The sequence below is a fragment of the Pseudomonas sp. KH_046_1 genome, from assembly GCF_057839025.1.
The window spans coordinates 4,865,628-4,923,298 of sequence record NZ_CM174481.1; the positions used below are offsets into that span (position 1 = coordinate 4,865,628).

Consider the following 57,671-nt stretch of genomic DNA (forward strand, 5'->3'; position numbering starts at 1 on the left):
CGCATCACCCGCGCCGACGGCACCTTTGCTCCTCTGGACATGGGCCGCCTGAACACCATCGTCACCGAAGCGTGCGAAGGCCTGGAAGAAGTCGACGGCGACCTGATCCAGCGCGAAACCCTGAAGAATCTGTACGACGGCGTGGCCCTGAACGACGTCAACACCGCCCTGGTGATGACTGCCCGTACCCTGGTTGAACGCGAGCCGAACTACTCGTTCGTGACCGCGCGCCTGCTGATGGACACCCTGCGCGGCGAAGGCCTGGGCTTCCTCGGTGTGGCCGAGAGCGCCACTCACCACGAAATGGCCGACCTGTACGCCAAGGCGCTGCCGGCCTACGTCGCCAAAGGTATCGAGTTCGAACTGCTGAACCCTGTGCTGGCCGAATTCGACCTGGAAAAACTGGGCAAGGCGATCAACCACGAGCGCGACCAGCAATTCACCTACCTGGGCCTGCAAACCCTGTACGACCGTTACTTCATCCACAAGGATGGCGTGCGTTTCGAACTGCCGCAGATCTTCTTCATGCGTGTAGCCATGGGCCTGGCGATCGAAGAGAAAGCCCGTGAAGACCGTGCCATCGAGTTCTACAACCTGTTGTCGTCCTTCGACTACATGGCATCGACCCCGACCCTGTTCAACGCCGGTACCCTGCGTCCACAGCTGTCGAGCTGCTACCTGACCACCGTGCCGGATGACCTGTCGGGCATCTACCACGCGATCCACGACAACGCCATGCTGTCGAAATTCGCTGGCGGCCTGGGCAACGACTGGACCCCGGTTCGTGCGCTGGGTTCGTACATCAAGGGCACCAACGGCAAGTCCCAGGGCGTCGTGCCGTTCCTGAAAGTAGTGAACGACACCGCCGTAGCGGTTAACCAGGGCGGCAAGCGCAAAGGCGCTGTGTGTGCCTACCTGGAAACCTGGCACATGGACATCGAAGAGTTCATCGAACTCCGTAAGAACACCGGTGATGACCGTCGTCGTACCCACGACATGAACACTGCCAACTGGATCCCTGACCTGTTCATGAAGCGCGTCTTCGATGACGGCAAGTGGACCCTGTTCTCGCCGTCCGAAGTACCGGACCTGCATGACCTGACCGGCAAGGCCTTCGAAGAGCGCTACGAGTACTACGAAGCCCTGACCGAGTACCCGGGCAAGGTCAAGCTGTTCAAGACCATCCAGGCCAAAGACCTGTGGCGCAAGATGCTGTCCATGCTGTTCGAAACCGGCCACCCATGGCTGACCTTCAAGGACCCGTGCAACCTGCGCAGCCCGCAGCAACACGTGGGCGTGGTCCACAGCTCGAACCTGTGCACCGAGATCACCTTGAACACCAACAAGGACGAGATCGCCGTTTGCAACCTGGGCTCGATCAACCTGCCGAACCACATCGTCGACGGCAAGCTGGACACCGCCAAGCTGCAACGCACCGTGAACACCGCCGTGCGCATGCTCGATAACGTGATCGACATCAACTACTACTCGGTGCCGCAAGCGAAGAACTCCAACTTCAAGCACCGTCCGGTCGGCCTGGGCATCATGGGCTTCCAGGACGCGCTGTACCTGCAGCACATCCCTTACGGTTCCATTGCAGCCGTCGAGTTCGCCGACAAGTCGATGGAAGCGGTCAGCTACTACGCGATCCAGGCTTCCTGCGACCTGGCCGACGAGCGCGGCGCCTACGAGACCTTCCAGGGTTCGCTGTGGTCCAAAGGCATCCTGCCGCTGGATTCGCAACAGATCCTGATCGAGTCCCGTGGCCAGAAGTACATCGATGTCGACCTGAACGAATCCCTGGACTGGGCACCGGTTCGCGCCCGTGTACAGAAAGGCATCCGTAACTCGAACATCATGGCCATCGCACCGACCGCGACCATCGCCAACATCACTGGCGTATCGCAGTCGATCGAACCGACCTACCAGAACCTGTATGTGAAATCGAACCTGTCGGGCGAATTCACCGTGATCAACCCGTACCTGGTTCGCGACCTGAAGGCTCGCGGTCTGTGGGACTCGGTCATGATCAACGACCTGAAGTACTACGACGGTTCGGTGCAGCAGATCGAGCGCATCCCGCAAGAACTCAAAGAGCTCTACGCGACTGCTTTCGAAGTGGACACCAAGTGGATCGTCGACGCGGCAAGCCGTCGTCAGAAGTGGATCGACCAGGCTCAGTCGCTGAACCTGTACATCGCTGGCGCTTCGGGCAAGAAGCTGGACGTGACCTACCGCATGGCCTGGTACCGTGGCCTGAAAACCACTTACTACCTCCGTGCCCTGGCCGCGACCAGCACCGAGAAGTCGACCATCAACACCGGTAAGCTGAACGCTGTTTCCAGCGGCGGCAACCACGGTGACGACTCGGTCCTGGCAGCGCCTGCAGGTCCTGCTCCAGTGCCGAAGGCTTGCGCCATCGACGAGCCGGATTGCGAAGCTTGCCAATAAGCTGAGCCGGTAAGCGTCGCAAGGCGCTTACTCGAAACCCCCGATCAGCCTCTGGCGGGTCGGGGGTTTTCTTTTGCCTGAAGGATGATGATGGCCGGACTGACGCCATCGCGAGCAGGCTCGCTCCTACAGTTGATCGTGTTTATCTGGAAAGACCCGGTCCCCTGTAGGAGCGAGCCTGCTCGCGATGAGGCCATCACCTCCAACGCAAAATCTCAGGCCACAAAAAAGCCCCTCTGATGAGGGGCTCCTTGCACAGCACTTTCCAGCATCAGGTCATCTGAATAATGGTCTGCATGATGGTGCTCTGAGTGGAGATGGTCTTGGCGTTCGCCTGGTAGTTGCTCTGCGCCTTGATCAGGTCGACCAGTTCATTGGTCAGGTTGACGTTGGACTCTTCCAGGGAGTTGGAAACGATCGAACCCAGGGTGCCGGTCTCCGGTGCATCGTAGCCCGGGATGCCCGACGCGTAGGTTTCTTTCCAGCCGGTGCCGCCTACCGGCTGCAGGCCTTGCTCGTTGGTGAAGCTGGCCAGGGAAATCTGGCCGATCGGCTTGGTCTGGTTGTTGCTGAAGTTGGCCAGCAGCACACCGCTGCCGTCGATGGTCAGGTTGGTGATCTGGCCCGTGGCGTAACCGTTCTGCGCCGGAATCGAACGCGCGGTGTCGGCGTTGAACTGGGTGGTGTTGGCCATGGCGATGGTCAATCCAGCCGGATCGGCTGCCGCGCCGTTGGCTGTCCAGACGCCATTGGTGACACTGCCCGGGGTCCAGTTGGTGATTTTCAGGTCACTGCTGATCACCGAAGTCGGTGGCGTGGTTGGCGGCGTAACGGGCGTACTGACCGAAGTCAGTTTGCCGGTGGAGTCGAACGACATGGTCGAAGCAACCGGCGCGGTAACGGTAGGATCACTGCCATCCGGATTGCGGCCATCGATCAGCGTGTAGGTGTCCCACGTGTTCGCTCCAGTCTTGACCATGTATTGATCCATGGTGTGCTGGTTACCCTGAGTATCGAAGATCGGGGTACTGAATGACTTGGTAAAGGTCTCGGTCTTGGACGGGTCGAACTTGTTCGCCGCCACTGTCTGGTCGATCACCGCCGAGGTGGAGTTCAGGTTGATCGTCGACGACACGGTGCTGGTGGACTTCGGCGCCAGGTTGGAGGTGTCGATCCGCAGGTCGGTCAGCACGCCATTGACGATCTTGCCGTTGGCATCCACACCGTAACCTTGCAGGCGGGCAGTGCCGTCGCTGTTGGTGACGTAGCCTTCCTTGTCGGTCTTGAACGTACCGGCACGGGTGTAGGTCAGCGAACCGTTGTTGCTCAGGACGAAGAAACCGTTGCCCTGGATACCCATGTCGAGCACGTTGCCGGTGTTGCTCACGTCACCCTGGCCGAACTGCTGGGAAACGTTGGCCAGGCGCACGCCGTTGCCGACAGTCTTGCTGCCGGTGCCCAGGCGGGTCGCCGAGTACACGTCTTCGAATTCTGCGCGGGACGATTTGAAACCGGTGGTCGCGACGTTGGCGATGTTGTTGCCGGTCACGTCCAGTTGTTTATTGGCTGCATAGAGACCGCTAAGGCCGATATTGAAAGACATCATCCACTCCTTTGTGCCGTGTTAGTCGGCTCTACATACCAATGGTTTGTACTTTGGACAGGGCAACGCTGCCCAGCCCGGCCAGATTGAGCATCAACTCACCGCCGGTCTGGCTGATGGTCACGCTGTTGACGGTGGCGGGCAGGTTGGTGATCAACGCGACGGACTGGCCATCGATCGTGCTCGTGGCGCCGAAGGTGTAGGTGCCCGCAGGTACCGTCTCACCCGCATCGTTCTTGCCGTCCCAGATGAAGCTGGCGTTGCCGGCCTTCTGCGAACCCAGGTCGATGGTGCGCACGGTCTTGCCGTCGGCGTCGGTGATCTTCAGGGTGGCGGACGCCACCGAAGACGGAACCACCACCGTGCCACTGAGGCTCTTGGTGGTATCGACCACGGCCTTGTCGCCCGGCGCGATGACCGAACGCCCCACCAGCGACGACGCCTGCAAGGCCTGGGACGAGTTGTAGTTGCTGGCCAGGCCGCTCACGGTGCTGTTCAGCGTGGTGATGCCTTCAAGGCTGCTGAACTGCGCCAACTGGGCCACGAACGCGCCGTTGTCCTGGGGCTCCAGCGGGTTCTGGTTTTTCAGCTGGGTCACCAGCAACTGCAGGAACGCATCCTTGCCCAGCGCCTTGTTGCCCGTGGCGCTGCCGGTTGCGGACGCGAGGCCGTCAGTCGTAGTGTTGGTCTTGATCGACGAGTTGGCCAGGATGTCGTTGAGGCTCAAACCACTGGTGGAATCGGTAACACTCATCTGAGTCGCCCCTTATCACTGACCGAGGGTCAGGACCTTCTGCATCATGGTTTTGGCGGTGTTCATCATTTCGGCGTTGGTCTGGAACGAACGGCTCGCGGAAATCATGTCGGCCATTTCTTCCACCACGTTGACGTTCGGGTAGTAGACGTAACCCTTGGCATCGGCCGCCGGATGGTTCGGCTCGTAGCGCGCCTCGAGATTGCTCTGGTCTTCGACCACACCCAGCACCTGCACGCCTTGGCCAGCGGCATCCTGGCTCTGGAACAGCGAGTCGCTGCCGCCGCTCTGCCCGCCCTGGAACATGGTGGCGAATACCGGGTGGCGCGCGCGGTAGGTCTGGTCGATGCTCGACGAGACCGTCTCGGCGTTGGCGATGTTCGAAGCGACGGTGTTCAAGCGCGTGGTCTGCGCACTCATGCCGCTACCGGCAATGTTGAAAACACTGGATAGAGACATGGCTTACTCTCCACGCAGGGCTGATACCAGCCCTTTGAATTTGCTGTTGAGCAGGGTGAAGCTGGCCTGGAAACCGATCGCGTTTTCCGCGTAGTTCGACTGTTCCAGCTGAGCGTCCACGGTGTTCTGGTCGATCGACGGTTGCATCGGCGTGCGATACAGCAACGACTCGTCGCCATTGCCCAGGCCTTCAGCTTCGATGTGACGGCTGTTGGTCATGTTCAAGGCGAAGGTGCCGCTTTTGGTTTTCTCGTTCTGCTCGGCGAGCACTTTCGAGAAGTCCAGGTCCCGAGCCTTGTAGTTCGGGGTATCGGCATTGGCGATGTTGTTGGCCAGGACTTCGGCACGCTGGGCGCGGAAGCCCAGGGCTTGTTCGTGGATACCGAGCGCTTTATCGAAGCTGATGCTCATGTCGGGAAACCTTCGGGTGACCTGATTTTTCGTAGGATCAACTTAGCAAGCCCCATGCCAATTCAAAAAAGCCCGGAAACCGGGGCTTTGCCGGCCATGGCAACGCGGCAATGCCAGAAAAGCGGCAACGGTTTTCCGCCGCATGCCGCTTTTCTGCCGCCTCCTCACCCTTTCAGAACACCGCCGGCCACTGTGGGAGCGAGCCTGCTCGCGATAGCGGTGTGTCTGGCAAAGCTGAACTCGACTGTCAGGACGCCATCGCGAGCAGGCTCGCTCCCACAGGGGTAGGTGGTACCTGTGAGAAATCATCAGGCACAAAAAAACGGGAGCCCTGAAGGACTCCCGTTTTTGATGAAATCAGTCCAATCACTTCGCCTGGTAAATGATCCCCGGGCTGCACTGAACCATCTGGTAATGATCCGGCAAACCGTTCAACGCTTCGGAAGCACCGAGGAACAGGTACCCGCCCGGCTTCAACGTGCTGTGGATACGCAACAGGATGTCCTTCTTCACCTCGGCGGAGAAGTAGATCAACACGTTGCGGCAGAACACGATGTCGAACTTGCCGAGGCTCGCGTAGCTGTCCAGCAGGTTGAAGGAGCGGAATTCCACCCGGCTCTTGATCGGCGCCTTGATCGCCCAGCGCCCCGGCCCTTTCGGGTCGAAGTAACGTTGCAGGCGCTCGGGTGACAGGCCGCGGCCGATGGCCAGGCTGTCGTACTCGCCGGTCTTGCAGTTGTTCAGCATGGTACCGGACAGGTCGGTGGCAACAATCTGCACACCCATCCTCAGCTGACCCAGGTTGACCCGCTCGAACTCGTCGATGGACATCGACAGCGAATACGGCTCCTGGCCCGACGAACACGCCGCCGACCAGATGCGCAGGCGCTGGCCGGGACTGGCCTTAATCGCTTCGGGCAGTACCTTGTTCTTCAAGACTTCAAACGGGTAGGTGTCACGAAACCACAGGGTTTCGTTGGTGGTCATGGCATCCACCACCTGCTCGCGCAAACCGCTGCGCGGCTGGGTCTGCATGCGCTGAACCAACTCACCCAAAGACTTGATGCCTTGCTGTTCCATCAGTTTGTTGAGACGGCTGGAGACCAGGTACTGCTTGTTTTCACCGAGCAAAATGCCACAGGCTTTTTCCAGGAATACCCGGAACTGTTCGAAATCCAAATTACCCGTAGACAATGATGCCGCCTCTTAAATCGTGTTGACTGCCAGGGGTGCGAGCCCCTAGCTGATATCTGCTGCTTTGATCCGGTCGACTACCCGGGATGCCAGGTCATCAGGACGGAACTTGGCCAGGAAGTCATCGGCACCGACCTTCTTGACCATCGCCTGATTGAATACCCCCGACAACGAAGTGTGCAGGATGATATGAAGCTTTTGCATGCGCGGGTCATTGCGGATTTCCGCCGTCAGGGTGTACCCGTCCATCTCCGGCATCTCGATGTCGGAGATCATCATCAGGAACTCTTCTTCCGGCTTCTTGCCCTCGTCGACCAGTTTGCGCAGGTAGTCCAGCGCTTGCCGACCGTCGTTCAGCGCCACCACTTCGACGCCGACCGTTTGCAGGCAACGCGTGACCTGCTTGCGCGCCACCGATGAGTCGTCGACCGTCAGCACGCGTAACGAAAGCGCCTTGTGCTGGGTTTCGACATCCACCACGCCCACGGAAATCGCTTCCGGTGTCGGCGCAACTTCCGCCAGCACCTTCTCGACGTCGATGATTTCGACCAGCTGGTTATCGACCCGCGTCACCGCCGTCAGGTAGTGATCGCGCCCGGTGCCCTTGGGCGGCGGATGGATCTCCTCCCAGTTCATGTTGACGATGCGCTCCACCGAGCGGACCAGGAAACCCTGGGTCTTGGTGTTGTACTCCGTGATGATCACGAAAGGGTTGTGCTTGTCCTTCAACGCACCGGAGCCGGTCGCCATCGCCAGATCAAGGATCGGGATGGTCGCCCCCCGGATGTTCGCCACGCCGCACACGACAGGACTGGACTTGGGCATCAGCGTCAGTTTGGGGCATTGCAGCACCTCCCGAACCTTGAACACGTTGATCCCGTACAGCTGCTGGCCGTCGAGACGGAACAACAACAGCTCAAGGCGATTCTGCCCCACCAGTTGCGTGCGCTGGTTTACCGAATCCATTACACCAGCCATGCCCAGACTCCTACACCAACGCCAAGTGTTGTTGCGACGCGCCTTCATCACTAAACGGCACGGCGCTTGCTTTTTTAATCGTTATGAACACAGAACCGACATTTTTCCGACGCCTGACCACACCCTGCCGAAAATTGCTCGGCGTGCTGGCGGCTGTTTGCCTGTTCAACGCTGGCAGCCCTGCCCTTGCTGACGCGGTTACCTTGCCTGACATGCTTATCGGCGTCACTCAGGGCTTTCTTGAATTCACCGTAGAAGACTATCTGGCTACCAGCCAAACGGAAGGTCGCTACGAGATCCAGGTCAACCCGCTCGATCCGCGCATGCACATGCCCATGTGCGACAGGGAATTGACAGCAACGCTTGAGAGTCCCAAGCCGTTGGGACGGGTTACGGTCAAGGTTCGCTGCGAGGGCGTTTCCCCCTGGACAGTCTTCGTGCCCGCTCAAATCCGCCTGTTTCGCGATGTCGTGACCAGCGCCCGGCCACTGCGCCGCGCCGCCATTGTCGAGCCTGGGGATGTGGTCCTGCGCGAGCGCGATATCAGCCTCACCAGCCAGGGCTACCTGACCTCTCTCGATCAGGCGATCGGGCAGCGACTGACCCGACCAATGGTCGCCGACCAGGTGATTACCCTGGTGCATATCGAACAGGCCGAGGTCATCCGCAAGGGTGATCAGGTGGTAATTACCGCCCGCAGCGGTACGCTCAGCGTGCGCATGCCGGGCGAAGCGCTGTCAAACGGCAGCCTGAGCGAACAGATCCGGGTGAAAAACCTCAACTCCCAGCGAGTCATCAAGGCGCAGGTCATGGCGCCGGGTCAGGTGGAAGTGTCCATGTAAGGCGCTCTGTTCATCAGAATGTGGCGCTTGCCGCGGCTGTTCCCTAGACTGTGTTCCAGGCACGGCAAGCGCTGGCGCGCGCAAGGTTCATTGATAAATGGGCCTAAAGTTTTCCAGGGAATGGCCGAAACCATGGCAAGCGTCCAAATTCCCAGAGGTTTTTATCATGGTCATCGATTTCAGCCGATTGAACAGCTCCTCGTCCCTTACGGGCAGTACACGTACCAGCGTCAGCAAGGAAAGCGCCGAGGCCGGCAAATCCGCGCCGCTGGAGTCCGCGGCCGAACAGGCCGGTACCGTCAAAAGCGGGGAATCGGTACATCTCAGCAATGAGGCTCAACAGTTGCAGAAGGTCACTGACAAGCTGCGCGATCAGCCTGCCGTCGACAACGCCCGCGTGGCCGAGTTGAAAGCAGCGATTGCCGATGGCAGCTATAAAGTCGACAGCAACCGTGTAGCCAGCAAACTGCTCAACTTCGAAGCCCAGCGCTAGGCCACCGCCGGCGCCAGGCTTTTGGACGCTTAAAACCCAAGGCCAGCCATGCACGACAATAATCTACTGCAACTGATCACCGACGACTTTGCCCCGGCGCAACACCTGCTGGAATTACTGCAGACCGAATCCCTCGCATTGCATGGCCGCGACATGCCATTGCTCGAGAACATCCTGGCGCAGAAACAGGCATTGGTCGTTTTGCTCGAACAGCATGGCCGCAAGCGCAGTGAAATTCTCGCCAGCCTCAACCTGCCGACCAACCGCGGCGGTCTGGAGCAATTGGCCGGCCAGTCGAGCATTGGCGAGCAGTTGCTGGCGCAAAGTGACGTGCTGACCGATCTCCTGGCTCAGTGCCAGGCCATCAACGCCAACAACGGCCAGTCGATCCTCACTCAGCAGGCCGCTACGGCCACCCAGCTGAAAATCCTCACCGGCGGTGAAACCCCGGCGCTTTACGATGCCAGCGGAACATTCTCCAAGCTTGCCAAGCCGCGCCCGCTCAGCCAGGCATGAGCCGGTCAATGCCCCCGCTCTATCAAGACGCGCAACATACTGGCAAACTGCCATACTGCCGTAGTCAAATTTTGTCTGGAGATTGATTAACCGTGTCCAATGCCTTATCCGTGGATGATGCTCCGCAGCCACCCAAGGTGCTCTCCACGCCCTTGGAAATCTCCAGCAACCTGCGCCAGCTGCTCGAAAGCCATGACCCGCTGATCATCACGTTCCACGAGCGCAGCCAGCGCTTCCAGAGCTATCTGGTGGACCTGGACCGTGACAGCAACATGATTGCCCTGGACGAAATGATTCCCCGTGATGGCGAGCGCTACCTGCTGGCGGGCGAGCCGTTCAGGGTCGAAGGCTTCCACGAAGGCGTACGCATTGCCTGGGAAAGCAACGGCCGGTTGAACATCGACGAATCCGCTGGCAGCCGCTGCTATCGCGGCGCCCTGCCCGACGAAGTGGTGTACCACCAGCGCCGTAATGCGTTCCGCGCCGCGCTGAAACTGGCACAACTGGTCAACGTCAACCTCGACGGCGAAAAGCTCAAGGCCCCCATCAGCGGCAAGCTGCTGGATATTTCCGCTACCGGCTGCAAACTGCGCTTCGACGGCGACATCACTGGCAGCCTGCAACTGGGTCAGGTTTACGACCGCTTCAACGCCGAACTGCCCTTTGGCAAGATGACCGCGCCGGTCGAGTTGCGTTATCTGCACTTCGAAGAAAGGATTTCCACCACCTTCGCCGGCGTTCGCTTCCATAACATGAGCGGGCTGGTGCAGCGTCAGGTCGAACGCTTCGTCTATCAGTTGCAACGTGAAGCACGTCGTTTCGACAAAGACGATCTCTGATAGAGCGCTTCAACAAAAAAACGGGCAGTCCCTTGCGGTGACTGCCCGTTTTTTTGTCCCCCGGTTTTAAGGCCTGGCCTCGGTAAAGCTTTGCTCGCGCCCCGAATCAGGGTCTTCTGGCGGTTGATCGGTTTCTGATTCGGATTCAGGTTCGGCTGGCGGTTCCGGATTCACCGGGTTGCACATCTGATCCTGCACCACCTGCTCATCAACACGCGGGTCGAGGCAGGCCACCAGTGGCGAACTCGTCATATTGTCCGGCATGGCCACGTGATGCAGCGGTGCGTCGTCGACCTGATGCAGGTTGGTCACCGCTTTCGGGCGAATCCGCCACACCAGCACCAACGCGAAGAAACTGAAGAAGGCATAGAGCATCTGGCTGCCGAACAACTTCATCAGCACGCCTGCCACCAGCGGCCCGATACTCGCGCCAACACCATAGGTCACCAGCAACATCGCCGTCAGGGACACCCGGCGATCGCCTTCGACATGGTCGTTGGAGAACGCCACTGCCAATGGATACAGGCAGAACTGCACCAGCGAACAGACAAAACCGGCGATAAACAGAATCTCCAACGGCACCTGCGGCATGATCGCCAGCGGCAGTGCAGCCAGTGCCAGGCTGAAGGCGAAACTGCGGATCAACACGGCCCGGTCGTAGCGATCGGACAACCAGCCCAATGGCCACTGCACCAGCAGCCCGGCAAAAATGCAGCTACCCATGAACAGACCGACCTGCTCCGTGGACAACCCTTGCTGCGAGGCATACAGCGGTGCCAGACCGTAGAACGAACCGACGATCAGGCCTGCCCCGAGCACCGTGCTCAATGACTGTGGCACGCGCTTGATAAAGAACCGTGGCTCCATCGGTGCCGGATGCAAGGGTGCCGGGTGAATCCGTCGGGTCAGCGCCACCGGCACCAGGCACAGGGCGAAACACAGGGCGACCAGCATCAGCAATTCCAGCCCCAGCGCCGGATGCATGACCAGAATCAGTTGCCCCATCACCAGGCCCAGGTAAGAGGCGATCATGTAACCGCTGAATACCAACCCGCGCTGATTGGCATCGGCCTGTTCATTGAGCCAGCTCTCGATCACCATGTACTGGCACATCATGCCGAGGCCGACGATCACCCGCAGGAACAGCCAGGCCGGCAACCAATCGGTCAGGCCATGACCCAACACCGCCGCGCCGACAATCCCGGCACAGGCCGAGTAGGCCCGGATATGCCCGACCCGGGCAATCAACCGGTGACCGATCTTGCCCCCCAGCACCAGGCCGAAGTAGTTGGCGGCCATCAAAGCACCGACCCACAGGCTGTCGACATGGTCGGCCGCCAGGCGCAGGCCCAGGTAAGTACTCAACAGGCCCGAGCCGATCAACATCATCAGCGAGGCGAAATACAGCGCTCGAAAGGATTTCCAGATTTGGCGCAACGAGCGGCTCCTTGCAGTGAGAATCGGCTACCGCTAAACGATAGCCGGATGTCGACGGATCGTCAGGCCTGGGTCGCTAAAACACGACGCTCCCAGGGAGTAATTTCATCATGGAAACTGCTCAGCTCCAGGGTCTTCGAAGCGATGTAGCCTTCGATGAATTCCGCGCCGAACAGTTCCTTGGCCAACTGGCTACGTTTCAGACGCTCAAGTGCCGCATGCAAGGTACACGGTAACGAAAGATTGTCCGGCACTTCGAACTCACCCTGGATCGGCGCACTCGGTTCCAGCGTGTTCTCGATGCCATGCAACCCCGCCGCCAGGCTTGCGGCAATCGCCAGATACGGGTTGGCATCGGCCCCTGGCAAGCGGTTCTCGACCCGACGGGCCACCGGTAAACTGGCCGGAATGCGCAGGCCGGCCGCCCGGTTGTCATGGGACCAGCAGGCATTATTCGGTGAGGCGTAAGGGTGGCACAAGCGCTGATAGGAATTCACGTTCGGCGCAAACAACGCGGTGAAGTCGGCCATGCAAACTTGCTGGCCGGCAATGAAGTGGCGGAACGTCGGCGTCTCCTGCCCCGCTTCATCACTGAACACGTTACGCCCCGAATCGATCTCCACCACACTTTGGTGAATATGCATCGAACTGCCCGGCGTATGCGGCAACGGCTTGGCCATGCACACCACGCTCAGGCCGTGCTTGAGGGCAACTTCCTTGAGCAAGTGCTTGAACAGGAACGTCTGGTCGGCCAGCAACAGCGGATCACCGTGCAGCAGATTGATCTCGAACTGGCTGACGCCCATTTCGTGCATGAAGGTATCGCGAGGCAACCCCAACGCAGCCATGCATTCGTAGACTTCATTGAAGAACGGCCGCAAGCCGTTATTGGAACTGACGCTGAACGCCGACTGACCGTCTTCGCGGCGACCGTCCAGCCCCAACGGCGGCTGGAACGACTGAGTCGGGTCGGTGTTGGGCGCAAAAACGAAGAACTCAAGCTCGGTCGCCACCACGGGCGCCAGGCCGCGGGCCGCGTAACGGGCGATCACGGCCTTGAGCTGGCCACGGGTCGACAGATTTGAGCTGGTGGTGGTGCCCAGTTCATTCGCGTCGCAAATGGCGAAGCCCCGCGGTGGATGGCTCCAGGGCAAGCGGTGGATTTGTGCCGGGTCCGGGATCAGCGCCAGGTCGCCATCATCGCTGCCGTAAAAACGCGCCGGCGGATATCCGCCCATGATGCATTGCAGCAGCACGCCCCGTGCCATCTGCAAACGTCGACCGTCGAGAAAACCCTCGCAGGTCATCACTTTGCCCCGTGGAACGCCATTCAAATCCGGCGTGACACACTCAACTTCATCAATGCCCGTCAATCGCTGCGCGAGTGAACTCAGGCCAACGGTTGTCATGACGCTATCCTTGTTATTGTGCGGGCCGCGAACGGCGACCGTACAAAATAGGCTCCGCGTGTTCGGAATTTCAAGCAGCGTCGAAAATTTTGCTGCCCGTCAGGGCAGGTAAAGGCGGAACACTCCACCGCCCAACGGACCACCATTGCTGATTTCGGTACGCCCACCCACGCCGTTGCGTTGATGCAGCGCGGCAATTCGCCCGGCAAAGTACAGGCCCAGCCCGGTGCTGCCAGTGCTTTGATTGATGCCCTGCACGTAATCGGCCTGACGCTCGAGCATCTGCGCCGGGTATCCCTCGCCATCGTCATTGATAGTCAACACCAGTTGCCCGGCTTCGTCGCTGACGCTGATCAAAACGGCATGCCGTGCAAAGCGAATGGCGTTGTTGATGCAGTTGGCCAATACCGACGCGATCAACTCACGGTCGAAGAAACCCAACGGGCTCAGTGGGTCCACTTCATAGGTGGCCATGATGCCGCGACTGGCGAACACCTCCTGATGGCATGCCAGTTGCGCCTCGATGAAGTCGTCCAGTTCATGGTAGGCCGGTTGCAAGGGCATCTGGTTGACGCCGAGCTTGTACAGCCCCAGCAACTGCACCAGCATGCCGTTGAGGTGGGCGAACTCGAAGTCAATCACGCCCTGCTCCGGCGTCTTCTGCGCCGACTCCGGCAATCGCCCCAGCCACTGGCTGTGGGCCTGCATCAGCATGGCCAGCGAGTTCTTCATGTCGTGCACGGTAGAGGCGATCACCGTGGAGAAATCCAGTGCCTGCTCATTGTCATTCATTGGCCAAGCGCCTTACTTTTCAGCTTCTGGTAACGCGGATAGCGCGCGTCGGAGTCGGGCATCAGGCCGACCATTTTCAGGCAGGCCCGGCACTCCTCCAGCTCCGCCGAAGGAGCGCTGGTATCGGTGCCATGCAACAACGACTGCGCCATGTTCAGGGCGATACTGATGTTCTTCGGTTGCATCGCCAGGGCTTTGCGGAATACCTGCCGGGCCTCCACCAGGTTGCCGGTCTTGTACACGCGCACGCCCTGACGGTTGAGTTCCGCGGCGGCGTTGCCGGAATTGAGGATGCTCGGGTCGTCGGTCTGCTTGGCGATGTCCTTCATGACCACTGGATCGTCGCCATAGATTTCCACGCAGTTTTTCAGCATCGCGGTACCGGCCTCGGTCTGCCCGAGCAGTTTCAGCTGCTTGGCCACCAGCAAAGCGGCTTCGGCGCTCATGAATTGCTCCATGCCATCCAGGCGCAACAAGGCTTGCTCGGTAAGCTTGTCCGCCGTCTCGGCATCATTGAGCAACAGGCTGGTGGCCTTCATCAGGCGCGCGCGGATTTGCAGGCCCGGATCGGAAGGGTTTTCCTTGGCCACGGCGCTCAAGGTGGTGTTGATTTCCAGTCGGGTCCGCGTGTCCAGGCCCCTTTCGCTGCCCTTGCTGATCAATGCATGGGCCAGGCCAAGGTTGCTCTCGGCATCCTTGAACCGCGACTGCGCGCCCTGGCTCACGGCTTGGCGGTAGGCCTTGGCCGCCGTGTCGAAGTCCTCGTTGGTCATCGCCAGCTTACCGAGCAATGCCTGGCGACGCACCGCCAGCGGCGACAGGCGAATCGCCTCTTCCAGGACACGCTGCGCCCCCTTGGTGTCCCCTTCGGCGACCAGCACGTCAGCCATGCCGTCGTAGAGCGCGGGCATCATCGGGAAGACTTTCAGGGCTTTCTCATAAATGCCCTTGGCTTGCCCGACCTGACCGCGCTTGAACAACAACTTGCCCAACCCGGCAAACGCCCATGGCAACGGACGGTCGGCGATGATGCCGTCGTAGAGGCGCTCCAGCGCTTCGTTCTGATTCAGGTCGCGCAGGGCATCGGCGCGATAGCGCAAGCACAGTGGCGAATAGCGGATGTCTTGCTTGCACAGGGCGATACAGGCGTTGAGCACCTCCATCGGCTTGCCCCGGTCGAGGGCCTGCAGGATCGGCTTGAGCAGGGTCTTGCGCTGCTCCAGGCGCTCCAGGCGCTGGGCCAGGCTGGAACGGTTGAACGGCTTGGTCAGGTAGGCATCGGGCTCATGCTCCAGCGCACTGAGCACCATGGCCTGGCTGGTTTCGGCGGTGACCATGACGAACACCGCTTCATGGCTGATCAGTTTTTCTTCCATCAGGTCTTCGAGCACCTGCTGGCCGTTCTTCTTGCCGTCGCCCAGGTGAAAGTCCTGCAGGATGAAATCGTAGGCCTTCTGCGAGCACATTTTCAGCGCCTGCTCGCCGGTATCGGCAGTGTCCACTTCCTTGACGCCCAGTTCACGCAGCATCGACCTGACCGAACTGCGAAAGTCCGAGAAATCATCGACGATCAGAAAACGCTTTTGGTGATACGACAGCATCGAAGATTTCCAGGCAATTTAAGAAGAAGAACCCAAAGACAAATACACGGACGGACTCAGCTTCGCAGCCCTTGATTTGGCGCGCTGATGATAAAGGGTGGCACTAGGCCATCAAACACCTTCGCATAGACAATGAACCCCCATGCCGACCGGAAGAGACGAACAAGTCCCTGACTGCCCGGGTTATCGGCCAGCAACAGCGTTCCCTTGAGAACCTTCCCCGACGCTCATTCTGAATATGTGAAGCCCTTACTGAAAACGACACCTCGCGCACAAAAAAATGCTGATACATGAACACCAGCAATACATGAACATCAGCAAATGCCGGTGGCTGGCCAGGCAGAATTCGCCGATAAATTGACTAAGTCGATATTGGCACTCCTAAGTGAACACCACTCGTCGATTAATTGACGAATGCAATCAGGATCAGACCTTGGCCACTGGCCACCTGTGGCGAGCCTAATACCTTGATTTTCGAGGGTTACCCCCCCCTCTTGAGAGCAGCGGTCAGGCCTACTCGCACTGGGCGTACATCGAGGACCGACGGATGGGCAGGCAGGTAGCGCTCCGGGCTGGCCTAGAATCAGTTGAGAGGCGGGAGGGAGCACATCATCATGCGTAAATCACTGATAATTATTCGTATAAATCTTCTCTCTCGGGCCTTGCCTGCCTTTTGGAAACGTTCGCCCTCCCTGCCGGTGCTGTTGATGGAAATGGCCCAAGGGGCTCTGGAGGCCATCACCGGTTTTTCAAGGGGGTCAGGAAGATCATGACTGACCAAAAAGAACCCATTCGCGTGATGTTGATCGATTGTCGCCCCCTCGTGCTCAAGGGCCTTCACGACTTGATCAATGCCAGAAAGCCCCAGATGGAAGTGATAGCACAGGCCACCACTTATACCAGTGCGCTGGATCTTGCCGATCAGTTGCGGCCCAACGTCATTTTTTTCAGTTTCTTTCCGGATGCGCTAAATCCTCTGGAGGTCGTCGCGGGACTCACCCGTAGCGCCGAAATGAAAGTGCTGCTGCTCAAGGGCCTATACGAAGTCGTCCCCGCTGCCCAGGCGATAGAAGCTGGCGCTCGCGGCATCGTGCTGGCGGAAGACCCGACGGAATCGATTATCCAGGCCATCCTCAAGGTCCACCACAGCGACTTCGCAATGGATAGAGCCTGGGCTGGCGGCCTTTCCGGCTATTCCGCGACCGGGCACATACCCTTGAAATGCAATCTGGAGCGGGCGAAACAGGCGCGGTTGACGCTGCGCGAGAGAGAACTGATTCGCGCCATCGTGGGCGAACCGTCCGCCAAATATGTGAGCATCGCCGGGCGCCTGGGGATCAGCGAGCACACCGTGCACAACCACCTCAGCAACATCTATCAAAAGCTTAATCTCATCAACCGCATCGACTTGTTGATGTATGCGCTGAAACACGGGCTCACCAATGAAGCACCGACCGAGTCCGTCTGGGTGGAACTGGATTGAAATTCAAGTCAATACAAGACGGTCTGCCCTTCACTTTCAGGGGGTAGGTCGTCACTGTCTCGCCGTCCTTGTCGAAGACCCAGAACAGGGTACCCGCAATGCTGATGTCGTTCCTGGTGTCCCCTGCCGCGTTAACCCGTATCTACCCGCCGCGCTCATTAAGCCTTGTGCTGCTCGATAGTTCACGGCGGATGCGATCATGCGGATCCGTTCACGCGCGCGATGCCTCAGGCACTGCCAAAAAAGATGTCGTTACTCTGAAGATCGACCCCGACCAAGGTGATGGTCGTTGTTTTAAGTTGGCGGCGAAACTCTGGGTGTCGTTGTCGTCAGCGTCTCCTGCTGGGTCGCGCCTGCCGAGTCGTCGGGATTCACGTACCACGAAGTGGTGACGATCGGCGTGTACAGGCGGGATGGGAGATTCAGACTACGGAGAGGAGATGGAATGTCACGAAGGTAGAGTTGATGGCTTCGAAAATCCCTGGCACCTGAATTTGTCGAACTTTATCTACAAGTCGTGAAAACGAAGCGTTGAAACAGGCAGGGGAGCTGCAAAATATGGTGTCCCAGGGCAGGTTCGAACTGCCAACCTTCCCCTTAGGAGGGGGATGCTCTATCCAATTGAGCTACTGAGACACACGTTGACCGCGACGAAACGCGATGCGATGGACGGCGTGCATGTTAACGGCCGGGCTGGCTTTTGTCATGTCGTCCGTAGGGCTTTTTAAGTGTAGGCATTCGCCTCGGCCGGGCGCGGACTTGTTTACCGTGCAAATTGCATCACCGCAAAAAGCCATCATTGAAAAATGCAATATTGCGCTTTACCAAAAATAACTTAATTCATTGTTTTTAAAGAATTTAATTGCCGATAGACTCTGGCGTGCGAGCTGCTGGCAGCGACAAGCGACCAGCACGACTTTGTCAGCCAGGAAAACATCCTGGTACCGGCTCCATCTGCCGAACGCTTGGTATTTTGAAATGACCCCCACCAGGAGCACAGCATGTCCAGATCAGCCGCGAGTTTCTTCATCCTCGCCATGTTGAGTGGCATTTTTCATCTGTCATTGACCCAGGACGTGGTCGTCACCCTCCCCCTGATCGCCTGTGGCGTATTCAGCGCCCTGTTCGTGCTCGCATTGATTGCCGGACGCAAGATCAAGTTTGATCCGGTACTGCGTTGATCCGACATGGCAGATCCAGTGCAAGGGCCTGCCATCCATCCTGAATTCCCCCCCGCTATACGACCTCCCCTAGTAAATCGGCCATTTGCCACTATTCTGTAAAAGGCAAGGAACAGGGATCGAGTCGGCTTTTGCTGCCCGTCAGAAGCCTTTCGTGGGTTGGAGAAAGCGCTAAGCGATACGGCCCGGTCGAACTTTTCAAACCAGTCTGCATTTCTGATAATTGGTGCTGGCAGAAAGCCTTTATACAGTTCAATATTTGTCACAGAATTGACGCCAAGGATCTGGCTTGTTTGAGGCATGATGCGCGCCTATCAATTCAGGTTGAACATTTGGTCAGAGCGCTTGTCCTACCAGACATCCTGCGGCCAATCCCGAAAACCGCTCCCCTGAACTAACCGGTTAAATATATGCGCCCATTGAAACAGGCAATTTATTCCAGCCGTACGGCTGACAAGTTCGTCGTACGTCTGCCAGACGGAATGCGTGAACGCATTGCCGAGGTGGCTCGCAATCATCATCGCAGCATGAACTCCGAAATTATTGCGCGCCTTGAGCAGAGTCTTATTCAGGAAGGCGCACTGGGCGAAGAGTTGAGCATGCGCCTGGACAGCCCGGAGCTTTCCTTGCACGAAAGGGAGTTGCTGCAGCGCTTCCGCCAGCTCTCCCATCGTCAGCAGAACGCCCTGGTTTCGCTGATCGCCCATGACGCTGAAATGGCCGCCGACGCGTCCTGATTCAGCCAGAAAGCCCAAGCCAGCCTGATCGCTGGCTTTTTTTGCCTGAAATCCGGGCACAAAAAAACCCGCCTGACGGCGGGTTTTAGTGAAACGGACTTCAGAGCAGGAAGATTGTCGCAAGCCCGAGGAAGATGAAAAAGCCGCCGCTGTCGGTCATGGCCGTGATCATCACACTGGCCCCCATTGCCGGGTCGCGCCCCATCTTCGCCAGGGTCATCGGGATCAAAACCCCCATCAATGCCGCCAGCAACAGGTTGAGCGTCATCGCGGCGGTCATCACCACGCCCAATGACCAACTGCCATAGAGCAGGTAGGCAACCACACCGATCACCCCGCCCCAGATCACGCCGTTGATCAGCGCTACCGCCAATTCCTTGCGCATCAGGCGCGAGGTATTGCCGGTGCTCACCTGGTCCAGCGCCATGGCCCGAACAATCATGGTGATGGTCTGGTTACCCGAGTTACCGCCGATCCCCGCCACGATCGGCATCAACGCCGCAAGCGCCACGAGCTTCTCGATCGAACCTTCAAACAAACCGATGACCCGAGAAGCCACGAACGCGGTAATCAGGTTGATCGCCAGCCAGGCCCAACGGTTACGCAGGGATTTCCAGACCGACGCAAAAATGTCTTCTTCTTCACGCAGACCCGCCATGTTGAGAACTTCGCTTTCGCTCTCTTCACGGATCAGGTCGACCATTTCATCGATGGTCAGACGGCCGATCAGCTTGCCGTTCTTGTCGACCACAGGCGCGGAGATCAAGTCGTAACGTTCGAACGCCTGAGCCGCATCGTAGGCGTCTTCGTCCGGGTGGAAACTCACCGGATCGCTGGCCATCACCTCGGAAACCTGTTTGTCCGGATCGTTGACCAGCAAACGCTTGATCGGCAACACGCCCTTGAGGACGCCGTCGTAATCGACCACGAACAGTTTGTCGGTGTGGCCCGGCAACTCCTTGAGACGACGCAGATAACGCAAGACCACTTCAAGGCTGACATCCTCGCGGATGGTCACCATCTCGAAGTCCATCAGTGCACCGACCTGCTCCTCGTCGTAGGACAGTGCCGAACGCACGCGCTCGCGTTGTTGCTGGTCGAGGGTCTCCATGAGCTCATGGACGACGTCTCGCGGCAGCTCGGAGGCCAGGTCAGCGAGTTCGTCGGCATCCATGTCCTTGGCGGCTGCCAGGAGCTCGTGATCGTCCATGTCGGCGATCAGCGATTCACGGACCGAATCGGATACTTCAAGAAGGATGTCGCCGTCGCGATCAGCCTTGACCAGTTGCCAGAGCGTCAGACGATCGTCCAGCGGCAAGGCTTCAAGGATGTAGGCGACGTCGGCGGAGTGCAGGTCATCGAGTTTGCGTTGCAACTCGACGAGGTTCTGCCGGTGAACCAGGTTCTCGACCCGGTCATGATGCGGGCCTTCCTGGCGGTGAGTCAGGTCTTCTACAACTCGCTGACGCTGCAGCAACTCAACCACCTGAGCCAGGCGATCCTGCAAGCTTTCCTGCGTTTTCTTTACTTCGATTTCAGACATAGGCGAACTCCACTCCCAGCAGCGGGGCACGCCGGAAGGATCAATCAGTCAATTCATGATTGGTGAAACGGGGTACTGAGTAACTACTGGGTAAGTCCATGGAGGTATTCCACAAGCCCCGGCGGGGCTGACGGGCGCAATGATACACCGCCTGACGGTTTTAAACGTTAAAAAATCTCGGCTGAAACAAGCGCTTGCACAACAAACCTGAGCGTCGTCCTGATCCATGAAAGTGCGACGACGTATTCTGAAAAGAAAACACACCCCCTTCGAAAATTGTAGCCACTACCCTTGAAAAGGAACGTCACGGAGGACGCCTGATGCCATCAGTTGCACAATTCTTTTTACTGCTCGGCCTGCTCAGCCCCCTACCCTTGGCACTCGCCACCACCGTTCAGCGCTGCGAGGCGGCCAATGGGCGCATTACTTTCACCACACTGAGTTGTGCCGCGGGAGAGAGTGTTTCACTTCAGGACGTCCGTGCCTTTACACCCGGCAGCACGATGGCGCTTATGCCGCCAGCCGAACCCCGTGAAACATCAGGAATGAAAATCCAAAGAAAAGAGCCGACCGTGGTCGGTCAGGCGCAGGACAAGTGTGGAAACCTGATCAGTGCCAGGCAGCGCCGGGAGGCGATCATCAATCAGCGAGTGGTCGCCGGCATGAGCCAGCAAGACGTCGAAAGCGCGCTCGGCAAGCCGGACAAGATCAGTATTCGCAATTCAGCTACGAGCTATCGTTACGACACCCTGCGAGGTCGCAGTGCACAGGTGGAGTTCGACGAGAGGGGATGCACGAAGGGAAAAGCCAAATCCCGGACGGCAAAAAGCCCGCATTAGATGCGGGCTTTCTGTTGTATGGTGCACTCGACAGGATTCGAACCTGTGACCGCTCGGTTCGTAGCCGAGTACTCTATCCAGCTGAGCTACGAGTGCATTTTGTGTTTTTAGACCAGACCACAACTGGCTGAAGCCAAGTTACTTGCATTACTGCAACTAACTCTTAAATGGTGCACTCGACAGGATTCGAACCTGTGACCGCTCGGTTCGTAGCCGAGTACTCTATCCAGCTGAGCTACGAGTGCATTTGTTGCCGCGCATTATAGGCCGTCTAATCTCTATGTCAAGCACTTTTTCTAGTAATTTCAACAACTTACCGAAGAAGCCAGATTACAACGTACTACGCAAATAATGGCGGAGAACGGGGGATTCGAACCCCCGACACCCTTTTGAGGTGTACTCCCTTAGCAGGGGAGCGCCTTCGGCCACTCGGCCAGCTCTCCGCAACACGGGGCGTATATTAACCAGCTTCTTCCCCGTTTGCAAACATAAAAAACGATAAAAATTAATGGCTTGGTTCTTCGTCCTTCTCTTTCTTGATACGCAGGTAAATTTCTTCCCGGTGAACAGCTACCTCTTTGGGGGCATTAACACCGATGCGCACTTGATTTCCTTTGACGCCGAGCACGGTCACGGTGATTTCGCCATCACCGATAATCAGGCTTTCTGCGCACCGACGAGTCAGAATCAGCATACCTTTCTCCTCACGCATTACATTTCAGGGACAACAGTCTGCAAAAAAAAGGCACTCGACCCACAACCGGAGCGGTCGCAGCCCTACATGCCTGAGTATTGACTAGCGTGAGCAAAAGAACAGCCTCGGGGGTCACGCCATACAAAAAAACAAAAGGCGCGGTCAGACCGCGCCTTTTGGCAAACGCATCACTCGCCCTGGCGGGCCGGTGCGTCCAGTTCGAAAGCCGTGTGCAGAGCGCGCACAGCCAGTTCCAGGTACTTCTCTTCGATCACTACGGAGACTTTGATTTCCGACGTCGAGATCATCTGGATGTTGATGCTTTCCTTGGCCAGGGATTCGAACATGCGGCTGGCCACGCCTGCGTGAGAACGCATGCCAACGCCCACGATCGACACCTTGGCGATCTTGGTGTCGCCCACGACTTCACGGGCACCCAGCTCGCCAGCGGTCTTTTCCAGCACGGCTTGCGCCGCCTGGTAGTCGTTGCGGTGCACGGTGAAGGTGAAGTCGGTGGTGTTATCGTGCGCGACGTTCTGCACGATCATGTCGACTTCGATGTTCGCGGCACTGATCGGGCCGAGAATCTTGAAGGCAACGCCCGGGATGTCTGGCACGCCACGGATGGTCAGCTTGGCTTCATCGCGGTTGAAAGCGATACCGGAAATGATCGGCTGTTCCATGGTTTCCTCTTCATCAATAGTAATGAGGGTGCCCGGACCCTCCTTGAAGCTGTGCAGTACGCGCAGCGGAACGTTGTACTTGCCGGCGAACTCGACCGCGCGGATCTGCAACACCTTGGAACCGAGGCTGGCCATTTCCAGCATCTCTTCGAAGGTAATCTTGTCCAGGCGCTGAGCCACGGACACCACACGCGGGTCGGTGGTGTAGACACCGTCGACGTCGGTGTAGATCTGGCATTCGTCAGCCTTCAGGGCTGCCGCCAAGGCCACGCCGGTGGTGTCGGAACCGCCACGACCGAGGGTGGTGATGTTGCCGTGCTCGTCGACGCCCTGGAAACCGGCGACGACCACCACACGACCTGCCTTGAGGTCACCGCGAATCTTCTGGTCATCAATCTGCAAGATACGCGCTTTATTGTGCGCGCTATCCGTCAGGATCCGCACCTGGTTGCCGGTGTACGACACCGCCGGCACGCCACGCTTGATCAGCGCCATGGCCAACAGGGCAATCGTCACCTGCTCACCGGTGGAGACGATCACGTCCAGCTCGCGCGGAACCGGTTGGCCGTCGCCACTGATTTGCTTGGCCAGATCGATCAGACGGTTGGTTTCGCCGCTCATTGCAGACAGCACAACCACCAGGTCATCGCCGGCATCGCGGAATTTCTTAACCTTGTCGGCGACCTGCTCGATTCTCTCGACAGTGCCGACCGAGGTGCCTCCAAATTTCTGTACGATCAAAGCCATTTCAAAGCCGCCTCTGCCCATGAAGGGCGCCCAAATAATCACTCAAACAGCGTTGCGGCCCACCACTAGACTGCGGGCCGCAAGTACTGCCTTATAGACCCTGCTCTACAAACGGAACGGTCAGGGCCAGTGCCGCATCCAGTGCGCCAGCGTCAGTACCGCCGCCTTGCGCCATGTCTGGACGACCACCACCCTTCCCGCCCACTGCCGCAGCGGCTTGCTTCATCAAATCACCGGCTTTGAGTTGGCCAGTCAGGTCTTTGGTTACGCCTGCAACCAGAACGACCTTTTCCTCATGGACACTGCCGAGCAGGATCACTGCGCGGCCGAGTTTGTTTTTCAGTTGATCGACCAGCGCCAGCAGCGCCTTGCCATCCTGACCGTCCAGACGCACGGCCAGCACTTTCACGTCCTTGACGTCCAGCGCCTGGGCCGACAGATCGTCGCCCGCGGCACTGGCAGCCTTGGCTTGCAACTGCTCGAGTTGCTTCTCCAGCAGACGGTTGCGCTCCAGCACAGCCGACAGCTTGTCGATCAGGTTGTCGCGGCTGCCCTTGACCAGGCTGGCCGCTTCCTTGAGTTGTTCTTCCGCCGCGTTCAAGTAGGCCAGCGCTTGCGCACCGGTGACGGCTTCGATACGACGCACACCCGATGCCACACCGCCTTCGCTGATGATTTTCAGCAGGCCGATGTCGCCGGTACGGTTGGCATGGATACCGCCGCACAGCTCGACGGAGAAATCGCCCATGCTCAGCACGCGCACGTTGTCGCCGTATTTTTCGCCGAACAGCGCCATGGCGCCTTTCTGCTTGGCGGTTTCGATATCGGTTTCTTCGGTTTCAACTTCGGAGTTCTTGCGAATCTCGGCGTTGACGATGTCTTCCAGCGCTTTCAGCTGTTCAGGCTTGATGGCTTCGAAGTGGCTGAAGTCGAAGCGCAGGCGCTGACTGTCGACCAACGAGCCTTTCTGCTGAACGTGATCGCCCAGCACCTGGCGCAATGCTGCGTGCAGCAAGTGAGTCGCGGAGTGGTTCAACGACGTGGCGTGACGCACCTCGGCATCAACGTGGGTCTCGACCGGCGTACCGACGATCAGGCTACCCGAATCCAGGATACCGTGGTGCAGGAATGCACCGCCGGTCTTGGTGGTGTCACGCACGTCGAAACGCGCGCTGCCCGCCTGCAAGTAACCGCAATCACCGACCTGGCCACCGGACTCGGCGTAGAACGGCGTCTTGTCGAGAACGATCACGCCCTCATCGCCTTCGCTCAATACGTCGACTGACTGGCCATCTTTATACAGCGCAACGATTTTGGCGGAACCGCTGTGAGCGATGTAACCGGTGAACTCGGTGGCCACGTCAACCTTGACCAGGCTGTTGTAGTCCATGCCGAAGGAGCTGGCGGAACGGGCACGAACGCGCTGGGCCTCCATTTCACGCTCGAAACCTTCTTCGTCGATGGTCAGGCTGCGCTCGCGAGCGATGTCGCCGGTCAGGTCCATCGGGAAGCCATAGGTGTCGTAGAGTTTGAACACCACGTCGCCCGGCACCACGTCGCCCTTGAGTTCAGCCAGATCCTGCTCGAGGATTTTCAGGCCTTGCTCCAGGGTCTTGGCGAATTGCTCTTCTTCGGCCTTCAACACGCGCTCGATGTGCGCCTGCTGGGATTTCAGCTCCGGGAACGCCTCGCCCATCTCGGCAACCAGGGCCGCGACGATCTGGTAGAAGAAGCTGCCCTTGGCACCCAGCTTGTTACCGTGACGGCAGGCGCGACGGATGATCCGGCGCAGCACGTAGCCGCGGCCTTCGTTGGACGGCAGCACGCCGTCGGCGATCAGGAAGCCGCAGGAACGGATGTGGTCAGCCACGACTTTCAGCGAAGCCTGGGCGTCGTTGGTGCAGCCGATGGCCTTGGCCGAAGCGCTCAGCAGGCTCTGGAACAGGTCGACTTCATAGTTCGAGTGAACGTGCTGCAGCACGGCACTGATCCGCTCCAGGCCCATGCCGGTATCGACCGACGGCGCTGGCAGCGGGTGCAACACGCCATCGGCGGTGCGGTTGAACTGCATGAACACGTTGTTCCAGATTTCGATGTAACGGTCGCCGTCTTCTTCCGGCGAGCCCGGTGGGCCACCCCAGATGTCGGCGCCGTGATCGTAGAAAATCTCGGTGCAAGGACCGCACGGGCCGGTATCGCCCATGGTCCAGAAGTTGTCAGAGGCGTACGGCGCGCCCTTGTTGTCGCCGATGCGCACCATGCGCTCGGCCGGAACCCCGATTTCCTTGGTCCAGATGTCGTACGCCTCGTCATCGCTGGCGTAGACGGTGACCCAGAGCTTTTCCTTGGGCAGGTTCAGCCACTTGTCGGACGTCAGGAAGTTCCAGGCATAGGTGATGGCGTCACGCTTGAAGTAGTCGCCGAAGCTGAAGTTACCCAGCATTTCGAAGAAGGTGTGGTGACGAGCGGTATAACCGACGTTTTCCAGGTCGTTGTGCTTGCCGCCGGCGCGCACGCATTTCTGGCTGCTGACGGCGCGGGTGTACGCGCGCTTTTCCTGGCCCAGGAAGCAGTCCTTGAACTGGTTCATCCCCGCGTTAGTGAACAGCAGGGTTGGGTCGTTGCCCGGAATCAAAGAGCTGGAGGCTACACGGGTGTGGCCTTGCTCTTCGAAGAAGCGAAGGAAGGCTTCACGGATTTCTGCGCTTTTCATTAGGTTCTTCCACGGAGGCTGCGGCCAAAGGCCTGTTCGAAACGTCAACAGACGAAGCGACGGCAAAGGGCCGCATTATATCGGCCCTGCGCGCGGGGTACAGCGTGTTTATACGATAGAAACGCTCAATTGGAGCGCTAACGCTATCACTTGCGCGAAAAGCCGACGAATGTCGCGACGACTTGCTCGATTTGCGCACGGCTGACGTCCATGTGCGTGACCATGCGCAGACGCGCGGCTGCACTGAGCTTGATCCCGCGCTCGGCGGCAAAGGCCTTGATGGCCTCGGCCTGGTTGCCCATCTGCACGTAAACCATGTTGGTCTGCACCGGCTCGACCTCGAAGCCTGCCGCACGCAGGCCTTCGGCCAGGTATTGCGCGTTGGCGTGGTCGTCGGCCAGGCGCTCTACGTTGTGATCGAGCGCATACAGGCCTGCCGCCGCCAGAATCCCGGCCTGACGCATGCCGCCACCGACCATCTTGCGCAGGCGCCTTGCCTTGCCGATCAGTTCGACCGAGCCGCACAGCACCGAACCGACCGGTGCGCCCAGGCCTTTGGACAGGCACACCGAGACGGAATCGAAATGTTGGGTGATTTCCCGGGCATCGACACCCAGCTTCACTGCCGCGTTGTAGAGGCGTGCGCCGTCCAGGTGCAGTTGCAAGCCATGCTCGCGGGTAAAGTTGCGCGCCCGCGCCAGGTACTCCAACGGCAGGACTTTGCCTTGCATGGTGTTTTCCAGCGCCAGCAAGCGCGTGCGGGCGAAATGGAAGTCGTCCGGCTTGATCGCGGCGGCAACCTGCGCCAGGTCCAGCGAACCATCGGCCTGCACCTCCAGCGGTTGCGGCTGGATCGAGCCAAGCACCGCCGCGCCACCCCCTTCGTACTTATAAGTGTGGGCCTGCTGGCCGACGATGTACTCGTCACCGCGCTCGCAATGGGCCATCAACCCCAGCAGGTTGCTCATGGTGCCGGTCGGTACGAACAGTGCCGCGGCAAAACCCAGGCGCCTGGCCAGTTCGGCTTCCAGGTGATTGACCGTCGGATCTTCGCCATACACGTCATCGCCGGTGGCGGCCTTGGTCATTGCGTCGAGCATGCCGGCGCAAGGTTGGGTGACGGTGTCGCTGCGAAGATCGATAACACTCATGAATCTGGCCTCGGTAAGCAGGGGAAATCCCTTTCAGGAAAGAATTACTGCGGGCATGGCGACGATTAATCAACCCTTGCGTAGGAAAAGGCCGATTAAACCAACGGAAAAGTCGATGACAATCATCCAAAAGGGGTCATGCGCATACCGCAAATATGTGATAAAAACGCTGCGCCGCCAAACATTTGGGCGGCAAAAACGTTCTCAGGGCGGGGTGCAACTCCCCACCGGCGGTAATTGCGCGCAATGCGCATAGCCCGCGAGCGCTTGGTGACAGCACGGCTTCGGCGGTGCCTGGCAGCAAGGTCAGCAGACCCGGTGTGATTCCGGGGCCGACGGTCATAGTCCGGATGAAGAGAGAACGGGATTGACAACAAAGGGCCGTCCGCCGGCATTCGTGCAAGCGTGCGCACCCTCAGATCCCCTTCGATTCATAACGCCCTGTTTTTCACACAAACAGGAGTCAGAACATGCAACCCACCGCAATCGACAGCAAAAGCAAACACCATCACGGCGAGCGCGTTGCGTTCATCCAGGCCTGCTGGCACAAAGATATTGTCGACCAGAGCCGCAAAGGCTTCGTCGCCGAAATGATCGCCCAGGGTTATCAGGAGTCCGACATCGACTTCTTCGAAGTCGGCGGTGCCTTTGAAATGCCCCTGCACGCCAAGTTGCTGGCCAAGACCGGTCGTTATTCCGGCATCGTCGCGGCAGCCCTGGTGGTGGACGGCGGCATCTACCGTCACGAGTTCGTCGCCCAGTCGGTGGTCAGCGGCCTGATGCAGGTGCAACTGGAAACCGAAGTGCCGGTGTTCTCGGTGTCCCTGACCCCGCACCACTTCCATGCCGGTGAAGAGCACCAGAAGTTCTTCTTCGAGCATTTCCTGCATAAAGGCCAGGAAGCGGCGAAGACTTGTGCGGATACGCTGATGAAGATCCGCTCGCTGCGTCGCAGTGAGCCGCGTGCGGTAGCCGTGTAATCACCGAACTCGTGATTTGGGTGAAATCTTTGGTTTCACCCAAATCAACTGTGGGAGCGAGCTTGCTCGCGATGGCGGTGTTTCAGTCAACAAATTCATCGACTGAAAGTCCGCTATCGCGAGCAAGCTCGCTCCCACAGGGTTTTCCCACAAGGGTTTTGTGTTGGATTTAAGCCAGGTTTTCGTCGGTGGTCGGCACGACCAGGATGCCGGCACGCAAACCGTTCTTCACCTTGGGGTTCGGGAAGATGATCCGGGCGCCCTCCTCCTCGATGATCCAGCGGGTGTTGGCGATGTCTTCTGCCAGCAGGTAACCCACTTCCAGCTCCGAAAAGTTCTCGATGTCCGCCGGCAGGTTCAGGCGGAAGCTGTCGCTGTGCTTGATGATTTCCCGCGCCACGCTGTACAGCTGCAAACCGTCCAGAGCCTCTTCAGTCAGCTCCGGCTCGGTGCCCTCGATGATTTGCTTGAGACGCTTCTCCAGCAGCGAGACATTGACCCCGTCGTTCTGACCGAACGGCCGTGCCTTGCCCAACTCCAGAGTGAAGGCCTCGGCCCCCAGTTTGTCGTAGGTGTATGCGCTGAACACGATGGAAGGTTTGTTCTGCAACAACACCGCTTCCATGCCGGCAGCACGCAGACGCGCCAGTTCCTGACGCGAATGCTGGCGGTCTTCTTTCCACGGATACAGGGCGAACTGCTCGATTTTCGAGCCACGAATCGCCGTGTGCAGGTCGTAATGCAGGCGCTGACGGTCCGGGAGGCTGAAGAAACTCGCTGCCAAACGCTCCAATTCACAGGCGCGCAGGGCTTCGCAACCGCTGCTTTGTTCGTGACGGCCATTGAACAGCCGATTGACGTCCTGCTCGACAAAACGCTCGCCTTTGCGAATCGCTTCCGGGTTACCGAACAGAAACAGAATACGTGCGCGCGGCTTCAAGTCGCCGCGGGCAATGTCGTGCAACAGGCGATCGAGCAACTCGATCGGCGCTGTTTCGTTGCCATGGATCCCCGCCGACAGCAGCAGGTCCAGGCCATTGTCACGCGCTTCAGGTGGCCGGACTTCCAGCGCACCTTCGCTCAACCAGCGCATGCGCACGCCTTCGACAGTCAGTTGAGTCTTCTCCGCCGGTTCGCGGCCGGCGAGGGTCAGTTCAAGCAGTTTGCCGAGGGCGAGCATAGAGCGGTTTCCTTAGTGGTCGTGATTGCAATCCGGGCCGTGAACGTGATCCTCGTCGTCGCCGAGTTCAGCCGGTTCCATCTCCAGCTGCAGACTTACCAGATTAGTCGCCAATGGGCGCAACAGCAGGTTTGCGTATTCGGCGTCGCCTTCTTCGACGTCCACGCCGATCAGCAACTGGCCACGGCCGTCCTGCTGGATCCACAGCTCTTTGCCTTGCCACAGGACCGCGACGCGGGTGCAGGAGGTCTCCAGTTGCGTGCCGTCGGTGTCTTCAAGGATCAGCTGCAGGGTATCGCTCATGTGTTTACGCTCTCGTTTGAGTTGAAGCAGCGCGCTGCCGTAGAAGGCGGCGCGCCGTCGATCAATTGATCTGGAATGGATAAACCGCGCCCAGTTTAAGGATTTGCGTCAGTTCATCCAGTGCCGTCCGGCACTCAAGCAGCAATTGCGGGTCCGCCAGATCGTTTTCGGTCATGCGGTCGCGGTAGTGCTTCTCGACCCATTCGGTCAGTGTGCCGTACAACGGTGCCGTCATGATAACCCCTGGGTTGACGGCCGCCAGTTCGGTTTCGTTGAGTGCGACGCGCAACCGCAGGCAAGCCGGGCCACCACCGTTCTGCATGCTTTGCTTGAGATCGAAGACTTTCACTTCACGGATCAGGCCGCCGGAGCTGGTCAAACCCTGCAAGTATTGCCAGACACGCTCGTTGCCACGGCATTCTTCCGGCACGATCAACAGCATGGAGCCGTCAGGACGCGACAGCAGCTGGCTATTGAACAGGTAGGAACGAACGGCGTCTTCCACGCTTACTGCGGAACGCGGTACGCAGACTGACTGAAATTTCCCACCGACTTTGGCGAGTTTGCTCTGCAATTCAGCGAGCATCTTCTCGGTCTCGAGGAACGCGTCCTCGTGATAGAACAGCACTTCACCATTACCCACGGCGATCACGTCGTTATGGAACACGCCCTGGTCGATCACCGACGGGTTCTGCTGGGCGTAGACCACGCCGTCATCGCTCAAGCCATGCAAACGGGCAACGGCCTGGGACGCTTCGAGGGTCTGGCGCGCCGGGTACTTCTGCGGTGCCGGGTAGCGGGTGTCGAACGCGCTGCGACCGAACACGAAGAACTCGACACCGGCTCCGCCGTATTCACGGCAGAAACGCGTGTGGTTGGCCGCGCCTTCGTCACCGAACTGCGCCACGGCCGGCAAGGCAGCGTGGTGGGCGAAGTGTTTCTGGTCAGCGAACATCGCCCCCAGCACGCGGCTGGTGGTCGGGTGTTCGATGCTGCGGTGGTATTTGCAGTTGAGGTTGGCGGCGGTGAAATGCACGCGGCCATCGGCCGTGTCGGCGCTCGGGCTGACGGTAGCGGCGTTGGCCACCCACATGCTCGAGGCCGAGCAACTGGCCACCAGCAGCGGCATCGCTTCTTTGGCAGCGCGCTCGATCACTTCAGCGTCGGTGCCGCCAAAGCCCAGGCGACGCAGTGCGGCCACATCCGGGCGCTCTTGCGGTGCCAGTACGCCTTGCTGGAAACCCATCTCCATCAGCGCTTTCATCTTTGCCAGGCCTTGCAGCGCCGCTTCCTTGGGGTTGGAAGACTGCTGGCTGTTGCTCTGGGACGCGACGTTGCCGTAGGACAGGCCGCCGTAGTTATGGGTCGGCCCCACTAGACCGTCAAAATTGACTTCATAGGATTTCATCAGCGAGGCTCCACGAGAATCTGTTGTTATAGGCTTCAGTAACTAACTGTTCAGTGCGACCGAGTCGCGGCCTTCGCGGGCAAGCCCGCTCCCACAGGTTCAGCAGTGTTCACAAATTTTGTGTTCGACGCAGTCCTTGTGGGAGCGGGCTTGCCCGCGAATGGGCGTTACGCCATCTTCACGCCAGGCGTCAGGGTGGCAGGCATCACCAGGCTCGGCGTTTCCAGCGAGGCCACCGGGTACGCGCAGTAATCCGCCGCGTAGTAGGCGCTGGCGCGGTGGTTGCCCGAGGCGCCGACGCCGCCGAATGGCGCGCTGCTTGCGGCACCGGTCAGTTGCTTGTTCCAGTTGACGATACCGGCACGGCTTTCCAGCCAGAATTGCTGATAACGCGCTTCGGAGTCCGACAGCAGGCCGGCGGCCAGACCGTAGGCGGTGTCGTTGGCTTCAGCGATCGCCGCTGCAAAATCAGCGTAGCGGATCACTTGCAGCAACGGGCCGAACAGTTCTTCGTCAGGACGATCGGCGACGGCGGACACGTCCAGGATGCCCGGGGTCAGCAAGGCCGATTGAGCCTGAGGCTGAGTCATTTCCAGCAGCGCCACGGCGCCGTTGGCCAGCAGATGTTCTTGCGCATCCATCAACGCTTTCGCAGCGCCGAGGGAAACCACCGAGCCCATGAATGGCGCCGGTTGCTGATCGAAAGCACCGACCTCAATGGTCGAGCTGACCGCTACCAGGCGCGCCAGCAACGTGTCACCCCAGGCGCCTTGCGGCACCAGCAAGCGACGGGCACAGGTGCAACGCTGGCCGGCGGAAATGAACGCCGACTGAATGATCGTGTAAACCGCGGCATCGAGGTCGGCGACCTGATCGACCACCAGCGGGTTGTTACCGCCCATCTCCAGCGCGAGGATCTTGTCCGGACGACCGGCGAATTGCTGGTGCAGGTGATTGCCGGTACGGCTGGAACCGGTGAAGAACAGCCCGTCGATGCCCGGGTTCGCCGCCAGGGCGATGCCGGTTTCGCGAGCGCCTTGCAGCAGGTTCAATACGCCGGCCGGCAGGCCAGCCTCGATCCAGCACTTGACCGTCAACTCGGCGACTTTCGGTGTCAGTTCGCTTGGCTTGAACAGTACGCTGTTACCAGCCAGCAGTGCCGGCACGATGTGGCCGTTCGGCAGGTGACCCGGGAAGTTGTAGGGACCAAACACCGCGACTACACCGTGGGGTTTGTGGCGCAGTACGGCGGTGGCGTCGCCCAGCGGGCCGCTCTTCTCGCCGGTACGTTCGCGGTAGCTCTGCACCGAGATGGCAATCTTGTTGACCATGCTGGTGACTTCGGTCGCCGCTTCCCACAGGGGTTTGCCGGTTTCTTCGCCGATGGTACGGGCCAGTTCGTCAGCGTGATTCTTCAGCGAGGCGGCAAAGGCTTCCAGCACCGAGATACGCTCTTCCAGGGTACGCCGCGCCCAGCCCGGGAACGCCTGACGCGCAGCTTGCACGGCCGACTCGACCTGAGCGGCGGTGGCACCGGCACCGGACCACAGCACTTGCTGGGTCACCGGGTTCAGCGACTCGAAGACTTCGCCCCCACCTGCCAGCCATTCACCTGCGATGTAAAGCGACTTCATTATTTCGACTCCCGAGCTGCGGACAACGCCACGGCGCGTACTTGATCGCCCGCGTTGAGTTGAAGACGTTTGGCGGTCTGCGGATCGACCACCAGGGTGCCGGCGGCCAGACGTGCCGGCGCAGCAGTGATCCGGCAGTCCTCGCGCTTGCGGTTGTGAATGATGAATGGCGTGGCATCGTCACCCGGTGTGCCGACGGCCAGCACCAGCGCCTGGCTGTCGCGCACGGCGCGGATCTTGCCGGTTTCGCACTCGATCGCAGGACCCGCGTCGAAAATGTCGACGTAGCCCTGGTAGCTGAAACCTTCGCTCTTGAGCATGGCCAGCGCCGGCTCGGTGTCCGGGTGAACCTGACCGATGACGTTGCGCGCATCCGGCGACAGGAAGCAGGTGTACAGCGGGAATTTTGGCATCAGTTCGGCGATGAACGCCTTGTTGCCCACGCCGGTCAGGTAATCCGCCTGGCTGAATTCCATCTTGAAGAAGTGCCGGCCCAGGCTTTCCCAGAACGGCGAGCGCCCGGCCTCGTCGGAAACACCGCGCATTTCGGCAATGATCTTGTTGCCGAACAGTTGCGGGAATTCGGCGATGAACAGCATCCGCGCCTTGGACAGCATGCGGCCGTTGAGGCCGGTACGGTAATCGGCGTGCAGGAACAGCGAGCACAGCTCGGAGTTGCCGGTCAGGTCGTTGGCCAGGAACAGCGTCGGGATTTCGCGATAGATGTTCAGCTCTTGCGAAGCGCTGACCGTCAGACCGACCCGGAAGTTGTACCAGGGCTCACGCAGGCCGACGGCGCCGGCAATGGCGGAAATACCCACCACGCGACCGTCGTCATCTTCGAGCACGAACAGGTAGTCCGCATCGCCCCGCCCGGCTTCGCCGCGAAAGGTCTTCTCGGCCCAGCCGACCCGATGGGCCAGCCGCTCTTCGTTGGCCGGCAAGGTGGTCAGGCCGGTGCCGGTGCTGCGGGCCAGGTCGATCAGAGCGGGTAAATCGCTGCTGCGTACGGGACGAACGATCATGCTATCTCCTCAAACGGGCCGCTTGCGCCACCCGTGAAACTTCGCTGCTTTCTAGGCATCAATTGCGACGTTAAACCGCCACCAGGCGCACGCTGGCACCCTCGCCGACGCCCAGGGCTTCGGCCGCTTCCAGGTCCAGGGTCACGGGTTTGCCTGGCGCGTAATCGAGCTCAAGCATCACTGCGCGGTAGTCCTGCAACTGGGCATTGGCCACCAGATACTGGCGACCGACGCCTTTGACCGGCTCGCCGATCTTCACCGGCACCACACGGCTCTGGGCGATCGAACGGATCCCCGAGACACGGGCATGCAGGGTCGGGCCACCATCGAAAATGTCGATGTAGTGATCGGTCTCGAAGCCTTCGCGCATCAGGATGTCGAAGGTGATCTGCGCCCGCGGGTGTACCTGGCCCATGGCTTCTTGCGCGGAGTCCGGCAGCAATGGCACGTAGATCGGGTAATGCGGCATCAGTTCGGCGAGGAACGTACGGCTTTTCAGCCCGCACAGACGTTCGGCTTCGGCGTAGTTGAGGTCGAAGAAGTTGCGACCGATGGCATCCCAGAATGGCGAGTCGCCGTTTTCATCGCTGTAACCAACGATCTCGGTCACTACGGAATCGGCAAAACGCTCCGGATGGCTGGCCACGAACAGCAAACGGCCACGGGAGTTGAGCTCCGACCACGGCGATCCCACCAGCTCGCGCTGCACATAGAAGCTGGTCAGCAAGCTGTTGCCGGTCAGGTCATGGCACTGCGAGAGCACGTGGATCTTGTTGTGAATCTTCAACTCGCGGGAAGCGTGCACGAAGGTTTCGTTGCGGAAGCTGTAGAACGGCTCGGAGTAACCGGCCGATGCCACGATGGCCGAGCAACCGACCAGCTTGCCGGTAGCGGAGTCTTCGAGGACGAAGAAATAGCTTTCCTCACCGTTGAAACTCACTTCGGCGGCGAACGAGGCTTCGCTTGCCGCGATCTTGTCGCTCAGGCGCTCAACGTCATCCGGCAAGGAAGTGACACCAATCGGACTGTCCGCAGCCAGACGCTGTACCTCGCCCAGATCAGCCATTTGCGCGGGGCGCATCACCAGCATGGTGTCACTCCTTTCTCTTAAAAATTCACAGAAAAAACGCCGGACACTGTGGGAGCGAGCCTGCTCGCGAAAGCGGTGTATCAGTCAGCAGAGATGTTGACTGACACGCCCTCTTCGCGAGCAGGCTCGCTCCCACAATGGAACAAGCCCGGCATCAAAATTGGGTTCGACGCCTGAAACTCAGGCGTCGAAGGGTCTATCAGGCTTGCGTCAGTTTTGCTGCGGCACGTTCGAAGCGGTCCAGACCGGCATCGATATCGGCGTCTTCCACCACCAGGCTCGGGGCGAAACGCACCACGTCCGGGCCGGCTTGCAGGACCATCAGGCCTTCTTGCTCAGCGGCGTTGAAGATGTCCTTGGCCTTGCCTTTCCAGGCATCGCTCAAGACGCAACCGATCAACAGGCCCATGCCACGAACCTTGGTGAACAGGCCGTACTTTTCGCCGATCTGCTCAAGGCGGGCCTTGAACTTGTCGTGCTTGGCGTTGACGCCGGCCAGCACCTCAGGGGTGTTGATCACGTCGATCACGGCTTCCGCGACAGCGCACGCCAGCGGGTTGCCGCCGTAAGTGGTGCCGTGGGTGCCGACAACCAGGTGCTTGGCCAGGTCTTCGGTGGTCAGCATGGCTGCGATCGGGAAACCACCGCCCAGGCTCTTGGCGCTGGTCAGGATGTCCGGGATCACGCCGTAATGCTGGTAGGCGAACAGATGGCCGGTACGGCCCATGCCGGTTTGCACTTCGTCGAAAATCAGCAGCGCGTTGTGCGCAGTGCAGAGCTCGCGGGCACCTTGCAGGTATTCCAGTTCAGCCGGGATCACACCGCTTTCGCCCTGGATCGGCTCCAGCACCACGGCGCAAGTCTTGTCGGAAATGGCGGCTTTCAGCGCGGCCAGATCGTTGTACGGCACGTGGGAGATGCCGGTGATTTTCGGGCCGAAACCGTCGGAGTACTTCGACTGGCCACCGACGTTCACGGTGAACAGGGTACGGCCGTGGAAGCTGTTGAGCGCGGCGATGATCTCGTACTTCTCGCTACCGAAACGGTCGAAACCGACACGACGGGCCAGCTTGAAGGCGGCCTCGTTGGCTTCGGCGCCGGAGTTGCAGAAGAAGGCGCGGTCGGCAAAGGTGGCGTCGACCAACTTGTGGGCCAGGCGCAGGGCCGGCTCATTGGTGAACACGTTGGACACGTGCCACAGCTTGTTCGCCTGCTCGGTCAAGGCACCGACCAGCGCCGGATGCGCGTGACCCAATACGTTGACGGCAATCCCGCCGGCGAAGTCGATCAGCTCGCGACCGGACTGGTCCCAAACGCGGGAACCGGCGCCACGCACAGGAATGAATGCGGCAGGCGCATAGTTGGGAACCATTACCTGATCGAAATCGGCGCGTTGTACCGCAGCGTGCTCAACGGACATCGGAGTCTCCTGAAGAGAAAACACTCGCCTGAAACTGGCGAGCTTGGTGAGGATTGTAAGGACAGTTTTCAGCCCGGCCTTGCCGCCAAGCGACAACTTCTTATAGCGCAAACCCCGGATTTTCCCGGGTTTACGGCAATGCGACATATAGGGTCGCAAAGGCGCAGTTTAACTGGCGGCGGGCGTTTGCGGCAGGCTTGCTGCGTTGTAACGCTTGCCAATGGTCCGAGTGCGGTAAATATGTACCGCACAGCGTCCAGCTTCGCGGGTTTTCCTAGTGGCCTTTCAAAGCCAACGGCCACTGACCCGATGATTACCGAATCTACTACCACTATTGCCTCCGACGCTTTCAGGCCGGACGCTCATTTCCAGCATCTGCAGAATGTCATCCCCTCCTGGCTCCGTCAGGCGGCGCCGCACAGACGTGGGGCGCTGCGCAACATCACCCCCGCCCTGCCCGCCGGGCTAAGGGCCTCGTCGAAACATCACCACACCGAACTCGCCCGGTTGATCGCCCGACAGGTCTCCAGCCAGAACCAGGTCGACAAGGCGCTGGCCAACCTGCAGAACCCCGCGGACTTCGCCGAACCGTTGCTCATGGCCGAACTCAAGCGCCGCTTCGGTCTGGATTTGAATGTGCGCGAAACGTTTTTGCGCCTCTACCTACCTGATCACCTGCCGTGGTTACGGCTGAAGTCAGGCGCTGCGCGCACCTGGACGGTATCGCTGCTGGACGCTGCGCTGCACAATTTCGAAAGTGCCGAGACCCGCTTCGATGCCTTCGAGCCTGCCTCGACGTACATCACCGCGCCGTCTTCCAACGGGCAATTCCTGACCTTGCCGCTGATCCTGGAAAAAATGCCTGTCACGGTATTTACCGGCATGTGCCGGGAGCTGGACATTGGCCAGCGCTATAAAACCTATCTGGAAGACAATCTGGGCATCAGCAACCCGGTGGCTGCGGCGCTCCTGCAACCGAAAATCCGCGACAGCCAGAAAACCGCACTCACCGCTGCCTTGCACCTGGCGCAGATGCAAAAACTCCTGGGCAGCGACACCCACAGCCTGATTCTCGGCCTGCTCGACAACCTGCCGCATCTGCGCCTGCACAAGCAGCCATGGCGCTGTCATGACCTGACGTTCCTCAACGCGAGCCTCACCGGCATCCTGCTGTTTGCCCCGGACCTGGAGCGCGCCCGGGAAGTGGTTCGCGTGGTGGCTTATATACCGGGCGACCCCGAACAGCCGATCAAGGAATACCCCTCGTCCGCAGCCTTCGCCGAGGAACTGGGCCAGCGCCTTCGCGACCCCGCCTATCAACAGTTTTTCAGCCGCTTCATTAACCATGAGGATCGCGGTCACTTTTTCGCACAGCTGAACCAGCTGCTTGCCCCGATCACCTGGCAACCGGTCCAGCCAGGCGATTCTCGTCCGACCTGGCGGGAACAGCCCAACCCGCGCGCAGATCTGAAGATCGTAGCAACGCCTGTCACAGCAGAACTGTGGACTCACCTCTACCAGAGCAAGCTCAACAAGATCCTCAACGATGCGCGGGTGATCGCGGTGTCCACTGCAACGGTCGACCAGAAAGCCCGTTGGGCACTGTGGGATTCCTTCACGGAAATTGCCTCGACACTGCTGAACATCGCCGCTTTCGTGGCACTGCCATTCGTGCCGTTTCTCGGCGAACTGATGCTGGGCTACATGGCCTACCAGTTGCTCGACGAAACCTTCGAAAGCGTGGTCGACTGGGCCGAAGGGCAGAGTCGCGAGGCCTTCGGGCACCTGATGGGTGTAGTGGAGTCCGTGGTGCAACTGGGAACCTTTGCCGCAGGTGGTGCGATCGCCGCCGGCGAATTTCGCTCGGTATTGCCTCGGGAGATCGTTGAATTCATCGACCGCTTCAATACGGTAAAACGGCCTGACGGCGACACCCGCTACTGGCAGCCCGACCTGACCGCCTATGAACACCCTGCGGTATTACCCAAGGATGCAAAACCGGATGAGCTTGGGCTGCACCCGCATCAGGGCAAAAACCTGCTGCGCCTGGAAAACAGGCACTACGCCGTGAGCAAGGACCCGCTAACCGGCGAGTACCGCATCGACCACCCCTCCCGCCCTGACGCCTACAAACCACAACTGCGACACAACGGCAGCGGTGCCTGGCAAACCGAACTCGACCAGCCGTTGAGCTGGGACCAGGCCACCGTATTGCACCGTGTCGGTCCGGACATGCAGCGGTTTCCAGCCAGCACCCGCGAGCGCATCCTCGACATCAGCGGCAGCCACGAAGATGTCCTGCGCAAGATGCACGTGAATGCCGGGCAGGTGCCACCGCTATTGGCCGACACACTCAAACGCTTCAGGATCGATCAGGACATACAAACCTTTATCGATCAGATTGGCAGTGACCAGCCGGAACACTTTCTCAAGGCTGACCCGGTGACACAGCTGGAACTGCTCAATGAAAACGGCTATTGGCCAGCAGACCAAGGCCTGCGACTGATCGACAAAAATGCGCAAACCCTTTGGCAAAGCCCGGCGCCCGATGTACCCGTGGTGCAAATCGATGCCGCCCGCCTCACCGACGGCGACCTGCTGAAAACCTTTCTCCTGAACCTGTCGGACAGCGAAGCCAGAACGCTGATGGGTGAAGAATTCGGCCACCCCTCCCCGGGCCTGGAAAACCGGACGCAGCGGTTGCGCCAGATACTCTCGCGACTTGCCGAACAGAAACGGCAAAGCCTGTTCGACCAGCGTTATCGCAGACTCGAACGTGACGCTCGCGCAGCCGTACAAGTGGTCATGGATGCCGAGCCCGGACTGCCACGCAGCGTTGCACAAGCGATTGTGGACACAGCAAACGACCTGGAACTGCAGCAGCTAAAAAACGCAATCATTGCCCCTCGCCTGGCCGAGCTGAGCCGAGAGGCCGGATTGCAAGTGCGCGTGACACGCGCCTACGAGGGGCTTGATTTGCCATCGACCGAGAACAACCTCGACACCGACCGGCTGGCCTTGCACACCCTGGAAAAACTGCCGGGCTGGACGGCAGAGCTACGGCTGGAAATCCGCCAGTATGCCCATGAGGGCCTCCTGATCGACAGCCTTGGAAGTGTCGACGCACCTATCCGCAAAGTGCTGGTACTCAAAGAAGAAGGCTCGTATCAGGCGTTCGATCATGACGGCGAAGAACTCAGCGGCATGGGTTCGCTTTACACCTGCCTGCTACAGGCCATGCCGGACAGTGAACGCACCGCCTTGAATCTAAATATCGGTGAAGGTGAACGGCTCAAGCAGTTGATTCGCCAACACGCCTTGAACCGTGATGCATTGCGCGCGCTGCTGATTCAACACCCCAACCCCAAACCCACCTACGACCCAAAGGTGATGCGCTTGCTCGGTGGCAGTGACGGGTATCGTCGAATCCCAGGCAACACACCCACCTTGCAAACCCGGGCGCAGACTCTGTTTCCCCATCTATCCGCCGAAGAACTCGACGCCTTCGTCGAACGCTTGCAGCAACACCCCAACGGGCCGCGGGCAGAGCTGAGTCGGCTCATGGCTCAACACGCGCAACTGCTGGAGACGCTGTCGTCCTGGCGCAATGAAATTCCGCTGTTCATTCCAGACACGCAAATCGGGATCACGCCCGAGCAGTTCGCTGCGCAACAGCAGGTTCGCCGTCAATTCACTATCGATCTGGCCGACTGTTGGCGACAGCAATGGACCGTTCCCGATACCGCCCTTGAAACGACCAACTTCAATTTCTTCCAACCCATCATCGGCCAATTGCCGACCCTGAGCACCGACTTCAGCGGCGTCACAATGCTGACCCTGGAAGGCAGTAGTGCCACGCGAGGCGTGCATGAGTTTCTGCGCAGTTTTACAGGTTTACGCATCCTGAAACTGCGCGACTTCAACCTTGGCCGCTTGCCGGACACCGTTTCCTCACTGCAACTCGAAGAACTCGTTCTGAGCAATTGCGCGATTACCCTCAGCCCCGAAAGCCAGCTCGAACTCTCAGGCCTGCATCGGTTGACCACTCTGGACTTGTTCAACAACCCCTTGGGCCTGACACCCGATGTCGGCAGCATGCCCTATTTGAATTACATCGATTTATCGCAGACAGGCATCACTGAACTTCCGCGCGACTTGTTGACTCGTCCGCGCCTGCGCACCGCCCTGCTCAATGACAACCAGATCAAGGAAGTACCCGGCACCCTGCTCACATTGCAGCGCAGCACCCAGGAAGGTTTTGACCTGGGCAACAATCCACTTTCAAGCGCAACCCGTGAACGTCTCAAACAGTACTTCCAGCAGACCCACCAGGACTTCGGTATCTTTGCCGAAGAAGCAGATATCCACCGTGTGCAAGCGCTGTACCCCATGATGGACCAGGAGGACGCCAGCAAATTCGTGTTCCTGTTACCCGGCACATTGGACGAGGGACGAATCGCATTGACCCGCCTGGAAGCCGAACTCACCACCCTTGAAAACGACCTGTCGGCCTGGACCGGCAATATTCCGGCCGTCCACCCTCACAGCAATCAACCGTTCACTGCCCAGCAACTGCTGATCGAACATTCGACGCGGGACGCATTCAGAGAGTCCGTATTGCGCTGCTGGCGCCGGGAAACCGATCTGGATGATTTAAACGATTCGCAGCAAGCGATAATTTATGACCTGAGCCTGGACACGCGGATTATCGGTAACCTGCCGACACTGAGCGCAGATTTCAGCCATGTTTCTCTGGTTTACCTCAGTAGCGAGAGCGGCCTGACCACAGGTGTCACGAGGTTCCTGGAGTGCTTCCCCAAACTCCAGACCCTCGTCATCAACGACTTCAGGCTGGGCGACATCCCGGAGGCGATCTTCCGAATGAGCGATTTGAAGTCGCTCAATCTCCTCGACTGCCACATCACCCTGACCCCGCAGTCGGCCCTGAACCTGGCCGAGATGGCCCACCTGGAATTCATCGACTTGAGAAACAATCCGCTGGGGCTGGCTCCGGATATCAGCCAGATGACGGACCTGGCGACCCTGCAACTGGACAACTGCGGGCTCACCGAATTACCCGCTGGACTGTTGCAGCTCAAGAGCCTGGAAATCGTAGACCTGAGCGGCAACGCGATCAGCCAGATACCCGCCGACCTCCTCGAACTGCCGCTGGAGGTCGCCGAAAGCATCAGCTTGCGGGGTAATCCGTTCTCTGAAGAAAGCCTGCAAATCCTGCTCGAGTATTTCAGGCTGACCGGTGTCGACTTCGGGGTTCAGGAAGTGATCGAACGGGCAGAATTGGAGCTGTCGACTTCCGAGGCGTCCGAACCGGAAGATTGATCGGGATCAGGCGCGGATCAACCGCGCTCCGGCGGCACCGATGACAATTCGAACGGACTGCTGCTGCGCCGCTGGTTGCGATCTTCCCGCGGCGTGGCACCGAAGAAATTGCGATAGGCGCTGGAGAAATGCGGCCCCGAGGAGAAGCCACAGGACAGGCCGATCTGGATGATCGACTTGCTGGTTTGCATCAACATCTGCCGGGCCTTGTTCAAGCGCAGTTCCAGGTAGTACTGGCTCGGCACACGGTTGAGGTATTGCTTGAAGATGCGCTCCAGTTGCCGACGGGACACGCACACGTGCTGGGCGATTTCGTCGGTGGTCAGCGGCTCTTCGATGTTGGCTTCCATCAGCAAAACGGCTTGGGTGAGCTTCGGATGGCTGGAACCGAGGCGGTTCTGCAACGGAATGCGCTGGCGTTCGCCGCCCTCGCGGATGCGCTCGACCACCAGCTCTTCGGAGACCGCACCGGCCAGTTCCGCACCGTGATCACGGGCCAGCACCGCCAGCAACAAGTCGAGCACCGACATGCCGCCGCACGCGGTCAGGCGATCGCGATCCCAGTCGAACAGGTGGCTGGTGGCGATGACCTTCGGAAAGCGCTCGGCGAAATCGTCCTGCCAGCGCCAATGCACGGCCGCGCGATAACCGTCGAGCAAGCCCAGTTGTGCCAGCGGGTAAACCCCGGCCGACAGACCGCCGATCACGCAACCGGAACGCACCAGTTGCTTGAGCGCACTGCTGAGTGCCGGCGCCAGTGCGGTCGGTGGCTCGTCAGCGAGCAGGAACAGTTTCTGGAAGTTTTCGAGCTTGCCGGTCCACGCCTCACCCGGCAATTGCCAGGCGCTTTCGGCCGGCGGCTCGGCCTGCAGGAACGACAGCTCGTAAACCACGTCCGGATGCACACGCTGGGCAACACGCAAGGCCTCCTCAGCCAGCGCAAGCGTCAGTGCTTTAGTGCTGGGCCAAATCAGGAAACCAATTCGATGGGCAGTCATGGTGGGCAATCCGAAGCGGAGAACAGTGATGAAGGCATGGGCCAATGCTAGCCCGTAAATGAACGCAAATCTTAAAACCAGCAGAGATCGAATGTGGGAGCGAGCCTGCTCGCGAAAGCGGTAGATCAGTCGACATCTGTGTTGAATGTCACACCGCATTCGCGAGCAGGCTCGCTCCCACAGGGGATCGGGGCCGGCCTCTAAATCGCGAAGCATGCACTATCCCTGTGCACAACGGCAGTCCTGATTACTTCAAGCTGCCGGACAGGAATTGCTGCAAACGTTCGGATTGCGGGTTCACCAGCACTTCGCGCGGGTTGCCGCTTTCTTCGACTACACCTTTGTGCAGGAACACCAACTGGTTCGACACTTCACGGGCAAAGCCCATTTCGTGGGTCACCACGACCATGGTCCGGCCTTCCTGGGCCAGGGCCTGCATGACTTTCAACACGTCGCCAACCAGCTCCGGGTCGAGGGCCGAAGTCGGTTCGTCGAACAGCATCACCTCAGGTTCCATCGCCAGCGCACGGGCAATCGCCACGCGCTGCTGCTCGCCGCCGGACATGTGCCCAGGGTAAGCATCCTTGCGATGAGCCACGCCCACCTTGTTCAGGTAGTGCTCGGCCTTGTCGCGAGCCTCGGCCTTGGACATGCCCAGCACATGCACCGGCGCTTCCATGATGTTTTCCAGCGCGGTCATGTGCGACCACAGGTTGAAATGCTGGAACACCATCGACAGGCGCGAACGCATGCGTTGCAGCTGTTTCGGGTCGGCAGCCTTCAGCGCGCCGTCCTTGTTCGCCACCAGCTTCAACTCTTCGTTGTTGAGCAGGATCTTGCCCGCGTGCGGCTGCTCCAGCAGGTTGATGCAGCGCAGGAAAGTACTTTTGCCGGAGCCACTGGAACCGATGATGCTGATCACATCGCCGGCTGCCGCTTTCAGGGACACGCCCTTGAGCACTTCGTGACTGCCATAGCGTTTATGCAGGTCTTGGACTTCAAGTTTGTACATGCTGTCGGTTCTCACAAAAACAGTCAGTCAGTGGTATTCAGTGCTTGCGCGGGGCCAGGTAGCCCAGCCAGCGACGCTCGGCCATCTTGAACAGCTTCACCAGGATGAAGGTCAGGCACAGGTAGAACACGCCGGCGGTGATGTACGCCTCGAACGGCAGGTAGAACTGGGCGTTGACCGTGCGCGCGGCACCGGTGATGTCGATCAGGGTCACGATGGACGCCAGACTGGTGGTCTGCAGCATCATGATCACTTCGTTGCTGTACTGCGGCAGCGCGCGGCGCAGGGCCGACGGCAGCAGGATGCGCTTGTACATCTTGACCCGCGACATGCCCATGGCCTTGGCCGCTTCGATCTCGCCGTTCGGCGTGGCGCGCAGGCTGCCGGCGATGATTTCGGCGGTGTAGGCGCTGGTGTTGATCGCGAACGCCAGGCACGCACAGAACGTTGCGCTGGACAGCCACGGCCAGAGGAAGCTTTCACGCACGGCTTCGAACTGCGCCAGACCGTAGTAGATCAAGAACAGCTGCACCAGCATCGGCGTACCGCGGATCACGTAGGTGAAGAGCCAGGCCGACATGTTGACGACCGCGTTCTTCGAGACGCGCATCAGGCCCAGCGGCAAGGCGCACAGCAAGCCGAAGAACAGCGACAGCGCGAGCAGTTTGAGGGTGGTCACCAGGCCGCCGAGGTACAGCGGCATGGCCTCCCAAATGACGTTGTAGTCGAAGATCATAGATCAGCCGCCCTTACGCCTACCGAGTAGCGCTTCTCAAGGTGACGCAATGCCAGCAACGACACACTGGTGATCACCAGGTACATCGCGGCTACTGCGAGGAAGAAGGTGAAAGGCTCGCGGGTGGCATCGGCCGCCTGCTTGGCCTTGAACATCATGTCTTGCAGACCCACCACCGAAATCAGCGCGGTAGCCTTGGTCAATACCAGCCAGTTGTTGGTGAAACCCGGAATCGCCAGGCGAATCATCTGCGGCACCAACACCCGGAAAAACACTTGGAAACTGCTCATGCCGTAAGCCATGCCGGCTTCAGCCTGGCCTTTAGGGATCGCCATGAAGGCGCCACGGAAAGTTTCCGACAGGTACGCACCGAAGATGAAACCCAGGGTGCCGATACCGGCCGCCAACGGGTTCAGGTCGATGTAATCGTCAAAGCCGAGCAGCGGTGCGACGCGGTTGAGCAGGTCCTGGCCGCCGTAGAAAATCAGCAGGATCAGCACCAGGTCGGGAATACCACGGATCACCGTGGAATACAGGTCGCCCAGCCAAGCCAGCCAGCGCACCGGCGACAGACGCAGTGCCACGCCGATCAGGCCCAGAACGATGGCCATGGCCATGGACGACAAGGCGAGCTGAAGCGTCAGCCAAGCGCCATCGAGGATGACAGCCCCGTAGCCTTTCAACATGATTCAGGTCCTCGAAAGTAGGATGAAAAAATGGCGCAAACCTCAGAGATCCTGTTGCTTGCGCCATTTCGGACTTGTCGCTGGGACGTATTACTTGCCGTAGATATCGAAGGCGAAGTACTTGTCCTGGATTTGCTTGTACTTGCCGTTCTCGCGAATGGCAGTGATCGCGGTGTTGATCTTGTCTTTCAGCGCGTCACCCTTACGCACCGCGATGCCTACGCCGTCGCCGAAGTATTTGACGTCGGTGAACGCAGGGCCGACAAAGGCGAAACCTTTACCGGCGTCGGTTTTCAGGAAACCGTCATCCAGAAGCGTAGCGTCTGCCACGGTGCCGTCGAGGCGGCCGGCGGCCACGTCGAGGTAAATTTCGTTCTGCGAACCGTAAGGCTTGATCTCGGCACCCAGCGGGGCCAGGACTTCGCGGGCGAAACGCTCGTGGATCGAACCACGCTGCACGCCGATGTTCTTGCCCTTGAGCTCGGTCAGGCCTTCGCTGACCTGAGTGCCGGCCTTCATGACCAGGCGAGCCGGGGTGTTGTAGTACTTGTTGGTGAAGTCCACGGACTTCTTGCGATCTTCAGTGATCGACATGGACGACAGGATCGCGTCGATCTTGCGCACCTTGAGAGCAGGGATCAGGCCGTCGAACTCTTGCTCGACCCAAACGCACTTGACCTTCATTTCTTCACACAGCGCGTTGCCGATGTCGTAGTCGAAACCAACGATGCTGCCGTCCGGCGCTTTGGAAGCGAACGGAGGGTAAGCCGCCTCGATACCGATTTTCAGAGGTTTTTCATCGGCGAAGGTTGGCATGGACAGCACGGACAGTGCCAGGGCGCCAAGCAGCACGAGTTTCTTCATCTTGGGACTCCATCGGTAAAGGGCAAAAACGGCAGAGTGAGCAACAGCCCAATATGCGAGTGAGTGGAACCGGAAAGCAGTGCTGCGTCCTACATTGCGCGTGCGAAATTTCAACACGAGCAACGACGAGCGAGTGATCGGCATTCTAACGACAGGCCCGAGGCCGATATTTCTTCAATGCGACAACTAATTACAGAAGCACTGAGAAAGCCGTTTTAGCGCGTTGACAGCCCTGCGAAATCATGCAAGAGCAAAAGACATTGAACCGATCTGTGTTGCAAATTGCGGGCCTATTATTGGCAAACCCTTCTAATCCGGCAAGCGCAGCGTGGGGTCTTATTTTTCAGGGGTGCTTTTTAAACGCCGATGTGGGGCTTGGCGTTTCCCAATACCCCGTGTTGAAGCGATGCGGTTACACATTCAGTAACCTGAAAGAACGCAGGTAACAGTAGGAAAATGCCGACAGAGGAAACCGATATTTATTGGTAGATGTTGCTTCGACGCATGGCAGATCGCATTCGCGAGCAAGCCCGCTCCCACAGGTTTTGCGGTGTGGTTCAGATCGCATATACACCGAAAATCCCTGTGGGAGCGGGCTTGCCCGCGAAGAGGCCAGCCCAGCCAACACAAAAACCTCAGGCAAAAAAAAGCCCTGCCAGGCTCAACACCTGACAGGGCTTTCAGTGACTCACAACCGCCGCTTACGCGACATTCATCGTCTTGTGCGTATCAATCAAATGCTGCACCACACTCGGATCAGCCAGGGTGGAAATATCGCCCAACCCATCGTACTCAGCCGTAGCAATCTTGCGCAGAATCCGGCGCATGATCTTGCCCGAGCGAGTCTTCGGCAGCCCCGGCGCCCACTGGATGACATCCGGCGAGGCAATCGGACCGATCTCCTTGCGCACCCAGTTTTTCAGCTCCAGGCGCAGTTGCTCGTTCGGCTCTTCACCGTTTTTAAGGGTGACATAGACATAGATGCCCTGCCCCTTGATGTCGTGCGGCACACCAACCACCGCCGCTTCGGCGACTTTCGGGTGCGCGACCATCGCGCTTTCGATCTCGGCGGTGCCCATGCGGTGGCCGGACACGTTGAGCACGTCGTCCACGCGACCGGTGATCCAGTAGTAACCATCGGCATCGCGACGAGCGCCGTCACCGGTGAAGTACATGCCACGGAAGGTCTTGAAGTAGGTATCGACGAAGCGGTCATGGTCGCCAAACAGCGTACGCGCCTGACCTGGCCACGAGTCGAGAATCACCAGGTTACCCTCGGCCTCGCCTTCGACGATGTTGCCCAGGTTGTCCACCAGTGCCGGCACCACGCCGAAGAACGGACGCGCCGCAGAGCCTGGCTTGAGCGCATGAGCACCCGGTAGCGGGCTCATCATGTTGCCGCCGGTTTCGGTCTGCCACCAGGTGTCGACGATCGGGCAACGGGACTTGCCGACATTCTTGTAGTACCAGTCCCAGGCTTCCGGGTTGATCGGCTCACCCACCGAACCCAACAGACGCAGGCTGCTGCCATCAGCACCTTCAACGGCGGCGGTGCCCGAGGCCATCATGGCGCGGATCGCAGTCGGTGCGGTGTAGAGGATGTTGACCTTGTGCTTGTCGACGATCTTCGCCACCCGGGTGATGTCCGGGTAGTTCGGCACGCCTTCGAACAGCAGCGTGGTCGCGCCGTTGGCCAGCGGGCCGTAGACGATGTAACTGTGGCCGGTGACCCAGCCGACGTCGGCGGTGCACCAGTAGATTTCACCCGGACGGTAGTCGAACACGCGCTCGTGGGTCATGGCTGCATACAGCAGGTAACCGCCGGTGGTGTGCTGCACGCCCTTCGGCTTGCCGGTGGAGCCAGAGGTATAAAGGATGAACAGCGCTTCTTCGGCGCCCATCTCTTTCGGCGCGCAAACGGTGCCGGCCACTTTCATCAGGTCCTCGAACCAGATGTCGCGATGCTGGTTCCACTTAATATCGCCACCAGTGCGCTTGCACACGATGACTTTCTGGATGCTGCTGGTTTCCGGGTTGGTCAGCGCGTCGTCGACGTTGGCCTTGAGCGGGATCTTCTTGCCGGCACGAATACCTTCGTCAGCGGTGATCACCACCTTGGATTTGCAGTCGATGATGCGACCGGCCAAGGCTTCCGGCGAGAACCCGCCGAACACCACCGAGTGAATCGCGCCGATCCGGGTACAGGCCAGCATGGCGACCACGGCTTCGGGGATCATCGGCATATAGATAGTCACCACGTCGCCGCGGTGCACATCCTGGCCACGCAGGGCGTTGGCGAACTTGCACACTTGCTCGTGCAGTTCGCGGTAAGTGATGTTGCGGCTTTCGGCAGGGTCATCCCCTTCCCAGATGATCGCGACCTGATCGCCGCGCTCGGCCAGATGACGGTCGAGGCAGTTGTAGGAAACGTTCAGGGTGCCATCGGCGAACCATTTGATGTCGACATGGTGATCGTCGAAAGAAGTCTGCTTCACCGTGGTGAAAGGCTTGATCCAGTCGAGGCGCTTGGCTTGCTCGCGCCAGAAGCCGTCCGGGTTGACGACCGACTGCTGGTACATGGCCTTGTAGGTCGCCTCGTCGGTCAGCGTGTTAGCCAGAACCTCGGGACGAACGGGATACAGGGAAGCCGCACTCATCTTTCTTACCTCGGTGGAATAGTTGTTTTTGTATGACCACGTTTTAGCGGGGCCGGGCCTATAGAACCATTCGACGATGGTAGTAACAAGCCCCTACAAATTGTCGTGAAAACCCCCTACTAAACATCGCACGACACCTGTAGGAGCGAGCCCGCTCGCGATGGTCGCCAACGATAACGCGCCCAACCTGACACCCCGCAGTGCTCTCCGGCTCATCGCGAGCAAGCTCGCTCCTACAACGTTATTCGGGGATTGTTACAGGATCTGTCAAAAGTGTTTATCAAAACCACGGCTATATGGACGAGGCGCGTCCACCTAAAATCAGCCACGCCAACAAGGCAACCTGATTAACCCAGTTGCAGCCCCCACGAAGGCAGTTAATCAACCCCCCTGGTACTGAAGTTCCACACGCAATCTCAAAAGGATTGCGTGCCCCCTTTCGACCTCTAAAAGGTAAATCCGAAATGAAAGCTTTATTAGTTCTGGCCCTCAGCAGTCTGTGCGCAACCGCCATGGCAAACGAGGTCCCGACTGATGTTGCCCAGCAAAAACCGCCCATCGAGGAATACACCTACTCCACCCACCTGGACATCGCCAAAGTGATCTCCATGAGCGAAGCCCCGAACGTGTGTGAAGTTGTGCCGATGAAAATGGAATACGAAGATTCCCACGGCCAACGACATATCCTGCGCTACAGCATGATGGGCAATGGCTGCTCCAACGGCTGATCTCCCGCTTCACCCTCCCCCATAAGGTTCGACCCACCCGCCGCGATCAGGCAGATGAAGCGCCGAACCTTAATGATCGATTAAGTCGATTGCTTTAAGCATTTATTTGCGCTTTTTAATCGAAATAGTCGGCGTAGTATCAACTGCAACCCAAGACAAACAACGCTTACGAAACTGGAGCAACGACCATGAAAACCCAACTGATCCTCGCCCTGACCCTCTCCGTCCTGGCTGCCAACACCTTCGCCGCCGATGGTTACGACCGCACCGGCTCTGCCGTTTACACCAGCGAAGCGGCTGTCGCTTCCGACGGTTACGACCACACCGGTTCGGCGTCCTTCGCCGCCGATGGTGCTGATCACGTTGGCGCAAGCAAGCTAGCCTCCGACGGCGCTGACCACACTGGCGCTGCCCGCCTCGCTGCCGATGGTGCAGACCACATTGGCGCAGGCAAACTGGCCTCCGACGGCGCTGACCACACCGGCGCCGCCCGCCTCGCCGCCGATGGCGCTGATCACGTCGGTGCCGCTCGCCTGAGCTGATCCACCAGCGTGACTTCACAGCCCGACTTCGGTCGGGCTTAGTTGTGTCTGGAGCCTGAGAAAACCCCACCGAAACACAAGATGTAGTGAAAAAAGCCTTTTTTGGTTATTTCTTGAGCAAAAATAATCCGGGTCAAAAAATTAAGAAAAAAAATCTTTCCCCGCCAACATCGTTCAAAGCCCTATAAACCCTCACTCCGACCGAAAAACGGCCCCCGTCGACCGATCCGTGAGCCATTTCGCCGCCCCACAGCACGCAAAACTTCCCTATAATGCGGCCTTAAACGGGACTGCAATATTCCCTTACAGGAACGAAAAGCCAGTCTGAAGCCCCGCACAAGCGATCAACGCTTGCTGCGCCCATCAGTGGCTCTCGGAACCCCGTACAAAATTCTGTTTGATGCCTGCGTATAGCTGCTGCAAAAAACGATTCCTTTAGATCCAACGCGGCCAGTAAGGCCGTGTGAAAAACTGACCTATCCATTTTCACACGGGCACACTGGCCCTCACGCAGGAGACGACACGTCATGCTGAGCTGGGACGAATTCGACAAAGAAGACACGGAAGTAGCAGTCAAGAGCGCCAACGCTGGCCACGCCACCGAAGCCAACATGGACCGTCTCGACAGCGCCGGCGGTGCCGCCGCCCTGGAAGCCCGTGCCGTGACCGCCGCTGACTCCGCCGCCGTTGCCCGCGCCAAAGCCGCCCTGGACTCCCTCGACGTCGCCGAAGGCCTCGCCGAACTCGAAGGCGCCTCCGCCCGTGTCGCCGTTGACGAAAAGCGCATGATCAACTGCCGCGCCGACCTCAACCAACTCGTACCCTTCAAGTACGACTGGGCCTGGCAGAAGTACCTGGACGGCTGCGCAAACCACTGGATGCCGCAAGAAGTCAACATGACCGCCGACATCGCCCTCTGGAAAGACCCGGAAGGCCTGACCGACGACGAGCGCCGCATCGTGATGCGCAACCTCGGCTTCTTCTCCACCGCCGACTCCCTGGTTGCCAACAACCTGGTCCTGGCCGTGTACCGCCTGATCACCAACCCGGAATGCCGCCAGTACATCCTGCGCCAAGCCTTCGAAGAGGCGATCCACACCCACGCCTACCAGTACTGCATCGAATCGCTGGCCATGGATGAAGGCGAAATCTTCAACATGTACCACGAGATCCCGTCGGTCGCGAAAAAAGCCACCTGGGGCCTGAAATACACCCGCTCGATCTCCGATCCGAAGTTCGAAACCGGCACCGTCGAAACCGACAAAGAACTACTGCGCAACCTGATCGCCTACTACTGCGTCCTGGAAGGCATCTTCTTCTACTGCGGCTTCACCCAGATCCTCTCCATGGGCCGCCGCAACAAAATGACCGGCGTCGCCGAGCAGTTCCAGTACATCCTGCGCGACGAATCCATGCACCTGAACTTCGGCATCGACGTGATCAACCAGATCAAAATCGAAAACCCGCATTTGTGGGATGCCGAGATGAAGGAAGAAGCTTCGCAGATGATTCTGCAAGGCACTCAGCTGGAGATCGAATACGCGCGTGACACCATGCCTCGCGGCGTGTTGGGCATGAACGCGGCGATGATGGAGGACTACCTGAAGTTCATCGCTAACCGTCGCCTGTCGCAGATCGGTCTTAAAGAAGAGTATCCAGGGACGACTAACCCGTTCCCTTGGATGAGCGAGATCATGGACTTGAAGAAAGAGAAGAACTTCTTTGAGACTCGGGTTATTGAGTATCAGACTGGTGGGGCTTTGAGCTGGGATTGATTCCCGGAACTAGCCACGATTTGCCGGTCATGATCTGAATCGGCAGATTGGAAAAATCAAAAAGCCCTGACTTGTTCAGGGCTTTTTATTGGGAAAAAAAGCTAATTCGCCCCCTTCGACTCTTTTTTAAATACATCTATTAAATCTCTGATGATTCAATCTACCAGCGGCAAATGCCACTGGCGGATAGAATTTCTCTTTTACTGGACAGGGGTCCAACCGGCGTAGCGACGGTAATCACCACCCGCAGTGGAAGGAATGAGAATGCAATGCAGCTGATTCTGAGCATCAAATCCAATCAGAATGTTGTCTCCTTCCTGCGCTTGGTCCATCACTGGGTTGCCCTGAAAATAGAGCCTGTGTTCTGAGCGGGTGGGATGCCTTTCTCTGGAGTCGTACCAAGTAACTCCTGCCCGATAGCTTGCGTCCTCCCCTCGTACAGAGAAAAAGGCTTGGAACTCTGCTCGGTCTTCACCGAACACCTTTTCTAACTCTACTACCCCATTGAATTCATGCTGGTGCGAGCGCTCGGGGTGAGCTTCCACCGCTGAAAGCGTTTTGATACATGCTGGTTTAAGGACAACAGGTCTAGAAGACATTCCTCTTTCCTTCGTTAGCCGCGACCGCTATAAATTCCAGAAGCCTCGTGCAGAGAACGCCTCACGGGCCTGGGCCAACACCAATATGGAGACCTGCTTGATGCTTTTCAACTCCGGCGGCCATGTATTACCTGAAGTTACTGTTAAATATCCCAGTTACTGGATAAAAATACATCTATTTGCGTCGAGCGCCGTCTTACGGCAGATATTTTCGACCAAATGCGGGTAGGTGATACCCGCGATTTTATTGCGCGCTTTAGAAGCATGAGTGCTCAGTGCGGTGTCGGTGCGAGACTCTAGTGCTCCCTTGTTTCGCTCACTAAAGATAGGCCTTGGCCTTCTTGAGATTAACGAAGGCCAAAATACAGCCAATCAGAAATTATGACCTTTCATAAGAGCAATAAAACTCTCAAGCTCCATTAACCAATCTCTTTGTGAACCAGAATATGTCGCTTGTATTTTTTTGGGCACTACAAGCTGCAAGCCATGAGATTGCATTTCTATGGTCTGACTTTCACTAATAGCGGCTTCCATCGTAACCAAGTGTTTTTCAGCAATTCTGTGAGCCTCGCTTAAAACCTGACGCCAACGATCCTTACACGTCGTCTTCGCCCCTAGCATAAATAACTTCTCTGTTGGAAAGTCAGAGTCGCGGTACTCAGCAAAGCCCGGAAATATGAAATCAGGCCTTGAGTTATTTTCAGTTGTTAAACCTTTACCTCGCCCCTGTTGAAATCGCAGACCGTGCAATCGGAAAATTTCATCCAGATGACCTTCAAATGCGTGTCCCACCCTGGATTTCCGACGATTTTGCACGCTCAAAGAGAAACTGATGAACTCATCTACATCATCACCCTCCTCGCCAAACCCGGTGCGAAGTCGCTGCTGAACCAAATGCCGCTCGTAAATACGAAAAAGCTTTTCTTCATGCTCCATCCAGTCAAGGATGGTCTGATCGGGACAATGTAGAGGATCGACCATTTCCTCAATAGATTTTCTCGCATAAACCGAGAATGCTGATGTCGTTGGAAAAGCTTTTCCTCCAAACAAATGAACGAGTTGTTCAAGCCAAACATTATCACCCGTTTCAATTGGACTTACTTCAATCCCCAAGTCTTCCAGCATTAACCGTAACGGTAAAAGCAACTGCACAGAATCCAGCGTTCCTGAGGTGAAGCTTTCGCCTACGTGATCCAGACCAAACAGAAGCCGCAATTGGCTCTCAACCGTGCTACCTGCTGGTGTGAATATCATCAGCAATGAACCGTCGCGCATCTTCGCTACCAGAAGGAAATCCCCCTCTTCGAGCAACTCGGTTACTGCATTCGTATTGTAATAGAGACGAAACTCAGCGCTTCGATGAGGCTGCTTTCGCCGACAGTCGTACCAAGTGACCATCCCTTCGCTGATATCGGGTGCAACTGATTCATCCGTGAAATAAATTTGCTTGGCCTTGAATCGATACTCCTCATTCTTCGCAGGAGTACCTAGGTACTGCTTGAATCCTGCTGCAGGAAGGCCGCCTATTTCGTGTTGATGAGAACGACCGGGATCTGCATCCACTGCGCTCAAATATTTGGCAGCTACACCTTCGAAGTAATCACTGATGCGGTCGCTGAACATGCGTTTTCGTCTATCTGTAAATGTTCATTACCGTTTATCAGCCACTCCGCTATGAGGTCAATCAATAAAAGGGATTTCTCTCGTTTCATTGACCTTACCGCACACTCCCAAACGACAAGCACCCTCCACCCTTGTTCCAGCAGCGAGGCCTCCTGAGATCTATCCCTGATCTGATTTTTACCTATTTTCTCTAGCCAAAAATCAGGTCGTGTCTGGGGGATTTTGAAGTATCGACAGGTGTGTCCATGCCAAAAGCAGCCGTGTACAAACACTACTGCCTTGTATTTTGGTAAGACCAAATCAGGTTTACCAGGGAGATGTTTGACATGTAAGCGGTAGCGAAACCCGCGCGCATGCAAAGCTTTTCGGATCGAAATCTCTGGATTGGTATTTTTACCCTGAATGCCAGACATCATTCGGGAGCGTGTTGCGACATCCACGACATCGACCAAATTTCACCTCCATGCAATCGATAGCTCAACTCCTTTGTATACCTTTGGAGTCCGCATACTCAAGGTTCGCTTTGAGCTATCTGATGCATTCAGAAATGGTGTCGACGCACTAGAGCACTAACACTCCAGACTTACTGCAGAAATGCATTTCTTCACTCAGGAAGGGCAAACTCCAACTGCGGTCTTTCTTCGTCTGCAGTTTTTTCTTTCGCAGCCAAAATTCGATCCTTCATCAACCGAGCCACAGCTTCAAATACCGGAACGGCCACTGAGTTACCAAACTGACGATACGCTTGGGTATCGGATACAGGAATCACAAATTTGCTCTCCCCCGGCTTGTCGAACCCCATCAGCCGTGAGCATTCATGCGGAGTCAACCGGCGCGGACGATTGAGCTGATTCAGTTCACTATTGAAGTCCAAGCTATCCACAAACCCGCGATCAACGAGGATTTCCGAACCATCCTTGTGATATCTGGCGGAAAGCGTACGAGCCACATCGTTTGGACGAGTCAGACCAAAACCAAAGCCATTGCCCTTCTCGCGGTGCTTCTCGGCATACCGGTAGAGATAGTCCCAAAGCTTCGGCGTGAGGATGTATTTATCGTCCACTTCTTTATCAAGCAGATCACCAAAGCTAGGTCGCTGCTTGGGTATCAGTTTGCTGATGTCACGCAGTGTGAAACCTTGGTGAACATTGAGGTCACGACGGAACCCTACCAGCACGATTCGCTCACGATGCTGGGGCACAAAGTGCTTAGCATCGATGACCTTGGGGTCTGAGCCCTTCGGCGCATTTACATCTGCAACCTCATAGCCCAACTCATCCAGCGCTTCGCAAATGATCCGGAACGTATTCCCTTTATCGTGGCTTTTCAGGTTCTTCACGTTTTCAAGCAGGAATGCGGCTGGCCGTTTCGCAGCGATAATCCGTGCCACGTCGAAAAACAGGGTGCCTTGAGTCTCACATTCGAAACCGTGCTTGCGCCCCAAGGAGTTTTTCTTGGATACGCCTGCCAGGGAAAATGGCTGACACGGAAAACCTGCCAACAGGACATCATGATCAGGAATTTCGCGACGAATGTTCTGATAAGCATCTTCGTCACTGATTTCGGGTATGTCTGAAAGCGTGACCGAGCGAATATCCAAATTGAAGCGATGGCGAACCGGATCACAGAAGTGGTTAGCCTTGTAGGTTTTAACGGCGTACTTGTTCCATTCGGATGTGAACAGGCACTCTCCCCCGATGGCTTCAAAACCTTTTCTGATCCCACCGATACCGGCGAAAAGATCGATGAAGGTGAAGGACGGTTTGTGGTTCAAGCGCTTGGGCAACAAAGCTTCCAGGCGGGTGAATTCAATGTGGGAAAGCTTTGGGGAAGCCTTGCCTTTAACCCAACGATTGATGGTTTCACGACACCACTGAGAAGGGCTGACATCGTTGAGAATTTCAGCGAGCTGCCCCTGATCGTAGATCTCCAGCAGCTTGTGAAGCAGTGCAAGATCAGTCACAGGGTGGGTATCCGGTTCATGGGTGTCCGAAGTCGTTTCGCTCAAGGATTCAAAAGATGGTGTTTCAAAAAGATTCATGAGCCCGAAATTCCTCTGGGTCAAAGCTGTGACGAATGGTCACCATTCTAGCCCAGTAAACCTCAAAGTAAATGAAGTTTCTTGGGATCCGTGACATCAGGCTTAGCAACACGGACTCGGGCCAAGGTAAAAATTAACGGCGACCAGATACTGGATATAAACACAGCATAATTTACTCTATGCCGTTGTCCAGATTTCGTTTTGTTTCCTGGAGGGAAGGAAAAGTCGCTGGTTGACGGTTAACCCTGATCCACCTACCCTCGACTCCGAGCCTAAGAAACTCTACAACCAGAGCGGTCCTCCGCACCCGACAGTCATGCGGCTTTTTTTCGTCTGCGGTTTCTCTACGCCTGCGAGAAAATCCCCGTTATGTCGGGAGTGGGCGAATACAAGACCCGAAAGGGGAATATGTCCGGCCCGTCTCTGGTGGGTTTCTTAGCTCCCGACACCCTTAACGAATGCCCTAAGAAAGCAGCCAGAGGTAATGGAAATGCCTGACTATCTTACCTTCACGACGAAGGTGCATCGCCGTACCCACAGATCCAACCACACGCTTCCGTTCCAGGAGGCCCGTCATGCCTGAATCACTCAAACCCACCCTCTTCATTCGTCACAACGTCCACCTGCATGCCCTTCTTTTGGAGAACCAGGCTTGGTTCTGCGCGCATGATCTCGGGCGACTGATGGGCAAACACCTTGATGAGCGCATGACGCGCAAGCTCGATGCGGACCAAAGGCTGATGATGCTCGTTGAGCTCTATGGCGCCGCTAAAGAGCGTTTGATGGTGAGCGAGTCAGGTGTGTATGCGCTTTTGATTTATCACTACAGCCCTGAATATCGATTGCTGCGTGAGTGGCTGACGCATCAGGTTGTGCCCGCGCTTCGTGATGCACGGCCATCACGGACGGTCGAGCGTCCCCTGTTGAGCATGCTGGATTGGCCGAAGATGTCGCTCTGCATGCTGCATTGGCAGGATGAGCCGTGGATTCGACTGCGGGATATGCCGTGTGTGTTGACGGAGAATCCTTTCAACCAGCATGAATCCTGGTGGCGTAAGGCTTCACGGTTGATGCGCGGATTCTGAATGCTCAAATTCATCAAACGATCCGCTCCTTGAGTTTTCAAGCAGCGGATTTTTCTGTGCCAATCAGCGAATACCGAATCGCTACTCCAAAACCTCCACATAACTCGACTCCCCACCACCCTCCGCACCCGACAACCAATCCCATACACACCAGCGTCGGTCCGCCCTGCTTCATCAACCCCCACCGTGTCACGCGACCAGCCGGCCGGAATCTCACCCTCGTTGGTGATGCAGTGAAAAAGCAGCTCGATGGTATCGGGGCCGGTCACGCGGCCTACTTGGAGGCCCGTGCGGATTCGGCAGCCTTGGTAAGTGCTTGAAATTGCGTTGCCTTCGACCTTGTAGTGAAAGACGCTGCCTACACCGGAGAGTCCGTGGGTGTTGCCGGCTACAGT

At 58.3% G+C, this 57,671-nt stretch carries 48 protein-coding genes, 4 tRNA genes, 1 pseudogene and 1 riboswitch (2 of these 54 cut by a window edge); of the genes and pseudogenes, 16 read left to right on the forward strand and 37 right to left on the reverse strand.

Annotated elements, in window-relative coordinates; genetic code table 11:
- On the forward strand, positions 1 to 2,451 hold the 3' portion of the coding sequence (locus AC3IT9_RS22265) for a ribonucleoside-diphosphate reductase subunit alpha (protein WP_353741460.1). Its footprint begins 444 nt before the window's first position; only the last 2,451 of its 2,895 coding nucleotides appear in the window; its start codon lies off the left edge, out of view; it ends in the stop codon at positions 2,449 to 2,451.
- Between the two features lie 271 nt (positions 2,452 to 2,722).
- Here AC3IT9_RS22265 and flgE read toward each other — a convergent pair whose 3' ends face one another.
- The 6 genes from flgE to AC3IT9_RS22295 all read right to left on the reverse strand — a co-directional run bounded on the left by flgE (position 2,723) and on the right by AC3IT9_RS22295 (position 7,850).
- Positions 2,723 to 4,054 (reverse strand): flagellar hook protein FlgE, encoded by a 1,332-nt coding sequence (gene flgE, locus AC3IT9_RS22270; RefSeq protein ID WP_489271045.1) that lies wholly within the window; start codon positions 4,052 to 4,054, stop codon positions 2,723 to 2,725.
- A 31-nt stretch (positions 4,055 to 4,085) separates the two neighbouring features.
- Positions 4,086 to 4,808, reverse strand: a complete 723-nt coding sequence (flgD, locus tag AC3IT9_RS22275; RefSeq protein WP_150726104.1) for a flagellar hook assembly protein FlgD — start codon at positions 4,806 to 4,808, stop codon at positions 4,086 to 4,088.
- A 15-nt stretch (positions 4,809 to 4,823) separates the two neighbouring features.
- A complete protein-coding gene (gene flgC, locus AC3IT9_RS22280; RefSeq protein WP_007980123.1) occupies positions 4,824 to 5,267 on the reverse strand; it encodes a flagellar basal body rod protein FlgC in 444 nt (147 codons plus the stop codon).
- Positions 5,268 to 5,270: 3 nt separating this feature from the next.
- Complete coding sequence (flgB, locus tag AC3IT9_RS22285) at positions 5,271 to 5,678, reverse strand: flagellar basal body rod protein FlgB (RefSeq protein WP_008051530.1); 408 nt, start codon at positions 5,676 to 5,678, stop codon at positions 5,271 to 5,273.
- Between the two features lie 366 nt (positions 5,679 to 6,044).
- A complete protein-coding gene (cheR, locus tag AC3IT9_RS22290) occupies positions 6,045 to 6,872 on the reverse strand; it encodes a protein-glutamate O-methyltransferase CheR (protein WP_007994597.1) in 828 nt (275 codons plus the stop codon).
- A 45-nt stretch (positions 6,873 to 6,917) separates the two neighbouring features.
- Positions 6,918 to 7,850: a chemotaxis protein CheV gene (locus AC3IT9_RS22295; RefSeq protein WP_008051531.1), complete on the reverse strand. Its 933-nt coding sequence runs from the start codon at positions 7,848 to 7,850 to the stop codon at positions 6,918 to 6,920.
- An 83-nt stretch (positions 7,851 to 7,933) separates the two neighbouring features.
- On the opposite strand from AC3IT9_RS22295, the gene flgA reads away from it, so the two are divergent.
- From flgA to AC3IT9_RS22315, 4 genes are all read left to right on the forward strand, one after another.
- Positions 7,934 to 8,692, forward strand: coding sequence for a flagellar basal body P-ring formation chaperone FlgA (gene flgA, locus AC3IT9_RS22300; RefSeq protein ID WP_150726099.1), 759 nt, complete (start codon positions 7,934 to 7,936; stop codon positions 8,690 to 8,692).
- Between the two features lie 166 nt (positions 8,693 to 8,858).
- The gene (flgM, locus tag AC3IT9_RS22305) at positions 8,859 to 9,185 is read left to right on the forward strand and encodes a flagellar biosynthesis anti-sigma factor FlgM (protein ID WP_150726098.1); all 327 of its coding nucleotides are present in this window, start codon (positions 8,859 to 8,861) and stop codon (positions 9,183 to 9,185) included.
- Positions 9,186 to 9,233: 48 nt separating this feature from the next.
- Entirely contained in the window at positions 9,234 to 9,701 is a 468-nt protein-coding gene (locus AC3IT9_RS22310; protein ID WP_489271047.1) for a flagella synthesis protein FlgN, read from the forward strand.
- Between the two features lie 92 nt (positions 9,702 to 9,793).
- A complete protein-coding gene (locus tag AC3IT9_RS22315; protein WP_150754072.1) occupies positions 9,794 to 10,540 on the forward strand; it encodes a flagellar brake protein in 747 nt (248 codons plus the stop codon).
- Between the two features lie 66 nt (positions 10,541 to 10,606).
- Here AC3IT9_RS22315 and AC3IT9_RS22320 read toward each other — a convergent pair whose 3' ends face one another.
- From AC3IT9_RS22320 to AC3IT9_RS22335, 4 genes are all read right to left on the reverse strand, one after another.
- The gene (locus AC3IT9_RS22320; protein WP_150726095.1) at positions 10,607 to 11,977 is read right to left on the reverse strand and encodes an MFS transporter; all 1,371 of its coding nucleotides are present in this window, start codon (positions 11,975 to 11,977) and stop codon (positions 10,607 to 10,609) included.
- A gap of 62 nt (positions 11,978 to 12,039) precedes the next feature.
- Positions 12,040 to 13,284, reverse strand: coding sequence for a glutamine synthetase family protein (locus tag AC3IT9_RS22325; RefSeq protein WP_191633632.1), 1,245 nt, complete (start codon positions 13,282 to 13,284; stop codon positions 12,040 to 12,042).
- Positions 13,285 to 13,485: 201 nt separating this feature from the next.
- Positions 13,486 to 14,178, reverse strand: a complete 693-nt coding sequence (locus tag AC3IT9_RS22330; RefSeq protein ID WP_489271048.1) for a sensor histidine kinase — start codon at positions 14,176 to 14,178, stop codon at positions 13,486 to 13,488.
- Positions 14,175 to 15,779 (reverse strand): response regulator, encoded by a 1,605-nt coding sequence (locus tag AC3IT9_RS22335; protein ID WP_489271050.1) that lies wholly within the window; start codon positions 15,777 to 15,779, stop codon positions 14,175 to 14,177. The genes AC3IT9_RS22330 and AC3IT9_RS22335 overlap by 4 nt, the downstream gene beginning before the upstream one ends.
- Positions 15,780 to 16,393: 614 nt before the next feature.
- On the opposite strand from AC3IT9_RS22335, the gene AC3IT9_RS22340 reads away from it, so the two are divergent.
- Together AC3IT9_RS22340 and AC3IT9_RS22345 are read left to right on the forward strand one after the other, a co-directional pair.
- Positions 16,394 to 16,552: a hypothetical protein gene (locus tag AC3IT9_RS22340; protein WP_489271051.1), complete on the forward strand. Its 159-nt coding sequence runs from the start codon at positions 16,394 to 16,396 to the stop codon at positions 16,550 to 16,552.
- On the forward strand, positions 16,549 to 17,262 hold the full coding sequence (locus tag AC3IT9_RS22345; protein ID WP_150754076.1) for a response regulator transcription factor: 714 nt from the start codon (positions 16,549 to 16,551) through the stop codon (positions 17,260 to 17,262). The genes AC3IT9_RS22340 and AC3IT9_RS22345 overlap by 4 nt, the downstream gene beginning before the upstream one ends.
- A gap of 559 nt (positions 17,263 to 17,821) precedes the next feature.
- On the opposite strand, the gene AC3IT9_RS22350 is transcribed toward AC3IT9_RS22345, so the two are convergent.
- A tRNA-Arg gene (locus tag AC3IT9_RS22350) sits at positions 17,822 to 17,898 on the reverse strand.
- A gap of 365 nt (positions 17,899 to 18,263) precedes the next feature.
- On the opposite strand from AC3IT9_RS22350, the gene AC3IT9_RS22355 reads away from it, so the two are divergent.
- Together AC3IT9_RS22355 and AC3IT9_RS22360 are read left to right on the forward strand one after the other, a co-directional pair.
- On the forward strand, positions 18,264 to 18,443 hold the full coding sequence (locus tag AC3IT9_RS22355; RefSeq protein WP_150756528.1) for a PA3371 family protein: 180 nt from the start codon (positions 18,264 to 18,266) through the stop codon (positions 18,441 to 18,443).
- 410 nt (positions 18,444 to 18,853) lie between these two features.
- Entirely contained in the window at positions 18,854 to 19,180 is a 327-nt protein-coding gene (locus tag AC3IT9_RS22360) for an Arc family DNA-binding protein (protein WP_003178899.1), read from the forward strand.
- 100 nt (positions 19,181 to 19,280) lie between these two features.
- Here AC3IT9_RS22360 and mgtE read toward each other — a convergent pair whose 3' ends face one another.
- Positions 19,281 to 20,723, reverse strand: a complete 1,443-nt coding sequence (gene mgtE, locus AC3IT9_RS22365) for a magnesium transporter (RefSeq protein WP_110660499.1) — start codon at positions 20,721 to 20,723, stop codon at positions 19,281 to 19,283.
- A 320-nt stretch (positions 20,724 to 21,043) separates the two neighbouring features.
- Between mgtE and AC3IT9_RS22370 the strand changes: the two genes are divergently transcribed.
- The gene (locus tag AC3IT9_RS22370; RefSeq protein WP_150726089.1) at positions 21,044 to 21,562 is read left to right on the forward strand and encodes a cell envelope protein SmpA; all 519 of its coding nucleotides are present in this window, start codon (positions 21,044 to 21,046) and stop codon (positions 21,560 to 21,562) included.
- A gap of 19 nt (positions 21,563 to 21,581) precedes the next feature.
- On the opposite strand, the gene AC3IT9_RS22375 is transcribed toward AC3IT9_RS22370, so the two are convergent.
- The 7 genes from AC3IT9_RS22375 to ltaE form a co-directional block, all read right to left on the reverse strand.
- A tRNA-Arg gene (locus AC3IT9_RS22375) sits at positions 21,582 to 21,658 on the reverse strand.
- A gap of 72 nt (positions 21,659 to 21,730) precedes the next feature.
- A tRNA-Arg gene (locus AC3IT9_RS22380) sits at positions 21,731 to 21,807 on the reverse strand.
- Positions 21,808 to 21,914: 107 nt separating this feature from the next.
- A tRNA-Ser gene (locus AC3IT9_RS22385) sits at positions 21,915 to 22,005 on the reverse strand.
- Between the two features lie 62 nt (positions 22,006 to 22,067).
- Complete coding sequence (gene csrA, locus AC3IT9_RS22390; protein WP_002554426.1) at positions 22,068 to 22,256, reverse strand: carbon storage regulator CsrA; 189 nt, start codon at positions 22,254 to 22,256, stop codon at positions 22,068 to 22,070.
- Between the two features lie 188 nt (positions 22,257 to 22,444).
- On the reverse strand, positions 22,445 to 23,686 hold the full coding sequence (locus tag AC3IT9_RS22395; RefSeq protein WP_007971040.1) for an aspartate kinase: 1,242 nt from the start codon (positions 23,684 to 23,686) through the stop codon (positions 22,445 to 22,447).
- 91 nt (positions 23,687 to 23,777) lie between these two features.
- Complete coding sequence (gene alaS, locus AC3IT9_RS22400) at positions 23,778 to 26,399, reverse strand: alanine--tRNA ligase (RefSeq protein WP_353741465.1); 2,622 nt, start codon at positions 26,397 to 26,399, stop codon at positions 23,778 to 23,780.
- A gap of 146 nt (positions 26,400 to 26,545) precedes the next feature.
- Positions 26,546 to 27,550, reverse strand: a complete 1,005-nt coding sequence (gene ltaE, locus AC3IT9_RS22405) for a low-specificity L-threonine aldolase (protein WP_489271052.1) — start codon at positions 27,548 to 27,550, stop codon at positions 26,546 to 26,548.
- Positions 27,551 to 27,746: 196 nt separating this feature from the next.
- Positions 27,747 to 27,917, forward strand: a riboswitch (FMN riboswitch).
- 103 nt (positions 27,918 to 28,020) lie between these two features.
- Here ltaE and AC3IT9_RS22410 point away from each other — a divergent pair.
- A complete protein-coding gene (locus AC3IT9_RS22410; RefSeq protein ID WP_150756524.1) occupies positions 28,021 to 28,530 on the forward strand; it encodes a 6,7-dimethyl-8-ribityllumazine synthase in 510 nt (169 codons plus the stop codon).
- Between the two features lie 169 nt (positions 28,531 to 28,699).
- Here the strand turns inward: AC3IT9_RS22410 and astE are convergent, their stop codons facing one another.
- From astE to AC3IT9_RS22445, 7 genes are all read right to left on the reverse strand, one after another.
- A complete protein-coding gene (gene astE, locus AC3IT9_RS22415; RefSeq protein ID WP_150726085.1) occupies positions 28,700 to 29,710 on the reverse strand; it encodes a succinylglutamate desuccinylase in 1,011 nt (336 codons plus the stop codon).
- Between the two features lie 12 nt (positions 29,711 to 29,722).
- Positions 29,723 to 30,013: a hypothetical protein gene (locus AC3IT9_RS22420; RefSeq protein WP_046042326.1), complete on the reverse strand. Its 291-nt coding sequence runs from the start codon at positions 30,011 to 30,013 to the stop codon at positions 29,723 to 29,725.
- Positions 30,014 to 30,074: 61 nt separating this feature from the next.
- Positions 30,075 to 31,421, reverse strand: a complete 1,347-nt coding sequence (gene astB, locus AC3IT9_RS22425) for an N-succinylarginine dihydrolase (protein ID WP_353741466.1) — start codon at positions 31,419 to 31,421, stop codon at positions 30,075 to 30,077.
- A 167-nt stretch (positions 31,422 to 31,588) separates the two neighbouring features.
- Complete coding sequence (gene astD, locus AC3IT9_RS22430; protein ID WP_489273535.1) at positions 31,589 to 33,058, reverse strand: succinylglutamate-semialdehyde dehydrogenase; 1,470 nt, start codon at positions 33,056 to 33,058, stop codon at positions 31,589 to 31,591.
- Entirely contained in the window at positions 33,055 to 34,080 is a 1,026-nt protein-coding gene (astA, locus tag AC3IT9_RS22435; RefSeq protein WP_056724145.1) for an arginine N-succinyltransferase, read from the reverse strand. The genes astD and astA overlap by 4 nt, the downstream gene beginning before the upstream one ends.
- A gap of 70 nt (positions 34,081 to 34,150) precedes the next feature.
- A complete protein-coding gene (aruF, locus tag AC3IT9_RS22440) occupies positions 34,151 to 35,170 on the reverse strand; it encodes an arginine/ornithine succinyltransferase subunit alpha (protein WP_046042322.1) in 1,020 nt (339 codons plus the stop codon).
- Positions 35,171 to 35,369: 199 nt separating this feature from the next.
- Positions 35,370 to 36,590 (reverse strand): aspartate aminotransferase family protein, encoded by a 1,221-nt coding sequence (locus AC3IT9_RS22445; RefSeq protein WP_150756321.1) that lies wholly within the window; start codon positions 36,588 to 36,590, stop codon positions 35,370 to 35,372.
- Between the two features lie 309 nt (positions 36,591 to 36,899).
- Between AC3IT9_RS22445 and AC3IT9_RS22450 the strand changes: the two genes are divergently transcribed.
- Positions 36,900 to 41,930, forward strand: coding sequence for a dermonecrotic toxin domain-containing protein (locus tag AC3IT9_RS22450; protein WP_489271053.1), 5,031 nt, complete (start codon positions 36,900 to 36,902; stop codon positions 41,928 to 41,930).
- A 17-nt stretch (positions 41,931 to 41,947) separates the two neighbouring features.
- On the opposite strand, the gene argR is transcribed toward AC3IT9_RS22450, so the two are convergent.
- The 6 genes from argR to acs form a co-directional block, all read right to left on the reverse strand.
- Entirely contained in the window at positions 41,948 to 42,928 is a 981-nt protein-coding gene (gene argR, locus AC3IT9_RS22455) for a transcriptional regulator ArgR (RefSeq protein WP_046042318.1), read from the reverse strand.
- Between the two features lie 247 nt (positions 42,929 to 43,175).
- Positions 43,176 to 43,940 (reverse strand): ABC transporter ATP-binding protein, encoded by a 765-nt coding sequence (locus tag AC3IT9_RS22460; protein ID WP_056724137.1) that lies wholly within the window; start codon positions 43,938 to 43,940, stop codon positions 43,176 to 43,178.
- 37 nt (positions 43,941 to 43,977) lie between these two features.
- Positions 43,978 to 44,676 (reverse strand): ABC transporter permease, encoded by a 699-nt coding sequence (locus AC3IT9_RS22465; RefSeq protein ID WP_150756319.1) that lies wholly within the window; start codon positions 44,674 to 44,676, stop codon positions 43,978 to 43,980.
- On the reverse strand, positions 44,673 to 45,362 hold the full coding sequence (locus tag AC3IT9_RS22470; RefSeq protein ID WP_150726078.1) for an ABC transporter permease: 690 nt from the start codon (positions 45,360 to 45,362) through the stop codon (positions 44,673 to 44,675). Before AC3IT9_RS22470 ends, AC3IT9_RS22465 begins: the two co-directional genes overlap by 4 nt.
- Positions 45,363 to 45,452: 90 nt before the next feature.
- A complete protein-coding gene (locus AC3IT9_RS22475; RefSeq protein WP_150756318.1) occupies positions 45,453 to 46,226 on the reverse strand; it encodes an ABC transporter substrate-binding protein in 774 nt (257 codons plus the stop codon).
- Positions 46,227 to 46,927: 701 nt separating this feature from the next.
- The gene (acs, locus tag AC3IT9_RS22480) at positions 46,928 to 48,883 is read right to left on the reverse strand and encodes an acetate--CoA ligase (RefSeq protein WP_090457340.1); all 1,956 of its coding nucleotides are present in this window, start codon (positions 48,881 to 48,883) and stop codon (positions 46,928 to 46,930) included.
- A gap of 464 nt (positions 48,884 to 49,347) precedes the next feature.
- Here acs and AC3IT9_RS22485 point away from each other — a divergent pair, with 464 nt between their 5' ends.
- The 3 genes from AC3IT9_RS22485 (at position 49,348) to AC3IT9_RS22495 (ending at position 51,928) form a co-directional block, all read left to right on the forward strand.
- Positions 49,348 to 49,611, forward strand: a complete 264-nt coding sequence (locus AC3IT9_RS22485) for a DUF2790 domain-containing protein (protein ID WP_353741468.1) — start codon at positions 49,348 to 49,350, stop codon at positions 49,609 to 49,611.
- 188 nt (positions 49,612 to 49,799) lie between these two features.
- A complete protein-coding gene (locus AC3IT9_RS22490; RefSeq protein WP_489271056.1) occupies positions 49,800 to 50,153 on the forward strand; it encodes a hypothetical protein in 354 nt (117 codons plus the stop codon).
- A gap of 527 nt (positions 50,154 to 50,680) precedes the next feature.
- Positions 50,681 to 51,928 carry a ribonucleotide-diphosphate reductase subunit beta gene (locus tag AC3IT9_RS22495; RefSeq protein ID WP_160389719.1) on the forward strand — a complete coding sequence of 416 codons (1,248 nt, stop codon included), beginning with the start codon at positions 50,681 to 50,683 and terminating at the stop codon, positions 51,926 to 51,928.
- A 200-nt stretch (positions 51,929 to 52,128) separates the two neighbouring features.
- On the opposite strand, the gene AC3IT9_RS22500 is transcribed toward AC3IT9_RS22495, so the two are convergent.
- The 4 genes from AC3IT9_RS22500 to dcm form a co-directional block, all read right to left on the reverse strand.
- Positions 52,129 to 52,527 (reverse strand): hypothetical protein, encoded by a 399-nt coding sequence (locus AC3IT9_RS22500; RefSeq protein WP_489271058.1) that lies wholly within the window; start codon positions 52,525 to 52,527, stop codon positions 52,129 to 52,131.
- Positions 52,528 to 52,899: 372 nt separating this feature from the next.
- Positions 52,900 to 54,150: a type II restriction endonuclease gene (locus AC3IT9_RS22505; RefSeq protein ID WP_489271059.1), complete on the reverse strand. Its 1,251-nt coding sequence runs from the start codon at positions 54,148 to 54,150 to the stop codon at positions 52,900 to 52,902.
- Positions 54,111 to 54,602, reverse strand: a complete 492-nt coding sequence (locus AC3IT9_RS22510; protein WP_489271060.1) for a very short patch repair endonuclease — start codon at positions 54,600 to 54,602, stop codon at positions 54,111 to 54,113. The genes AC3IT9_RS22505 and AC3IT9_RS22510 overlap by 40 nt, the downstream gene beginning before the upstream one ends.
- Positions 54,603 to 54,754: 152 nt before the next feature.
- A complete protein-coding gene (gene dcm, locus AC3IT9_RS22515; RefSeq protein ID WP_489271062.1) occupies positions 54,755 to 56,191 on the reverse strand; it encodes a DNA (cytosine-5-)-methyltransferase in 1,437 nt (478 codons plus the stop codon).
- Between the two features lie 575 nt (positions 56,192 to 56,766).
- On the opposite strand from dcm, the gene AC3IT9_RS22520 reads away from it, so the two are divergent.
- Positions 56,767 to 57,276: a BRO-N domain-containing protein gene (locus AC3IT9_RS22520; protein ID WP_489271063.1), complete on the forward strand. Its 510-nt coding sequence runs from the start codon at positions 56,767 to 56,769 to the stop codon at positions 57,274 to 57,276.
- A gap of 81 nt (positions 57,277 to 57,357) precedes the next feature.
- Here the strand turns inward: AC3IT9_RS22520 and AC3IT9_RS22525 are convergent.
- A pseudogene (locus AC3IT9_RS22525) lies at positions 57,358 to 57,671 on the reverse strand (avidin-fold protein); it runs 75 nt beyond the window's last position.

What these genes read in the sequence shown, in the direction of transcription:
- AC3IT9_RS22450 (WP_489271053.1), top strand. Translation starts at nt 36,900, where the DNA reads ATGATTACCGAATCTACTACCACTATTGCCTCCGACGCTTTCAGGCCG.
- AC3IT9_RS22310 (WP_489271047.1), top strand. Translation starts at nt 9,234, where the DNA reads ATGCACGACAATAATCTACTGCAACTGATCACCGACGACTTTGCCCCG.
- flgC (WP_007980123.1), bottom strand. Translation starts at nt 5,267, where the DNA reads ATGTCTCTATCCAGTGTTTTCAACATTGCCGGTAGCGGCATGAGTGCG.
- AC3IT9_RS22520 (WP_489271063.1), top strand. Translation starts at nt 56,767, where the DNA reads ATGCCTGAATCACTCAAACCCACCCTCTTCATTCGTCACAACGTCCAC.
- dcm (WP_489271062.1), bottom strand. Translation starts at nt 56,191, where the DNA reads ATGAATCTTTTTGAAACACCATCTTTTGAATCCTTGAGCGAAACGACT.
- mgtE (WP_110660499.1), bottom strand. Translation starts at nt 20,723, where the DNA reads ATGTCTGAAATCGAAGTAAAGAAAACGCAGGAAAGCTTGCAGGATCGC.
- argR (WP_046042318.1), bottom strand. Translation starts at nt 42,928, where the DNA reads ATGACTGCCCATCGAATTGGTTTCCTGATTTGGCCCAGCACTAAAGCA.
- AC3IT9_RS22335 (WP_489271050.1), bottom strand. Translation starts at nt 15,779, where the DNA reads ATGCTGTCGTATCACCAAAAGCGTTTTCTGATCGTCGATGATTTCTCG.
- AC3IT9_RS22360 (WP_003178899.1), top strand. Translation starts at nt 18,854, where the DNA reads ATGCGCCCATTGAAACAGGCAATTTATTCCAGCCGTACGGCTGACAAG.
- AC3IT9_RS22475 (WP_150756318.1), bottom strand. Translation starts at nt 46,226, where the DNA reads ATGAAGAAACTCGTGCTGCTTGGCGCCCTGGCACTGTCCGTGCTGTCC.
- alaS (WP_353741465.1), bottom strand. Translation starts at nt 26,399, where the DNA reads ATGAAAAGCGCAGAAATCCGTGAAGCCTTCCTTCGCTTCTTCGAAGAG.
- csrA (WP_002554426.1), bottom strand. Translation starts at nt 22,256, where the DNA reads ATGCTGATTCTGACTCGTCGGTGCGCAGAAAGCCTGATTATCGGTGAT.
- flgA (WP_150726099.1), top strand. Translation starts at nt 7,934, where the DNA reads ATGAACACAGAACCGACATTTTTCCGACGCCTGACCACACCCTGCCGA.
- AC3IT9_RS22470 (WP_150726078.1), bottom strand. Translation starts at nt 45,362, where the DNA reads ATGTTGAAAGGCTACGGGGCTGTCATCCTCGATGGCGCTTGGCTGACG.
- AC3IT9_RS22500 (WP_489271058.1), bottom strand. Translation starts at nt 52,527, where the DNA reads ATGTCTTCTAGACCTGTTGTCCTTAAACCAGCATGTATCAAAACGCTT.
- astB (WP_353741466.1), bottom strand. Translation starts at nt 31,421, where the DNA reads ATGAAATCCTATGAAGTCAATTTTGACGGTCTAGTGGGGCCGACCCAT.
- AC3IT9_RS22325 (WP_191633632.1), bottom strand. Translation starts at nt 13,284, where the DNA reads ATGACCTGCGAGGGTTTTCTCGACGGTCGACGTTTGCAGATGGCACGG.
- AC3IT9_RS22460 (WP_056724137.1), bottom strand. Translation starts at nt 43,940, where the DNA reads ATGTACAAACTTGAAGTCCAAGACCTGCATAAACGCTATGGCAGTCAC.
- AC3IT9_RS22505 (WP_489271059.1), bottom strand. Translation starts at nt 54,150, where the DNA reads ATGTTCAGCGACCGCATCAGTGATTACTTCGAAGGTGTAGCTGCCAAA.
- AC3IT9_RS22495 (WP_160389719.1), top strand. Translation starts at nt 50,681, where the DNA reads ATGCTGAGCTGGGACGAATTCGACAAAGAAGACACGGAAGTAGCAGTC.
- AC3IT9_RS22465 (WP_150756319.1), bottom strand. Translation starts at nt 44,676, where the DNA reads ATGATCTTCGACTACAACGTCATTTGGGAGGCCATGCCGCTGTACCTC.
- AC3IT9_RS22345 (WP_150754076.1), top strand. Translation starts at nt 16,549, where the DNA reads ATGACTGACCAAAAAGAACCCATTCGCGTGATGTTGATCGATTGTCGC.
- flgM (WP_150726098.1), top strand. Translation starts at nt 8,859, where the DNA reads ATGGTCATCGATTTCAGCCGATTGAACAGCTCCTCGTCCCTTACGGGC.
- astA (WP_056724145.1), bottom strand. Translation starts at nt 34,080, where the DNA reads ATGATCGTTCGTCCCGTACGCAGCAGCGATTTACCCGCTCTGATCGAC.
- flgD (WP_150726104.1), bottom strand. Translation starts at nt 4,808, where the DNA reads ATGAGTGTTACCGATTCCACCAGTGGTTTGAGCCTCAACGACATCCTG.
- astE (WP_150726085.1), bottom strand. Translation starts at nt 29,710, where the DNA reads ATGCTCGCCCTCGGCAAACTGCTTGAACTGACCCTCGCCGGCCGCGAA.
- AC3IT9_RS22445 (WP_150756321.1), bottom strand. Translation starts at nt 36,590, where the DNA reads ATGTCCGTTGAGCACGCTGCGGTACAACGCGCCGATTTCGATCAGGTA.
- aruF (WP_046042322.1), bottom strand. Translation starts at nt 35,170, where the DNA reads ATGCTGGTGATGCGCCCCGCGCAAATGGCTGATCTGGGCGAGGTACAG.
- AC3IT9_RS22370 (WP_150726089.1), top strand. Translation starts at nt 21,044, where the DNA reads ATGCCATCAGTTGCACAATTCTTTTTACTGCTCGGCCTGCTCAGCCCC.
- AC3IT9_RS22340 (WP_489271051.1), top strand. Translation starts at nt 16,394, where the DNA reads ATGCGTAAATCACTGATAATTATTCGTATAAATCTTCTCTCTCGGGCC.
- AC3IT9_RS22295 (WP_008051531.1), bottom strand. Translation starts at nt 7,850, where the DNA reads ATGGCTGGTGTAATGGATTCGGTAAACCAGCGCACGCAACTGGTGGGG.
- AC3IT9_RS22485 (WP_353741468.1), top strand. Translation starts at nt 49,348, where the DNA reads ATGAAAGCTTTATTAGTTCTGGCCCTCAGCAGTCTGTGCGCAACCGCC.
- AC3IT9_RS22420 (WP_046042326.1), bottom strand. Translation starts at nt 30,013, where the DNA reads ATGAGCGATACCCTGCAGCTGATCCTTGAAGACACCGACGGCACGCAA.
- AC3IT9_RS22355 (WP_150756528.1), top strand. Translation starts at nt 18,264, where the DNA reads ATGTCCAGATCAGCCGCGAGTTTCTTCATCCTCGCCATGTTGAGTGGC.
- AC3IT9_RS22330 (WP_489271048.1), bottom strand. Translation starts at nt 14,178, where the DNA reads ATGAATGACAATGAGCAGGCACTGGATTTCTCCACGGTGATCGCCTCT.
- AC3IT9_RS22410 (WP_150756524.1), top strand. Translation starts at nt 28,021, where the DNA reads ATGCAACCCACCGCAATCGACAGCAAAAGCAAACACCATCACGGCGAG.
- AC3IT9_RS22490 (WP_489271056.1), top strand. Translation starts at nt 49,800, where the DNA reads ATGAAAACCCAACTGATCCTCGCCCTGACCCTCTCCGTCCTGGCTGCC.
- flgB (WP_008051530.1), bottom strand. Translation starts at nt 5,678, where the DNA reads ATGAGCATCAGCTTCGATAAAGCGCTCGGTATCCACGAACAAGCCCTG.
- acs (WP_090457340.1), bottom strand. Translation starts at nt 48,883, where the DNA reads ATGAGTGCGGCTTCCCTGTATCCCGTTCGTCCCGAGGTTCTGGCTAAC.
- AC3IT9_RS22395 (WP_007971040.1), bottom strand. Translation starts at nt 23,686, where the DNA reads ATGGCTTTGATCGTACAGAAATTTGGAGGCACCTCGGTCGGCACTGTC.
- ltaE (WP_489271052.1), bottom strand. Translation starts at nt 27,550, where the DNA reads ATGAGTGTTATCGATCTTCGCAGCGACACCGTCACCCAACCTTGCGCC.
- flgE (WP_489271045.1), bottom strand. Translation starts at nt 4,054, where the DNA reads ATGTCTTTCAATATCGGCCTTAGCGGTCTCTATGCAGCCAATAAACAA.